The organism is Terrabacter aerolatus (assembly GCF_007991735.1).
Classification (GTDB): domain Bacteria; phylum Actinomycetota; class Actinomycetes; order Actinomycetales; family Dermatophilaceae; genus Terrabacter; species Terrabacter aerolatus.
In genome coordinates this window covers 56,476-111,652 of record NZ_BJYX01000009.1, presented here as the reverse complement: position 1 = coordinate 111,652, position 55,177 = coordinate 56,476, and the positions used below count along the sequence as shown (strand labels likewise).

Sequence of the window (55,177 nt, the reverse complement as noted above, 5' to 3'; positions counted from 1 at the left end):
CCGAGGAAGGTGCCCCAGCCCTTGTTCTCCTTGATGCCCCAGAGCGAGGCCGGGAAGCCGGCGGCGATCGAGGTGAAGATCATGAGGGACATGCCGTTGCCGACACCCTTGTCGGTGATGAGCTCGCCGAACCACATGATGAGGCCGGTGCCGGCCGTCATCGTCAGGACCATGATGAGGATCGTGACGACCGACTGGTCGGTCATGATCGTCGTGCACGAGCCGCCGAACAGGCTGGAGGGGTTGCGCGCGAAGGTGACGAGGGTCGACGACTGGAGGATCGCGAGACCGATCGTCAGGTAGCGGGTGTACTGCGTCAGCTTGCTCTGCCCGGACTGGCCCTCCTCCTTGAGCGCCTCGAAGCGCGGGATGACGACCGTGAGCAGCTGGATGATGATGCTCGCCGTGATGTACGGCATGATCCCCAGCGCGAAGACGGAAAGCTGCAGCAGCGCACCTCCACTGAAGAGGTTGGCCAGGTTGAGGAACCCGCTCTGGTCACCGCTCTGGCCCTTGCTGGCCTGCAGGCAGCTCTGCACGAGGCTGTAGCTGATGCCGGGCGTCGGGACGTGCGAACCGAGACGGAACAGCACGATGATGCCGAGCGTGAAGAGCAGCTTCTTGCGCAGGTCCGGGGTTCGGAACGCGCGTACGAAAGCGGCGAGCACTGGGTCCTCCTGGGGGGCCGCGCGGTGGCGCGGCATAAGACAAGCAATCCGTGGAAGGTTAACGCAAAGGCGCAGCGCCCCGGGCCCCCACCGCGGTGGCCGACGTCACGTCGGCTCGCGGGTCGGGCGCCCGGGGCGCTGCTCACACGAGGTGTGTGGTGGTCACTCGCGCCTGATCACTCAGCCGGCGAGGGCCGTGACCGTGCCGCCGGCGGCCTCGATCTTCTCCTTGGCGGACGCCGAGAACTTGTGCGCCTCGACCTCGACCTTGACGGAGATCTCACCCGTGCCGAGCACCTTCACCGGGAAGCCGTCACGGACGGCACCCTTGGCGACGAGGTCGGCGACGGACACCTGACCACCCTCCGGGAAGAGCAGCTGCAGGCGGTCCAGGTTCACGACCTGGTACTCCGTGCGGAACGGGTTCTTGAAGCCACGGAGCTTGGGAAGGCGCATGTGCATCGGCATCGAGCCGCCCTCGAAACGCTCCGGGACCTGGTAACGGGCCTTCGTGCCCTTGGTACCACGACCGGCAGTCTTGCCCTTGGAGCCCTCACCACGACCGACACGGGTCTTGGCGGTCTTGGCTCCGGGGGCCGGACGCAGGTGGTGGACCTTGAGGGCGGACTCGCCCGACTTCTTGGCGTTGTCGGCCATGGTCAGTCAACCTCCTCGACGGACACGAGGTGCGTGACCGTCTTGACCATCCCGCGGATCTCGGGACGGTCCTCCTTGACGACGACGTCGCCAATGCGCTTCAGACCGAGGCTGCGCAGCGTGTCACGCTGGTTCTGCTTGCCACCGATCTCCGAACGGGTCTGGGTCACCTTGAGACGAGCCATCAGGCACCTGCCTTCGCGGCCTGGGCCTCGGCGAGACCAGCCGCACGGGCCTTGAGCATGGCCGCCGGAGCGACCTCCTCGAGGGTCTTGCCACGACGGGCAGCGACCGACTCGGGGCGCTCGAGCTCGCGCAGGGCCTGGGCCGTGGCGTGCACGACGTTGATGGCGTTGTCCGAGCCCAGCGACTTGCTGAGCACGTCGTGGATGCCGGCGCACTCGAGCACCGCGCGCACCGCGCCACCGGCGATGACACCGGTACCGGGAGCGGCGGGGCGGAGCATGACGACACCAGCGGCCGCCTCACCCTGGACGGGGTGCGGGATGGTGCCCTGGATGCGCGGGACCTTGAAGAAGTTCTTCTTGGCCTCCTCGACACCCTTGGCGATGGCCGCGGGAACTTCCTTGGCCTTGCCGTAGCCGACGCCCACGGTGCCGTCACCGTCACCGACGACGACGAGGGCGGTGAAGCTGAAGCGACGACCACCCTTGACGACCTTGGAGACGCGGTTGATGGTCACGACGCGCTCGACGTACTGGTTCTTGTCGTCACGGCTGTCGCGGTTGTCGCGGCCGCCGCGGTTGTCACGGCGGTCTCCGCGCTCGGTGCGCTCGCCGCCACCGGCGGGGCCGGTGCCTCGACGCTGCTGTCCGGGCATCAGATGTTCCTCATCTCAACAATTGCGTTCACGAAGTTGCTCACAGGGACAGACCGCCTTCGCGGGCGCCCTCGGCGATCGCCGCGACACGGCCGTGGTACTTGTTGCCACCACGGTCGAACACGACGGCCTCGACACCGGCGTCCTTGGCACGGGCGGCCACGAGCTCGCCGACCTTCTTGGCCTTGGCCGTCTTGTCGCCGTCGAAGGAGCGCAGGTCGGCCTCCATCGTCGAGGCCGAGGCCACCGTCTTGCCGACGGTGTCGTCGACGACCTGGACGAAGAGGTGACGCGTGGACCGCGAGACGACGAGGCGGGGACGGACCGCGGTGCCGGCGATCTTCTTGCGACCGCGCACCTGGCGACGGATGCGGGCGGCAGCCTTGGACTTGCCGCGCTTGATGATCATTGCCATGGCTTACTTACCGGCCTTTCCAACCTTGCGACGGATCTGCTCGCCCGCATAGCGAACACCCTTGCCCTTGTACGGGTCGGGCTTGCGCAGCTTGCGGATGTTCGCCGCGACCTCGCCCACGAGCTGCTTGTCGATGCCCTGCACCGAGAAGCGGGTCGGGTTCTCGACGGCGAAGTTGATGCCGGCGGGAGCCTGGATGAGGATCGGGTGCGAGTATCCGAGCGAGAACTCGAGGTCCGAGCCCTTCGCTGCGACACGGTAACCCGTGCCGTGGATCTCCATCTTCTTCTCGTAGCCCTCGGTGACACCGAGGACCATGTTGTTGATGAGCGAGCGGGTCAGGCCGTGGCGCGAGCGCGAGTCGCGCTCGTCGTTGGGGCGCTTGACCTCGAGGTTGCCCTCGCCCAGCTCGACCGTGATCGGCTGGACGACGGTCAGGGAGAGCTCACCCTTGGGGCCCTTGACGATGACGTCCTGGCCCTCGACCTTGACGTCCACACCCGAGGGGATGGAGACCGGGAGTCGTCCGATTCGCGACATGTCAGTGTCTCCTTACCAGACGTAGGCGAGGACTTCCCCACCCACGCCCTTCTCGTGTGCCTGGCGGTCGGTCAGCAGACCGTTCGACGTCGACAGGATCGCGACGCCGAGGCCACCGAGAACCTTGGGCAGGTTCGTCGACTTGGCGTAGACGCGCAGACCGGGCTTGCTCACGCGACGCACGCCGGCGATGGAGCGCTCGCGGTTGGGGCCGTACTTGAGGTCGATGGTCAGCGTCTGGCCGACCTCCGCCTCCTCGATCTTCCACGAGGCGATGAAGCCCTCGGACTGGAGGATCTCGGCGATGTTCTTCTTCAGCTTCGAGTACGGCATGGAGACGACGTCGTGGTGCGCCGAGTTGGCGTTCCGGACGCGGGTCAGCATGTCCGCAATCGGGTCAGTCATGGTCATGTGGGCTCTCCGCCCTTCCTCACCGGGGTTTCGACCGGGGCTATCTGCCCGGCGACGGCTGGGCCGTCGTGTGGCCGACCTACGGTGTCAGAGGTGTGTTGGTCTGGGTTGTGCTCTGGGCTCGGGAGCCGGACTACCAGGAGCTCTTGGTCACGCCCGGCAGCTCACCCGCGTGCGCCATCTCGCGAAGGCAGATGCGGCAGAGGCCGAACTTGCGGTACACCGAGTGCGGGCGACCGCACTTCTGGCAACGGGTGTACGCGCGGACCTTGAACTTCGGCTTCCGGTTCGCCTTGTTAACGAGCGCGGTCTTGGCCATGTCAGTTCTCCTTGAAGGGGAAGCCGAGCTGCTTGAGCAGCGCGCGACCCTCGTCATCGTTGGTCGCCGTGGTGACCACGGTGATGTCCATGCCCCGCACGCGGTCGATCCGGTCCTGGTCGATCTCGTGGAACATCGACTGCTCGGTCAGACCGAACGTGAAGTTGCCGTTGCCGTCGAACTGCTTCGGCGACAGACCACGGAAGTCACGGATGCGCGGGAGGGCGATCGTCACGAGACGGTCGAGGAACTCCCACATGCGGTCGCCGCGCAGCGTCGTGTGGGCGCCGATCGGCATGCCCTCACGCAGCTTGAACTGGGCGATGGACTTGCGCGCCTTGGTCACGACCGGCTTCTGGCCGGTGATGGCGGTGAGGTCACGGACGGCACCCTCGATGAGCTTGCTGTCCTTGGCCGCGTCGCCGACACCCATGTTCACGACGACCTTGACGACGCCGGGGACCTGCATGACGTTCGGGTAGCCGAACTGCTCGAGCATCGAGCCCTTGATCTCGTCCTGGTAGCGCTGCTGAAGGCGCGGCTTGGTGCTGGTCTCAGTCATCTCAGAGGTCCTTGTCCGACTTGACCGCGACACGGACGCGGGACGCCTTCTGGCGGCCATTGCGCTCGACGGTCTCGACACGCGTCTTCACGCGGGTCGGCTTCTTCGACTCGGGGTCGACGATCGCCACGTTGCTCACGTGGATCGCGGCCTCGGTGTGCGTCAGGCCACCGGTGCGGGTGCCTCGGGCGGTCGCGCCGGCCTTGACGTGCTTGGTGACGCGGTTGATGCCCTCGACGAGCACGCGCTGGGTCTCGGGGTAGACCGCGATGACCTTGCCCTGCTTGCCTCGGTCGCCGCCGTTCTTCTGGCTGCGGCCCGAGATGACCTGGACGAGGTCACCCTTCTTGATCTTCATCTTGCTGATGGTGGTCTTCGCCATGTTCACAGCACCTCCGGGGCCAGCGAGATGATCTTCATGAACTTCTTCTCGCGCAGCTCGCGACCCACCGGGCCGAAGATGCGGGTCCCACGGGGGTCACCGTCGGCCTTGAGGATCACGGCGGCGTTCTCGTCGAACTTGATGTAGGAACCGTCGGCGCGGCGGCGCTCCTTGACGGTGCGGACGATGACGGCCTTGACGACGTCACCCTTCTTCACGTTGCCGCCAGGGATCGCGTCCTTGACGGTGGCGACGATGGTGTCACCGATGCCGGCGTACCGACGGCCCGAGCCACCGAGAACACGGATGCACAGGATTTCCTTGGCACCGGTGTTGTCGGCGACGCGAAGCCGCGACTCCTGCTGAATCACTGTCTAACTCCTGTCGTCGTGCTGGTTCTTCGCCCGCGGGCGAAGCCTTGCCGAACTGGACTGTGGTCTGTGTCCTCCGGGGCCCGCAGATGCGGGCCGCCGGAGGGCACTCGGGGGGCAGCGCCCCCCGAGGGTGGTCTTACTTGGCCTTCTCGAGGATCTCGACGATGCGCCAGTGCTTCGTCGCGGAGAGCGGACGCGTCTCCATGATGAGCACGCGGTCGCCCACGCCGGCAGCGTTCTGCTCGTCGTGCACCTTGACCTTGCTGGTGCGACGGATGACCTTGCTGTAGAGGGCGTGCTTGACGCGGTCCTCGACCTCGACGACGACGGTCTTGTCCATCTTGTCGCTCACCACGTAACCCTGACGGGTCTTGCGGTAGTTGCGCTCACTCGCCTGGTCGCTCACGACCTTCTCCTGCTCGCTCATGCGTCAGCCTCCTGCGCCTTGTCAGCCTTCTTGGCCTTCTTCTCGGCCTTGTCAGCCTTCTCGGGCTTGTCAGCCTTCTCGGCCTTGTCGGCCTTCTTGTCGGCCTTGGGAGCCTTCTTCTCGACCTTCTCGGTCTTCTCCGGCGCCTTGGGGGCAGCGGGGGCCGAGCCGATGCCGAGCTCGCGCTCACGCATCTCGGTGTAGATGCGCGCGATGTCCTTCTTGACGGCGCGCAGGCGGCCGTGGTTGTCCAGCTGGCCGGTGGCCGACTGGAAACGCAGGTTGAACAGCTCTTCCTTGGCCTTCTTCAGCTCGTCCGCCAGCTTGGTGTCGTCCAGACCACGCAGCTGCTCGGGAGCCAGGTCCTTGGTTCCGACTGCCATCAGATGTCACCACCCTCACGCTGAACGAAGCGGCACTTCATGGGGAGCTTGTGCATCGCGAGACGCATGGCCTCACGCGCCACCGGCTCTGCCACGCCCGAGATCTCGAACATGACGCGACCCGGCTTGACGTTGGCGATCCACCACTCCGGCGAACCCTTACCGGAACCCATGCGGGTCTCGGCGGGCTTCTTGGTGAGCGGACGGTCGGGGTAGATGTTGATCCACACCTTTCCGCCACGCTTCATGTAGCGGGTCATCGCGATACGAGCGGACTCGATCTGACGGTTGGTCACGTAGGCCGGCTCGAGAGCCTGGATGCCGTAGTCACCGAAGGCGATCGTGGTGCCACCCTTGGCCGCGCCGTGGCGGTTCGGGTGGTGCTGCTTGCGGTGCTTGACTCGACGGGGAATCAACATGGTCAGGCCTGCTCATTCTCGGTGCTGGCCGCGGCGGGGGCCTCGGCAGCAGCGGTCTCGTTCACTGCCGGAGCAGCGGCGGTCTCGTTGCGGTCACCACGACGGGCGCGGTTCGGACGGTCACCGCCGTCACGACGCGGACCACGCGACGGGCGCGGAGCGGCGGCCTGCTGGGCAGCGAGCTCCTTGGCCGTCATGTCGCCCTTGTAGATCCACACCTTGACACCGATGCGACCGAACGTCGTGCGGGCCTCGTAGAAGCCGTAGTCGATCTGCGCACGCAGCGTGTGCAGCGGGACGCGACCCTCGCGGTAGAACTCCGTGCGGCTCATCTCGGCGCCGTTGAGGCGGCCCGAGACCTGCACGCGGATGCCCTTGGCGCCGGCGCGCTGGGCGGACTGCATGCCCTTGCGCATGGCGCGGCGGAACGCCACGCGGGCCGAGAGCTGCTCGGCGATGCCCTGGGCGACCAGCTGGGAGACGATCTCGGGGTTCTTGACCTCGAGGATGTTCAGCTGGACCTGCTTGCCCGTCAGCTTCTCGAGCTCGCCACGGATGCGGTCGGCCTCGGCGCCGCGGCGACCGATGACGATGCCGGGGCGGGCGGTGTGGATGTCGACGCGGACGCGGTCACGAGTGCGCTCGATGTCGACCGAGGCGATACCGGCGCGCTCCATGCCCTTCTCCATCAGGCGACGGATGGCGACATCTTCCTTGACGTAGTCGCGGTAGCGCTGACCCGACTTCGTCGAGTCGGCGAACCAACGGCTCTTGTGCTCCGTCGTGATGCCGAGACGGAAGCCATGGGGGTTGACCTTCTGACCCATCAGCGGGCTCCCTTCGTGTTCTCCGGCTGCGCGACGACCACGGTGATGTGGCTCGTGCGCTTGTTGATGCGACCGGCGCGGCCCTGGGCACGCGGACGGAAACGCTTCATCGTCGGGCCCTCGTCCACGAACGCGGCCGTGATGACGAGGTTGCGCTCGTCGAAGGCGACCGACTCACGGTCGGCCTTGACGCGGGCGTTGGCGATGGCACTCTCCAGCACCTTCTTGACCGGCTCGGAGGCCGACTGCGGGGCGAAGGTGAGCACCGTGACGGCGTCGGTGGCGGCCTTGCCGCGGATCAGGTCCACGACACGGCGAGCCTTCTGCGGGCTGACACGGACGTGCCGCGCCGAAGCCTTGGCTTCCATGACTTCTTCCTTGGATTCGGTGGCCATCAGCGACGACGACCCTTCTTGTCGTCCTTCACGTGACCCTTGAACGTGCGGGTCGGCGCGAACTCGCCGAGCTTGTGGCCGACCATCGACTCGGTGACGAACACCGGGACGTGCTTGCGGCCGTCGTGGACGGCGAAGGTGTGGCCGAGCATGTCCGGGCTGATGACCGAACGGCGCGACCAGGTCTTGATGACGGTCTTGGTTCCCGCTTCGTTCTGGGCGTCCACCTTCTTCTGAAGGTGGTCGTCGATGAAGGGGCCCTTCTTCAGGCTACGAGGCATTCCAAAGGCTCCTTATCAGCGCTTCTTGCCAGTACGACGGCGACGAACGATGAGCTTGTCGCTTTCCTTGTGTCCCTTGCGGGTGCGGCCCTCGGCCTGACCCCAGGGGCTGACGGGGTGACGTCCACCGGACGTCTTGCCCTCACCACCACCGTGCGGGTGGTCGACCGGGTTCATGGCGACACCACGGACGGTCGGGCGCTTGCCCTTCCAGCGCATGCGGCCGGCCTTGCCCCAGTTGATGTTGCTCTGCTCGGCGTTGCCGACCTCGCCGACGGTCGCGCGGCAGCGCGCGTCGACGTTGCGGATCTCGCCGGACGGCATACGCAGCTGGGCGTAGGGGCCGTCCTTGGCGACGAGCTGCACGCGAGCACCCGCGGAGCGGGCGATCTTGGCGCCGCCACCGGGCTTGAGCTCGATCGCGTGGACGACCGTACCCACGGGGATGTTGCGCAGCGGAAGCGAGTTGCCCGGCTTGATGTCGGCCGCGGGGCCGTTCTCGATCGGGTCGCCCTGCTTCAGCTTGTTCGGGGCCAGGATGTAGCGCTTCTCGCCGTCGACGTACTGGACGAGCGCGATGCGCGCGGTGCGGTTGGGGTCGTACTCGATGTGAGCGACCTTGGCCGGCACGCCGTCCTTGTCGTGGCGACGGAAGTCGATGACGCGGTAGGCACGCTTGTGACCGCCACCGATGTGACGGGTCGTGATGCGGCCGGCGTTGTTACGGCCACCTGTCTTGGACAGGGGGCGGACCAGCGACTTCTCGGGAGTGGTACGCGTGATCTCGACGAAGTCGGCGACCGACGAGCCACGACGGCCCGGTGTGGTCGGCTTGTACTTGCGGATACCCATGTTCGTTAAGTCTCTCTTCGTCTATCTCAGGCGCCCGCACCGAAGATGTCGATCGAGCCCTCGCGGAGGGAGACGATCGCACGCTTGGTGTCCTTGCGCTTGCCGAGGCCGAATCGGGTGCGACGGGTCTTGCCCTGGCGGTTCAGGGTGTGGACCTTGTCGACCTTGACGTTGAAGATCGCCTCGATGGCGATCTTGATCTCCGTCTTGTTCGCACGGGGGTCGACGATGAAGGTGTACTTCCCCTCGTCGAGCAGACCGTACGACTTCTCGGAGACGACCGGCGCGATGAGGATGTCGCGCGGGTCCTTGGTGTGGATGCTCACTTGGTGGCCTCCTTGTCGGCCTTGTCGGCCTTCACGGGACCGGCGACGAACGCGTCGAGGGCGGCCTGGGTGAAGACGATGTCGTCGGCGCACAGCACGTCGTACGTGTTGAGCTGGTCGGCGACGAGGACGTGAACGTTCTGCAGGTTGCGCACCGACTTCATCGCGACGTCGTCGCCACGCTCGATGACCACGAGCAGGTTCGGGCGCTCGGTCAGACCGGCGAGCACCGCGGCGGCGTCCTTCGCCGAGGGCAGGTCGCCCGAGACGATGGAGTCGACGACGTGGATGCGGTCGAAGCGGGCCCGGTCGGAGAGGGCACCGCGCAGGGCGGCAGCCTTCATCTTCTTGGGGGTGCGCTGGCTGTAGTCACGCGGCTGCGGGCCGTGGACGACGCCACCGCCGGCGAACTGCGGCGCGCGGGTCGAGCCCTGGCGGGCGCGGCCGGTGCCCTTCTGGCGGTAGGGCTTGCGCCCACCACCGCGGACCTCGCCGCGGGTCTTGGTCGAGTGCGTGCCCTGACGAGCGGCGGCCAGCTGGGCCACCACGACCTGGTGGATCAGCGGGACGTTGGTCTGGACGTCGAAGATCTCGGCGGGCAGGTTCTGCGTCTTGGTTGCCATGTCGTTCATGCACCCTTCGCAGCCGTGCGGATCAGGACGATGCCACCGCGGGGGCCGGGAACGGCACCCTTGATGAGCAGCAGGCCCTTCTCGGCGTCAACGGCGTGGATCTGGAGGTTCTGGGTCGTCTGGCGAACGCCACCCATGCGACCAGCCATGCGCATGCCCTTGAAGACACGGCCGGGGGTCGAGCAGCCGCCGATGGAGCCCGGCTTGCGGTGGTTGCGGTGGGCGCCGTGGGAGGAGCTGACACCGTGGAAGCCGTGACGCTTCATGACACCGGCGAAGCCCTTGCCCTTGGTCGTGCCCGTGGCGTCGACGCGCTGGCCGGCCTCGAAGGACTCGGCCGTGATCTCCTGGCCGAGCTCGTAGGCGGCGGCGTCAGCCGTGCGCAGCTCGACGAGGTGACGGCGCGGCGTGACGCCGGCCTTCTCGAAGTGGCCGCTCATGGGCTTGTTCACCTTGCGGGGGTCGATCGCACCGAAGGCGATCTGGACCGCGGAATAGCCGTCGGTCTCGTCGGCACGCACCTGCGTCACGACGCAGGGGCCGGCCTTGACCACGGTCACGGGGACGAGCTTGTTGTCTGCGTCCCACACCTGGGTCATGCCGAGCTTCTCGCCGAGCACACCCTTGACGTTCTTCTGAGCAACAGTCATCTGGGGCCGCCTCAGAGCTTGATCTCGATGTTGACGTCCGCCGGCAGGTCGAGACGCATCAGCGAGTCGACGGCCTTGGGCGTCGGGTCGATGATGTCGATGAGGCGCTTGTGCGTGCGCATCTCGAAGTGCTCGCGGCTGTCCTTGTACTTGTGCGGCGACCGGATCACGACGAAGACGTTCTTCTCCGTCGGCAGCGGGACGGGGCCCACCACGGTCGCGCCGGCGCGCGTCACTGTGTCAACGATCTTCCGGGCCGAGTTGTCGATGACCTCGTGGTCGTACGACTTCAGCCGGATGCGGATCTTCTGTCCCGCCATCTGATGAACGTCTCTCTCTCGCTTCTGACTACCGGTTCCCTTGGCCATCCGACCCCCGAGGTCGGGCGTGTCGCGCCCGCTTCGCGGTGAAAGGTGCGCACCTGAGTGCCAGCTCTCGTGTGGATTGCCCGGCCGAACCGGGTAACTTGCGCTTCCCTCGGGCCTCCGAGAGGAGTCCGGGCGAGTCCCCGTCAGGAGGCTCTCAAGGGGCGGCGCCACCGACATGGGTCAGCGACGCGCGTCAAGCAACCTGAACAGTGTGCCAGAGCGCGCACCGCACTATCAAATCGGGGCCGGCCGGCCGTGCAGGGGCGCTCGGGTGGCGCGTCGTGGCGAGCCGGACGGCCGGCACCAGGTCGGGCGTCAGCCGAGCGGACGGGCGCACGCGGCGGTGCCACCGGGGAGCTGGTGACGGTGGGGAGCGATCCAGCGGTAGGCGCGCGCGGCCGCCCACGAGACCCCGGGCGCCGTGAGCAGGTGGCCCACCGGCCGCCAGGCCGGGGCGCCGTGGCTCATCGCGTCGGCGATGGCGCGGTGGCCCGACCGGATCGAGCCGTCCTCCGCGATGAACTGGGCGGCCGCGTCGCAGTCCTGCTCCGTCAGGCCCACGGCCGCCAGGTCGAGCTCCTGCCACGGTCGCACGTCGTAGCGGTCGCGACGGTCGACCCATCGCCTGATCAGCCCCACGCTGCGCGTGCAGAAGCCGCAGTCCGCGTCGTAGACGAGCGTGGGCCGGTTGGGCACGAAGAGCGTGGGCTCCACACCCCCATCGTCGCACCCGTCGGGAGCCGGGGCGGCCCGCCCTGCCGGCGTATGCCTTCACCGCCGTCGCGCGGCCGCGGCTGGGGCCCGCTCCCCCGCCCGCCACTCAGGCGGGCGCGAGGAAGGCGCTCAGCGCGGCGGCATACATCGCCGGGTCCTCGGCGCCCATCAGCTCACGCGTGCTGTGCATCGACAGGGCGGCGGCGCCGAAGTCGACGGTGGTCGCCCCGGTCAGCGACGACGTCACGGGGCCGACCGTCGATCCGCACGGGAGGTCGCTGCGGGTGACGAAGGTCTGCATGGGGACACCTGCCTGCTCGCAGGCCAGACGGAAGGCGGCCGCCCCGACCGAGTCCGTGGCGTAGCGCAGGTTGGTGTTGACCTTGAGCACCGGCCCCCCGTTGACCTGGATCTGGTGCATCGGCTCGTGGCGGTCGGCGTAGTTGGGGTGCGTCGCGTGCCCCATGTCGCCGGAGGCGATGACCGTGGCCGCCAGGGCGCGCCAGTAGTCGTCGCGGGTGCCACCGCCCGCGGTGACGATGCGCTCGAGCACCGAGGGCAGCAGGGTCGAGGTGGCGCCCCGCTCGGAGGTGCTGCCGATCTCCTCGTGGTCGAAGAGGACGAGGACCGGGACGTGAGTCGGCTCGGTGGCCACGGCGTCGAGCAGGGCCCGAACCCCGGCATACGACGTCGCGAGGTTGTCGAGGCGCGGGGCCGCGATGAGCTCGCGGGCGCGTCCGAGACGCGTCGACGGCTGGATCGGGTGGGTCATGACGTCCCAGGACAGCACGTCCTCGCGGACGACGCCGACCTGCTCGGCGAGGTAGCCGACGAAGTCGCCGGGCTCGTCACCGACCCCCCAGAGCGGCTCCATGTGGGCCTGCTTGTTGAGGCTGAGCGCCTCGTTCTGGGTGCGGTCGAGGTGGATCGCGAGCTGGGCGACCCGCAGCAGGGCGTCGCGGCCGTGGAACGTCCTGGCCTCGACACCGCCTCCCTCTCCGCGCACCGCCACCCGTCCGGCGAGGCCGAGGTCCCGATCGAGCCAGGAGCTGAGGATGAGACCCCCGTAGGGCTCGACGCCGAGCATCTGCCACCCGGCGCGGGCATGGTCGGGGTTGGGCTTGACGCGCAGGTTGGGGCTGTCGGTGTGCGCCCCGACGACCCGGAAGCCGGCAGCCGGCCCGGCCCCGGCACCGTGGGCGCCGGTCGTGTCCCACGCGATGAGCGAGCCGCCGCGCACGAGGTAGCGCCGCCCGGGCTCGGTCGGCCACGGCTCGGTCTCGACGACCTCGGTGAACCCCTCGGCGGCGAGCCGGGCCGCAGCCTGCTCGCACGCGTGGAAGGGGGTCGGCGAGGCGTCGACGTAGTCGATCAGGCCCTGGGCTTCGGTGTCGGTGTCGAACGAGTGCGCCATGGCTCCCGACCCTATCCGCCTGCTCAGGCCGGCTTGAGACTGGTCAGGATCTGCCGCAGGAGGGACTCGGCGCCGGCCCTCGTCGTGGCCGTGACCGTGAGGTACGTGACGATGCCGCCGTGCTCGACGGCCACGGACCGGGTGTGGGTGACGAAGGTGGCCATCGGCAACCGCGACTCGGCGACGACGGCCGGGCCGATCGGGGTCGCCGTCCGGGTCACGCGCACGACCTTGGCCCCGACGGACTCGAGCTGAGCACGCAGGTTGGTCTCCGTCGGCAGCTCGTCGGTCGGGGTCGGGATGACGGAGATGTTGTCTGCCGAGCCGACCCGGACCGGTCCCATGACCATGACCTCGATGGCCTTGCCCACCTGCTTGAGGTACTCCTCGACCGTCAGCCCGGAGTTCCTGGCGAGGTCCTTGGCCGCCTGCGGCAGGGCCGCTGCACTCGCCTTCGTCACCCGGGAGGGGTCGAACGCCTGCCACCCGGCCGGCACCTCGAAGGAGAGGCCTGCGCGCACGGCCGTGACCCGCCGCCCGACGAGGAGCGGGACGTCGCCGGACGTCGGCGACGAGGGCGTCGAGGTCGCCGGCGACGGGTCCGGGGGAAGGGCCGTGGAGACGCCCGTCGACGGTTCCGTGGTGGGCCGGGTCGAGGCGGCCGCCTGCCCCACTCCGGCGTCCGCGGTGGCCCGGGCGGCCATCGCCGAGCCCCCGTCCTTGGAGCACGCGCCCACCGTGAGGAGGAGCCCGGCCGTGCAGACTCCCGCAGCGAGACGCCACGTCCGTCCGTGCGCGTGCCTCGCCCGGTCCCCTGTCGATGTCATGCGCCAGTCATACGGCATCGGCCCCACCGGGGCAACGACCACCCGGGGTGACAGGATCGCCCCCATGCCCGACGCCGTCCTGCACCGTCTCGTCGACGGCCTCGTCTCGGCGGACCCCGCCGTCCGTGACGACGGGGCGCATGCCGCCCTGGCGCGGCTCCTGCGTGAGGGCGGCGTCGGCGTCGACGACCGGTCCTGGCTCGCCTGCGGACCCTGCGCTCGCTGCACGTCGCCCTCGGTGAGGACCTGCTCCGGGACGACCACCCCGTCACCGTGCGCCACGCCGGTCCGGTCCGGCGCGAGGTCGCCCGGCTCCTCGGCGAGGTGACGCCGTGGTTCTGGCGGGCACGCACACCCTGACGCGCCACCGGACAGGTCCGCCCGCGGGCACGGCGCACGACCGAACCTTCCCAAGGTCCAGCGCCCCGGGAGGCCGGGGAGGACCATCGGGGACATGGACCCGTCCCAGCGCCGCGCGGGCGTCGCCGCGCTCTTCGACCAGCTCGCCCCCGGCTACGACCAGGGCCCGGTGCCGTGGTTCGGACCGATCGGCCGACGACTCGTCGAGCTGACCGCACCCCGGCCCGGCGACCGGGTCCTCGACGTCGGAGCCGGGCGCGGGGCGGCGTCCTTCCCTCTCGCCGACGCCGTCGGTCGTGCCGGCCACGGGACCGCGGTCGACCTCTCCCCCGCCATGGCGCTCCACCTCCGGGACGAGGCCGCGAGGCGCGGGACCCCCGTCGAGGTCGTCGTCGGCGAGGCGTCGCCGCGGACCCTGCCCGCAGGCAGCTTCGACGTGGTCACCGCCTCGCTCGTGCTCTTCTTCGACCCCCAGCCGGCCGAGACCCTCGCGGGCTGGATGGCCCTGCTGCGTCCCGGTGGCCGCATCGGACTGTCGACGTTCGGCCCCAACGACCCCGCCTGGACCGCTGCCGAGGCGGTCCTGCTGGCCCACGCTCCGGCGCAGCTGCTCGACGCCCGCACGAGCGGGCGCGCCGGCCCCTTCGCCACCACCGGCTCCCTGACCACCCTGCTCGAGTCGGTGGGCGCCACCGACGTCGACAGCCACGACGAGCCCCTCGTGGTGACCCTGCCCGACGCCGACGCCTGGCACGCCTGGACGATGACCCTCGGCCTGCGTCAGCTCTGGGCCGCGGTCCCCGACACCGAGATCCCCCGAGCCCTGGCCGACATCGCCGCCGCCCTCGAGCCCGACCGCCGCGACGACGACCAGCTCCACCTCACCCAACACGTCCGCTACACCACCGCCACCAGGCCCTGACCCCACGAGAGGAGCGGTGCGCGCCGAGGGTGCACCCGGCATGCCCCACCGAGGAGCGGGGCGGGCGACGTGGGGAGCGGCATCGGAGGCGGCCACACGGCATACGACAGGACGTCGCCCGCGAGGTGGCCGCCGACGCTCCACGCCGCGACCCGCGTCGCCCGCCCCGCGACGACGCGGACAGCGAGACCGATGCGTCTGGGGCGTACGCGGAAGGGCCCGCCCCGCCGAAGCGGAACGGGCCCTACGCGTACTGCGGTGAAGCTGGTACAGCAGGTGCTGCGTCAGATCACTTGATGATCTTGGTGACGCGACCGGCGCCCACCGTGCGGCCACCCTCACGGATGGCGAACTTGAGGCCGTCCTCCATGGCGATCGGCTGGATGAGCTCGACCGTCATGTCGGTGTTGTCGCCGGGCATGACCATCTCGGTGCCCTCGGGCAGGTGCACGACACCCGTCACGTCCGTCGTACGGAAGTAGAACTGGGGACGGTAGTTGTCGTAGAACGGCGTGTGACGGCCGCCCTCGTCCTTGCTGAGGATGTAGACCTGAGCCTCGAAGTCCGTGTGCGGGGTGATCGAGCCCGGCTTGCAGATGACCTGCCCGCGCTCGACGTCCTCACGCTTGGTGCCACGAAGGAGCAGACCGACGTTCTCACCGGCGCGACCCTCGTCGAGGAGCTTGCGGAACATCTCGACGCCCGTGACGGTCGTCTTGGCCGGCGGACCGGTGTGGATGCCGACGATCTCGATCTCCTCGTTGACCTTGAGGACACCGCGCTCGATGCGGCCGGTGACGACCGTGCCACGACCGGTGATCGTGAAGACGTCCTCGACGGGCATGAGGAACGGCTTGTCGATGTCGCGCTCGGGCTCCGGGATGGAGTTGTCGACGGCGTCCATGAGGTCGAGGACCGACTGGCCCCACTTCTCGTCGCCCTCGAGCGCCTTGAGCGCCGAGACCTGCACGACGGGAAGGTCGTCGCCCGGGAACTCGTACTGCGACAGGAGCTCACGGACCTCCATCTCGACGAGCTCGAGGATCTCCTCGTCGTCGACCATGTCGGCCTTGTTGAGCGCCACGACGATGTAGGGGACGCCGACCTGGCGGGCCAGGAGGACGTGCTCCTTCGTCTGTGGCATGGGGCCGTCGGTGGCGGCGACCACGAGGATGGCACCGTCCATCTGAGCCGCACCGGTGATCATGTTCTTCACGTAGTCAGCGTGGCCCGGGCAGTCGACGTGGGCGTAGTGACGACCCTCCGTCTGGTACTCGATGTGCGCGATCGAGATGGTGATACCGCGCTGGCGCTCCTCGGGAGCCTTGTCGATGTCCTCGAACGCGAACTGGGGGTTCAGGTCGGGGTACTTGTCGTGCAGAACCTTGGAAATCGCAGCCGTCAGCGTCGTCTTGCCGTGGTCGATGTGACCGATGGTGCCGATGTTGACGTGCGGCTTGGTCCGCTCGAACTTTGCCTTCGCCACTGTGGTCCTCCTCAGGACTTTCTTGTGTTACGCCGTACGACCAGGGCAGGACGTGGCGCGATGGGGTGGTTTCCGATGGAAGAGACTACGGGATGTCCCGCAGTCACTCCCCGCGGGTCTTCTTGATGATCTCCTCGGCAACGGCCTTGGGGACCTCTGCGTAGGAGTCGAACTCCATGGAGAAGCTCGCGCGACCCTGCGTCTTGGAGCGCAGGTCGCCGACGTAGCCGAACATCTCGGACAGCGGGACGAGGCCCTTGACGACCTTGGCGCCGCTGATGTCCTCCATGCCCTGGATCTGGCCACGGCGGGAGTTGATGTCACCGATGACGTCGCCCATGTAGTCCTCGGGCGTACGGACCTCGACGGCCATCATCGGCTCGAGCAGGACCGGGTCCGCCTTCTTGATGGCCTCCTTGAGGACCATCGAGCCGGCGATCTTGAACGCCATCTCCGAGGAGTCGACGTCGTGGTAGGCACCGTCGTTGAGCGTCGCCTTGATGCCCACGAGCGGGTAGCCGGCGAGCACGCCGTACTGCATCGCGTCCTGGATACCGGCGTCGACCGACGGGATGTACTCGCGGGGCACGCGACCACCGGTGACGGCGTTGACGAACTCGTACATCGAGCCGTCCTCGGTCTCACCCAGCGGCTCGAAGCTGACCTGGACCTTGGCGAACTGGCCAGAGCCACCGGTCTGCTTCTTGTGCGTGTAGTCGTACTTGAGGACGGGACGACGGATCGTCTCGCGGTAGGCCACCTGCGGCTTGCCGACGTTGGCCTCGACCTTGAACTCGCGCTTCATGCGGTCGACGAGGATGTCGAGGTGCAGCTCGCCCATGCCGGCGATGATCGTCTGGCCGGTGTCCTCGTCGTGGTGGACCTGGAAGGTCGGGTCCTCGGCCGAGAGCTTCTGGATGGCCGTGCCGAGCTTCTCCTGGTCACCCTTGGTCTTGGGCTCGATGGCGACCTGGATCACCGGGTCGGGGAAGGTCATCGACTCGAGCACGATCTGCTCGTTGATGTCCGACAGGGTGTCACCGGTCGTCGTGTCCTTGAGGCCGATGGCCGCGTAGATGTGGCCGGCCATGGCCTCCTCGACGGGGTTCTCCTTGTTGGCGTGCATCTGGAAGAGCTTCCCGATGCGCTCCTTGCGACCCTTCGTCGAGTTGACGACGCTCGTGCCCGAGCTGATGTGGCCCGAGTAGACGCGGATGAAGGTGAGCGTGCCGAAGAACGGGTGCGTGGCGACCTTGAAGGCGAGGGCCGAGAACGGCTCGTCCTTGCTCGGCGCACGGGTCAGCTCGACGGTCTCGTCGCCCGGCTTGTGGCCGATCATCGGGGGCACGTCGAGGGGCGACGGGAGGTAGTCGACGACGGCGTCGAGCATCGGCTGGACACCACGGTTCTTGAAGGCGGAGCCACAGAACACGGGGTACAGCTCGGAGCTGACCGTGAGCTTGCGGATGCCGGCCTTGATCTCCTCCGGCGTCAGCTCCTCGCCACCGAGGTACTTCTCCATCAGCGCGTCGTCGGACTCGGCCACGCGCTCGACGAGTGCCATGCGGTACTCCTCGGCCTTGGCCTGCAGGTCCGCGGGGATCTCGGCGATCTCGTACTTGGCGCCCATGGTCACGTCACCCTTGGCGTCGCCGGGCCACACGAGGGCACGCATGTAGACGAGGTCGATGACCCCGAGGAAGTCGTTCTCGGCACCGATGGGCAGCTGCATGACGAGCGGCTCCGCACCGAGGCGGTCCTTGATCGTCTGCACGGTGAAGTAGAAGTCCGCGCCGAGCTTGTCCATCTTGTTGACGAAGCAGATGCGCGGCACGTCGTACTTGTCGGCCTGGCGCCACACCGTCTCGGACTGGGGCTCGACGCCCTCCTTGCCGTCGAACACCGCGACGGCACCGTCGAGGACGCGCAGCGAGCGCTCCACCTCGACCGTGAAGTCGACGTGCCCGGGGGTGTCGATGATGTTGACCTGGGTGCCTTCCCAGAAGGAGGTCACGGCGGCAGACGTGATCGTGATGCCGCGCTCCTTCTCCTGCTCCATCCAGTCGGTCGTCGACGCACCGTCGTGGGTCTCACCGATCTTGTGGTTGACACCGGTGTAGAAGAGGATGCGCTCCGTCACCGTGGTCTTGCCAGCGTCGATGTGCGCCATGATGCCGATGTTGCGGACCTTCTTGAGGTCCGTCAGGACGTCGAGTGCCACGTCAGGTTTCTCGTCTCATTCGTCGTGGAGTGAAAATCGTGGGCGCCGTGGGCCGCGTCGAGTGACGGGCGGGCGCGTGCCCGGCGGTATGCCGTGGAGCGAGGTCCACGGCATACCGACCGGACCGCCGGGTCACCAGCGGTAGTGCGCGAAGGCCTTGTTGGACTCGGCCATCTTGTGCGTGTCCTCGCGGCGCTTGACAGCGGCACCGAGGCCGTTGCTCGCGTCGAGGATCTCGTTCATGAGGCGCTCGGTCATCGTCTTCTCGCGACGCTGCCGCGAGTAGCCGACGAGCCAGCGCAGGGCGAGCGTGGTCGAGCGGTTGGGCTTGACCTCGATCGGCACCTGGTAGGTCGCGCCACCGACGCGACGGCTCTTGACCTCCATGGCCGGCTTGACGTTGTCGAGCGCACGCTTGAGCGTGGCGACGGGGTCGGTGCCGGTCTTCTGGCGGCAGCCCTCGAGGGCGCCGTAGACGATCATCTCGGCGATCGACTTCTTGCCGTCGAGGAGGATCTTGTTGACGAGCTGCGTGACGAGCGGGCTCTGGTAGACCGGGTCGACGACGAGCGGGCGCTTCGGAGCGGGTCCCTTACGAGGCATCAGCTCTTCTCCTTCTTCGCGCCGTAACGGCTACGAGCCTGCTTGCGGTTCTTGACACCCTGGGTGTCGAGCGTGCCGCGGACGATCTTGTAACGCACACCCGGGAGGTCCTTCACACGACCACCGCGCACGAGCACGATGGAGTGCTCCTGCAGGTTGTGGCCGACGCCGGGGATGTAGGCCGTGACCTCGATGCCCGAGCTGAGGCGCACGCGGGCGACCTTGCGGAGGGCAGAGTTCGGCTTCTTGGGGGTGGTGGTGTACACGCGGGTGCACACACCGCGGCGCTGGGGCGAGCCCTTGAGCGCCGGGGTCTTGGCCTTCGTGGCCTTGTCCTGGCGGCCCTTACGGACCAGCTGGTTGATGGTAGGCAACCTGGTTACTCCATAACGTTGCTTGTTGTCAGCCGTCCTGGCGGACGGCTCCTTGACTGTTCGGCCCTCGACCCCCGAGGTCGGGCGTGTCGGAACCGGTACTCCCCCCTGCACTCCCCTGCTCACGAACGCCGTGTGGCGCTCGACGGTCAGGATTGCCCGGCGGAAGGTGTGCTCTGGACCGCAGTGATGTCACGACCGCGAGGAGCGGGCGGACAGGGCACCAGGGCCGTCATCGCGCATGCCTGAATGCGTGCCTCAGACACAGTGTTCAAGCGTACCGGGGCGCGGCACGCCGACCAAATCGGTGTGACCGCCCTCGGCGCCCCCGATGCGGTATGCCGTCCCGCGGGCTCACGACACGAGGGCGCGCGGACCGCTCGCGGGAAGCCACCGGCGTCCGCTCAGCCGAGGCGCCAGTCACCGGCGTACATGTGCAGCACGGGCACGCCGAGGGTCTCGCGCGCCCGCGACGCCCAGTCGGTGTGGAAGGTGTCCTCGACCGCATGCGGCTCCGTGACGACGACGACCTCCTGGGCGCCGAGCCGTGCCACCTCCTCGACGAGGGTCGGCATCGGGTCGTCGGCCGTGATCTCGCCGGTGGCCGCGACCGCGTGGCGCTCGAACTCCGCCAGGGTGCTCGACAGGGCCGTGTCGGCGTCGGCGTGCGCCTCGCTCCGGTCGACGGGGCGCAGCGACTCGAGTGCCTCACGCATCTCGAACAGGCTCAGGTGGTTGAGGAAGGAGCTGAGCAGGTTGCGGTCGGTGTCGGCCGGCACGAGCACGCGGTAGGTCGGGGCCTCGTCCTCGTGCAGGCCGATGATCTTGTCGACGTCGACCGGCTTGAGGGCCTCTTCGGTGAGCACGATGATCGCCGGCGTCGGGCCGCTGTCGGCCGCCTCGCCCTGCTCTGCCGGGGCGCCCAGCTCGTCCTGGACGGGCTGGACGGTCTGGTGGGGCTGCTCGCTCGGCGCGGCGGTGAGGTCGTCGCGCGCGGGCGCGGTGGGCACGTCGGCCGTGGGCTCGGTCATGCACCCCACCCTATAGAGGGCCACAGGCGTCCCGGAACGCCGCTGGGCCGGCTCCCCCGAGGGGAAGCCGGCCCAGCGGCATACGACCAGCCTGGTGGTCACCGGTCGCCGTCGTGACGGCGACCGGTGAGCTGGTCAGAACTGGTCGAGACCGAGCGCCTCGTCGTCCAGGCGGATGGCCTCGCCCGTGCCCGAGCCGAAGCCTGCGTAGTCGTAGGCGTCGTAGCTCGGCAGCGAGTACATCGCGGCCTTGGCCTCCTCGGTGGGCTCGACCTTGACGTTCCGGTAGCGGGGCAGGCCCGTGCCGGCAGGGATGAGCTTTCCGAGGATGACGTTCTCCTTGAGGCCGAGCAGCGGGTCGGACTTGGCCTCCATGGCGGCCTGCGTGAGCACGCGGGTCGTCTCCTGGAAGGACGCGGCCGACAGCCACGACTCGGTCGCGAGCGAGGCCTTGGTGATGCCCATGAGCTCGGGACGTCCGGCGGCCGGACGGCCACCCTCGGCCATGACGCGACGGTTCTCGTCCTCGAAGCGACCCCGCTCGGCGAGCTCGCCGGGCAGCAGGTCGGCGTCGCCGGCCTCGATGATCGTCACGCGACGCAGCATCTGGCGCACGATGACCTCGATGTGCTTGTCGTGGATGGACACACCCTGCTGGCGGTAGACCCGCTGCACCTCGTCGACGAGGTGCTTCTGGGCCGCGCGCGGGCCGAGGATGCGAAGGACCTGCTTGGGGTCGATCGCGCCCTGGACCAGCTTGGTGCCGACCTCGACGTGGTCGCCGTCGGCGACGACGAGGCGCGAGCGCTTGCTCACCGGGTAGGCGTGCTGCTCGGAACCGTCGTCCGGCGTGAGCAGGATGCGACGCGCCTTATCGGTGTCCTCGATCTCGACGCGGCCGGTGGCCTCGGCGATCGGGGCGACACCCTTGGGGGTGCGCGCCTCGAACAGCTCGACGACTCGCGGCAGACCCTGGGTGATGTCGTCGGCCGCGGCCGCACCACCGGTGTGGAAGGTACGCATCGTCAGCTGCGTGCCGGGCTCACCGATCGACTGGGCCGCGATGATGCCGACGGCCTCGCCGATGTCGACGAGCTTGCCGGTCGCGAGCGAACGGCCGTAGCAGGCGGCACAGGTGCCGACCTTGCTGTCGCAGGTGAGGACCGAACGGATCCGCACCTCGTCGACACCGGCCGCGTAGAGCGCGTCGATGACGACGTCACCGAGGTCGATGCCCGCGACGGCGAGGGTCTCGCCGTCGACGACGACGTCCTCGGCCAGGGTGCGGGCGTAGACCGAGGCCTCGACGACCTCGCTCGGCGCACGCGTGCCCGTGGTCTCGTTGACCTGGGCGATCGGCAGCTTGAGGCCACGCTCGGTGCCGCAGTCGTCCTCACGGATGATGACGTCCTGCGACACGTCGACGAGACGACGCGTCAGGTAGCCCGAGTCGGCGGTACGGAGCGCCGTGTCGGCCAGACCCTTACGGGCACCGTGCGTCGAGATGAAGAACTCGAGCACCGTGAGGCCCTCACGGAAGTTCGCCTTGATCGGGCGCGGGATGATCTCGCCCTTCGGGTTGGCCATGAGGCCTCGCATACCGGCGATCTGACGGATCTGGAACCAGTTACCACCAGCACCCGAGGACACCATCCGGTAGATGGGGTTCGTGCGCGGGAAGTTGGTCTCCATCTCCTTGGCGACCTGGTTGGACGCCTGGGTCCAGATCTCGACGAGCTCCTGACGACGCTCGTCGTCGGTGATGAGACCGCGCTCGTACTGGGTCTGGACCTTGGCGGCCTTGGTCTCGTAGCCCTCGAGGATGTTCGTCTTGTTGTCCGGCGTCGTGACGTCGGAGATCGCGACGGTGCAGCCCGATCGGGTCGACCAGTGGAAACCGGCCTCCTTCAGGGCGTCGAGGGACGCGGCGACCTGGACCTTGGAGTAGCGCTCCGCGAGGTCGTTGACGATCGCCGAGAGGCGCTTGCGGTCGACCGGGCGGTTCTCGAACGGGTAGTCGAGCGGCAGCGTGTCGTTGAAGATCGCGCGACCGAGCGTCGTCTCGAGCGTGATGCTCTTGACGATGCCGTCCTCGCCGGCCTCGACACCCTCGGGCAGCTCGAAGCCGGCCGGGGGCACCGCGTCCGTCAGGCGCAGCTTGATCGCCGAGCCGAGCAGGATCTCGCCACGGTCGAAGGCCATGCGGGCCTCCGAGGGGGACGAGAACGCGCGACCCGCGCCGGGGCCACCACCGTCGACCGCGTCGGTCAGGTGGTAGATGCCGGTGATCATGTCCTGGGTCGGCATGGTCACGGGACGACCGTCAGCCGGCTTGAGGATGTTGTTGCTCGACAGCATGAGGATGCGGGCCTCGGCCTGCGCCTCCGCCGACAGGGGCACGTGGACGGCCATCTGGTCACCGTCGAAGTCGGCGTTGAAGGCCGAGCAGACGAGCGGGTGGATCTGGATGGCCTTGCCCTCGACGAGCTGCGGCTCGAACGCCTGGATGCCGAGACGGTGCAGCGTGGGTGCACGGTTGAGCAGCACCGGGTGCTCCGTGATGACCTCTTCGAGGACGTCCCACACGACCGGGCGCGCACGCTCGACCATGCGCTTGGCCGACTTGATGTTCTGCGCGTGGTCGAGGTCGACCAGGCGCTTCATCACGAACGGCTTGAACAGCTCGAGCGCCATCTGCTTGGGCAGACCGCACTGGTGCAGCTTCAGCTGCGGGCCGACGACGATGACCGAACGGCCGGAGTAGTCGACGCGCTTGCCGAGCAGGTTCTGGCGGAAACGACCCTGCTTGCCCTTGAGCATGTCGGACAGCGACTTGAGCGGACGGTTGCCGGGGCCCGTGACGGGGCGACCACGACGGCCGTTGTCGAAGAGGCTGTCGACGGCCTCCTGGAGCATGCGCTTCTCGTTGTTGACGATGATCTCGGGGGCACCGAGGTCGAGGAGGCGCTTCAGGCGGTTGTTGCGGTTGATGACGCGACGGTAGAGGTCGTTGAGGTCCGAGGTCGCGAAGCGGCCACCGTCGAGCTGCACCATCGGGCGCAGGTCCGGCGGGATGACCGGGATCGCGTCGAGGACCATGCCCGACGGGTGGTTCGTCGTCATCTGGAAGGCGTTGACGACCTTGAGGCGCTTGATGGCGCGGGTCTTCTTCTGGCCCTTGCCGGTGGCGATGATCTCCTGGAGGAGGTCCGCCTCGGCGTCGAGGTCGAAGGACTCGAGGCGCTTCTGGATCGCCGCGGCGCCCATGCCACCCTCGAAGTACAGACCGAAGCGGTCACGCATCTCGCGGTAGAGGATCTCGTCGCCCTCGAGGTCCTGGACCTTGAGGTTCTTGAACCGGTCCCAGACCTGCTCGAGGCGCTCGACCTGCTGGTCCGCGCGCTTGCGGATGTTGTTCATCTCGCGCTCGGCCTGGTCGCGCACCTTGCGCTTGGCGTCGGCCTTGGCACCCTCGGCCTCGAGCTCGGCGACGTTGCGCTCGAGCAGCTGCGCGCGGGACTCGACGTCCGCGTCGCGACGGTTCTCGATCTCCTTCTTCTCGACCTGGATCTGCGCCTCGAGCGACGGCAGGTCAGCGTGACGCTGGTCCTCGTCGACGGACGTGATCATGTAGGCCGCGAAGTAGATGACCTTCTCGAGGTCCTTCGGGGCGAGGTCGAGCAGGTAGCCGAGGCGGCTCGGGACACCCTTGAAGTACCAGATGTGGGTGACGGGGGCGGCGAGCTCGATGTGGCCCATCCGCTCACGGCGCACCTTGGCGCGCGTGACCTCGACGCCACAGCGCTCACAGATGATGCCCTTGAAGCGGACCCGCTTGTACTTGCCGCAGTTGCACTCCCAGTCCCGGGTCGGGCCGAAGATGCGCTCGCAGAACAGGCCCTCCTTCTCGGGCTTGAGCGTGCGGTAGTTGATGGTCTCGGGCTTCTTGACCTCGCCGTGGCTCCACTGGCGGATGGACTCCGCAGTGGCAAGGCCGATGCGCAGCTCGTCGAAGAAGTTGACGTCGAGCACGTGGTTCCTTCTCTCGTAACTCTCGTTAAGTCTTTGGTCTGAGTGGGATTCGTTGACGAGGGTGCGTATGCCGCTGAGCGGGCCCAGCGGCATACGCACCGCTTGTCGTTAGGGGGCCTTCTCAGACCTCTTCGACGCTGGACGGCTCACGCCGGCTCAGGTCGATGCCGAGCTCCTCCGCCGCGCGGAAGACCTCCTCGTCGGACTCCTTCATCTCGATCGTCGTCCCGTCGCTGCTCAGGACCTCGACGTTGAGACACAGGGACTGCATCTCCTTGAGGAGGACCTTGAACGACTCCGGGATGCCCGAGTCGGGGATGTTCTCGCCCTTGACGATGGCCTCGTAGACCTTCACGCGGCCGGGAACGTCGTCCGACTTGATCGTCAGCAGCTCCTGGAGCGTGTAGGCGGCGCCGTACGCCTCGAGGGCCCAGACCTCCATCTCACCGAAGCGCTGGCCACCGAACTGGGCCTTACCGCCGAGCGGCTGCTGGGTGATCATCGAGTAGGGACCCGTGGAACGAGCGTGGATCTTGTCGTCGACGAGGTGGTGGAGCTTGAGGATGTACATGTAGCCGACCGCGACGGGCTCCGGGAACGGCTCGCCGGAGCGGCCGTCGAAGAGGCGCGTCTTGCCCGAGGCGTCGATGAGGCGGACCCCGTCGCGCGTCTTGAGCGTCGAGTCGAGCAGACCCGTGACCACGTCCTCGGAGGCTCCGTCGAAGACCGGCGTCGCCACACGGGTGCCCGCGGGGGCCTCGTGCGCGTCCGGTGCGATCTCCTTGGCCCACTCCGGGCTGCCCTCGATCTTCCAGCCGCGCGAGGCGGCCCAGCCGAGGTGCAGCTCGAGGATCTGGCCGAGGTTCATACGACGCGGCACACCGTGCGGGTTGAGCACGACGTCGACCGGCGTGCCGTCCTCGAGGAACGGCATGTCCTCGACCGGGAGGATCTTGGAGATGACGCCCTTGTTGCCGTGACGGCCGGCGAGCTTGTCACCGTCGGTGATCTTGCGCTTGTTGGCGACGTAGACGCGCACGAGCTGGTTGACACCCGGCGGCAGGTCGTCGCCGAGGTCGGCGCGGAACTCCTTGACGCCGATGACCGTGCCGGTCTCGCCGTGGGGCACCTTGAGGCTCGTGTCACGGACCTCGCGGGCCTTCTCACCGAAGATGGCGCGCAGCAGGCGCTCCTCCGGCGTCAGCTCGGTCTCGCCCTTGGGCGTGACCTTGCCGACGAGCAGGTCGCCGTCGCGGACCTCGGCGCCGACGCGGATGATGCCGCGCTCGTCGAGGTCGGCCAGGACCTCCTCGGAGACGTTCGGGATGTCCCGGGTGATCTCCTCGGGGCCGAGCTTGGTGTCACGGGCGTCGACCTCGTGCTCCTCGATGTGGATCGAGGAGAGGACGTCGTCCTGGACCAGGCGCTGGCTGAGGATGATCGCGTCCTCGTAGTTGTGGCCCTCCCACGACATGAACGCGACGAGCAGGTTGCGTCCGAGCGCCATCTCGCCACCGTCGGTCGCGGGACCGTCGGCGATGACGCCACCGGCCTCGAGACGGTCGCCCTCGTTGACGACGACGACCTGGTTGTAGCTCGTGCCCTGGTTGGAGCGCGCGAACTTGGCGATGCGGTACGTCTGGTAGGTGCCGTCGTCGTTGGCGACGGTGACGAGGTCAGCCGACACCTCCTGCACGACACCGGCCTTCTCGGCCCGGACGACGTCGCCCGAGTCGAGGGCGGCGCGGAACTCCATGCCGGTACCGACGATCGGCGCCTCGCTCTTGACGAGCGGGACGGCCTGACGCTGCATGTTGGCGCCCATGAGGGCGCGGTTGGCGTCGTCGTGCTCGAGGAACGGGATCATCGCGGTCGCGGCCGAGACCATCTGGCGCGGCGAGACGTCCATGTAGTCGACCTCGTCGCCGGGGACGAGCTCGACCTCTCCACCCTTGGTGCGCACGAGCACGCGGTCCTCGGTGAAGTTGTTCTGCTTGTCGAGCGGCGCGTTGGCCTGGGCGACGACGTAGCGGTCCTCCTCGTCGGCGGACAGGTAGTCGATCTCGTCGGTGACGTGACCGTCACGCACCTTGCGGTACGGCGTCTCGATGAAGCCGAACGCGTTGATGCGACCGTAGGACGCGAGCGAGCCGATGAGGCCGATGTTCGGGCCTTCCGGGGTCTCGATCGGGCACATGCGGCCGTAGTGCGACGGGTGGACGTCACGGACCTCCATCTGGGCACGGTCACGGGAGATACCACCCGGGCCGAGCGCGGACAGACGACGCTTGTGCGTCAGACCCGCGAGCGGGTTGTTCTGGTCCATGAACTGGGAGAGCTGCGACGTGCCGAAGAACTCCTTGATCGAGGCCACCACGGGGCGGATGTTGATCAGGGTCTGCGGCGTGATCGCCTCGACGTCCTGCGTGGTCATGCGCTCGCGGACGACGCGCTCCATGCGGGACAGGCCGGTGCGGACCTGGTTCTGGATGAGCTCGCCGACGGAGCGGAGACGACGGTTGCCGAAGTGGTCGATGTCGTCGACCTCGACGCGGACGTCGATCTCCTCGCCGTTCTTGACGCCCTTCATCGAGTCCTGGCCGTCGTGCAGCGTGACGATGAACTTGATCGTCTTGACGATGTCGTCGATCGACAGGGTCGAGTCGTTGATCGAGGCGTCGAGACCGAGCTTCTTGTTCACCTTGTAGCGGCCGACCTTGGCGAGGTCGTAGCGCTTGCCGTTGAAGTAGAGGTTGTCGAGCAGGGTCTGCGCGGCCTCCTTCGTCGGCGGCTCGCCCGGGCGCAGCTTGCGGTAGATGTCGAGCAGCGCGTCGTCCTGGCCCTGGGTGTGGTCCTTCTCCAGGGTGAGGCGCATCGACTCGAACTCGCCGAACTCCTCGAGGATCTGGGCCTCGGTCCAGCCGAGGGCCTTGAGGAGCACGGTGACCGACTGCTTGCGCTTGCGGTCGACGCGGACGCCGACCATGTCGCGCTTGTCGATCTCGAACTCGAGCCACGCACCGCGGCTCGGGATGATCTTGGCCGTGTAGATGTCCTTGTCGGACGTCTTGTCGGGCGTGCGCTCGAAGTAGACGCCCGGGCTGCGGACGAGCTGCGAGACGACGACACGCTCGGTGCCGTTGATGATGAAGGTGCCACGCTCGGTCATGAGCGGGAAGTCGCCCATGAAGACCGTCTGGCTCTTGATCTCGCCCGTCTGGGCGTTCATGAACTCGGCGGTCACGAAGAGCGGCGCGTCGTACGTCTGGTCGCGCTCCTTGCACGACTCGATCGTCTTGCGGGTCTCCTCGAAGCGGTGGTCGCGGAACGACAGCGACATGGAGCCGCTGAAGTCCTCGATCGGGGAGATCTCCTCGAAGATCTCCTCGAGCCCGGACCGGTCGGGGACGTCGTTGCGTCCCTCGGCCTTGGCCGCGGCGACGCGAGCCTGCCAGCGCTCGTTGCCGAGCAGCCAGTCGAAGCTCTCCGTCTGAAGCGCCAGGAGGTCGGGGACCTCGAGTGGTTCGCGAATCTTCGCGAAGGACAGACGTCCCGAAGGGGTCTGTGCGGTGGACATGTTCGTCGCAGTACGCGAGGCAGCCAAGGAGGGTCCTTCCACGGGCCTTTTTCGAATCTTCAGATCCGCGTTGCCGCATGGCTCCGCTCGCGGGTCCCGAGGTCATACCGGATGCCGGGTGGCATGGTGTGAGGCCTGACCGAGGTCGCGAGAGGTGGGCATGGGCAGCGCAAAGGCCTAGCCTACGCGCAAAGGGCAGGAGTGTCCAGCCGGGTCAAGGAGCGGAGGTCTCCTGACGAGGGCCCGTCCGGAGGCGAACCGACCGGACGCCCTCGACGTGACCTGCCACGCCCCCCGGACCGGGAGCTCGCGATGCGAACGCGACGAATATGGCCCTCCACGGGGCCGACGTCAAGACCCGTGCCCGCACAGGCGCGTCGCGACACGCCGCGGAACGGCGCCCAGGGCCCCGCTGACCTGCGGGAACGCTCCCACGGCTTGGGCCGATCAGGGCCTGCGGCGACGGTGCCGTCCTAGCATGGAGCACGTTAGAGATTCGTTGACGCTCCTTCCGAGAGGGAAGCCATGTCCGATCCGAACCCGCCCGAGCAGCCGTCCTTCAACCGCCCCGTCGGCGGTGACCCCACGACACCGCTGCCGAGCAACCCTCCGACCAGCTCCCCGGGCGTCCCGCCGGCCGCCCCGGGTCACGCAGCCCCCGCACCGGGTGGTCCGCCCCCGGTCGCGGGACCGGGAGGCGGCAGCACGCCTCCCCCGCTCCCCCCGACCGGTCCGGCCGGCGGCCCGAGCGGCATGTCGAGCATCCCCGACCCGGCCAGGGAGGGCGCCGGCTTCTTCACGGCGTTGTTCGACTTCAGCTTCACGAACTTCGTCACGCCGATCCTCGTGCGCTTCGTCTACCTGCTCGCCACGGTGGCGCTCGTGGCGAGCTGGCTCATCTTCGTCATCATCGCCTTCAGCCAGGGCGTCGGCAGCGGCCTCGCCGCCCTCATCCTCGGGCCGATCTTCGTCGTGATCTACCTGGCCGTCATCCGCATGACCCTGGAGTTCTACCTCTCGGTCGTGCGCATGAGCGAGGACATCCACAAGCGGCTGCCGCAGGCCTGACGCCTGGGCACCGGTCGGCCCGCAGGGCCCGGCCACTGCGGGCAGTGGGCACCTTTCCCCGGGGGAAGGTGCCCACTCGCCGTCTCGCTCCCGGCCCCGGAGGTCAGCCGGCGGAGCCCGCAGGACCGCGCAGCGCTGGCTGCTGCTGGGTGATGCAGTGGATCCCGCCGCCCCGGTCGAAGAGCGGACGGGCGTCGACCCCGACCACCCGGCGCCCCGGGTAGGCCTCGGCGAGGACCGCGAGGGAGGCCTCGTCCTGCTCGTCACCGAACGTGCAGGCGATGACCCCGTCGTTGACGACGAGGTGGTTGATGTACGACCAGTCGACCGGGCCGTCCGCATCGGCGAGGGTCCGCGGCGCCGGGACGCCGACCACCTCGAAGCGCAGGCCTCGGGCGTCGCGGGCGTCCTCGAGCACCTCGCGGAGCGCGCGTGAGACGGCGTGGTCGGGGTGCGACGGGTCCTGCTGCTCGTGGAGGAGCACGACGCCGGGGCTCGCGATCGTCGCGACGATGTCGACGTGGCCCCGGGTGCCGAACTCGTCGTAGTCGCGGGTCAGGCCACGCGGCAGCCAGATGCACGCGGTCGCTCCGATGGTGCGGGCCAGCTCGTCCTCGACGTCGGCGCGGGTCAGTCCCGGGTTGCGGCCGGGGTCGAGCTGGACCGTCTCGGTCAGCAGCACCGTGCCCAGACCGTCGACGTGTATGCCGCCGCCCTCGTTGACGAGGGCGGACCCGATGACCTCGGCTCCGGCGAGGCCGCCGACGAAGGCCCCGATGCGCGCGTCGTGCTCCCAGGTCGCCCACGACTGGGCACCCCATCCGTTGAAGACCCAGTCGACGGCGCCGAGTCGCGTGCCGTCGGCCGACCGGACGAAGCTCGGTCCGATGTCACGCATCCACGCGTCGTCGAGGTCCGAGGGCACGAGCTCGACGTCGGGGTGCAGGTGCTCACGGGCGACCGGCAGGTCGTCGGGGACGACGACCATGTGCACCGGCTCGAACCCGACCACGGCGTTGGCCACGGCCGCCCACGTGTGCCGGGCTGCGGCCACCTCGTCGGCGGTGTCGCCGAGCGTGTAGCCCTGGCTCGGCCACGCCATCCACGTGCAGTCGTGCCGGTCGGTCTCCGGCGGCATGAGCCAGCCGGACCCCCGAGGGGCTACCTCCCCGTCGGGGGCGGCCGGAGCCGGAGCGGCGTCGGTCACTGCTGGCCCTCGCGACGGTGCTCGGCGCGCACGGGGGCGGTCAGGGCCGCATACGAGTCGGGACGTCGCGTCTCGAGGAACGGGAAGAGCTCGAGCCAGTCGCGGCGCTGGGCGAGGTCGAGGTCCGCGACGAGGACCGCGGCCTCGTCCCGCGGGGCCTGGACGAGGACGCGCCCGTAGGGGTCGGAGATGAACGAGCTGCCGTAGAAGGTGATGAGGCCCTCGGTGCCGAACCGGTTGGGCACCACCATGAAGAGGCCGTTGGCGATGCCGTTGCCGACGATGACCTGCTGCCACAGCGGCTGGGTGTCGAAGTCGGGGTGGTCGGGCTCCGAGCCGATGGCCGTCGGGTAGCAGAGCACCTCCGCGCCGCCGAGGGAGTACAGCCTGGCCACCTCGGGGAACCACTCGTCCCAGCAGGTCGGCAGACCCAGGCGCAGGCCCGGGGCCTCGAGGGTGACGACGGGGTAGGCGTCGTCCGCGGGTCCGGGGCGGAAGTACTTGTCCTCGTAGTAGCCGGCCGTGACGGGGATGTGGGTCTTGCGCGTGCGGGCGACGACGTCCCCGGTCGGTGCGACGACGACCGCGGTGTTGAAGCCGAGGCCGTCCCCCTGGTCGGCGCGCTCGTAGAGCGAGGCGTGCACGTGGACGCCGAGGTCACGGGCCGCCTCGCGGGCGAAGGTCACCGTGGGCCCGGTCTCGAGGTCCTCGGCGGTGGCGGCCGGGGTGCCCTCGGGCAGGGTGTCGGCCGGGTAGCGCGAGAGGGTCAGCTCGGGCAGGAACACGATGGTGGCCCCCGCCTCGGCCGCGGTGCGTATGCCGTCCCGCAGCGTGGAGACGAGCGCGGCGGCGTCGTCGACCCACTCGTGCTGGACGAGGGCGACGCGGACGGGCGGCGCCTGCGGCTGGTCGACGCGGGCGAGGGACTCTGGGACGCCATTGGCCTGGATGAGCTTCACAGCGTGCAGTATGCACCCACGCGATCCCCCGACCCCAGCGGTCCCGCGCGACCGCCGACGGCCGCTCGGGAGCACCGGAGGACCCTGCCGAACACGGCGTCGGCAGGGTCCTCCGGTGGAGGCTCAGTAGGCGGAGAGCTCACTCACGAGCCAGCGGTCTCCGACCTTGCGCATCGTCGCGATGACGCGATTCTGGTCGATCGCCGGGGTGGGCTGGGCCGTCGTCGTCGTGGCCTGGTTGACGAAGGCCATGACGCGGACGGTCGTGCCGTCGCCACCGTCTCCGGTCGCGTCCATGACGCCGGCGTCGTAGACCTTCGCCTGGACGGTCGCGTCGTTCTTGACGGCCATCGGCTTGATGTCGGTGGCCGCCACCTTGGTGAACTGGTCCTTGAACGGCGACGTCAGCTCGGGAGTCACCTCGCCGACGTGCTTGTCGAACGAGGAGCCGCTGTAGCTGAGCAGGCTCTCGAGCGTGGTGCGGGCCGAGCCGACTGCCGCGGTGCGGTCGGTGTCGCTGACCGTCGGACGCAGCGCATAGACGAGCGAGACGGCGAGGATCGCGAGCGCGAGCGTCGCGCCGGTCGCGGAGACCCAGAGGCGGGCGGAGGCGCTCCGGGTGCGGGCCTGATCCGGCTCCGGGCTCGGCTCCTCGGAGCCGACGCTGAGCGTGTCGGGCTCGGCGGCCTTGGCGACCTGGTCGGCCTTGGCGGCTTGGCCGGGCTCGGCGACCTTGCTGTGCTTGGTGGGCTTGGTGGGCTGGGTGGGCTCGGTGGGCTGGGTGGGCTCGGCGGGCTCGCTGGCCTCGGTGGGTGCGGGCGCGGCGGGGTCGAGGACGAGCGTCGACGCACCGGGCTCTCCCGCACCGGAGGCGCGACGGCGAGCACCGGCCACCCGCTTGCGCGGGCCGGCCGCAGCGACCGGGCGACGGGGATCAGCTGACGAAGTCAAGGGTGCTCACCTTCCACGCGTCGCCGACCTTCACGAGGTCGAGCCGGAGCCGGTACGTCTTCTTCTCGGGCTGGGGGGTCGAGGCGTTCGAGGTCGGCGCCACGACGCCGACGATGACCTTCGCGGAGTCCTCGTCGCCCGACACCAACGAGGCCTCGGCCCGCTCGACGGTCGAGACGGTCTTGTTGGCGGTGACGACCGGCTTGAGCTGGGCCAGCGTGGAGGCGTACTCCTTCTGGAACGCACCGGTGGACTCGTCCAGGACGCGCTTGGTGTCGGCATCGAACGACGCGGCGTCCATCGTCACGAAGTTGATGGCGATCTGGCGACCGGCGGCCAGTGCGTCCGCGGCCGCGTCGGCCTCACGCTGCTGCTGCCAGGCCGAGCGACCGAGCGTGGCCGTGACGGCCACGGCGGCGAGCAGGAGCACCGCGGTCAGCCCCCACAGCAGTCGTGGGGTGGGACGCCACGTGCGGACACCCCTGAGGCCCGCACGTGGCGCGTCGGGGGGACCGGACCCGGCGTCGCGGGCGGTGTCTGGATCGCGGGTGTCGCGCTCCGCGGAGCTCTCGGAGGAGCTCGGGAGCCGTCCCGTCTCCGGGTGGGTGGTGACCATCGTCATTGAGGGGGTTTCCTTCCGTCACCGGCTAGTGGAGCGCCTCCTGCATCATCCAGAGCCAGCTCGTGCCGTTGTCGGTCCGTCCGGCGCCGGTCGGAGCGACCGGCGACTGGACTGACAACGACTCAGGGCTCCCGGAGGTCACGGCCTGGTTCCCGAGAGCGACCGGGGTCGCCCCGAAGGCCAGGGGGTAGCTCTGGCCGCCCTGGCCCCCGCGCGTCGGCTTCGGCGCGTTCTGGGCCCCGCGGACGTCGGTGCCCGAGCCTCGCGCGGCGGCGCAGTGCGCGTCGAGGTTGACCGGCGGCAGGTTCGTGGTCTGGTGCGGGTCGATCTTCTTCGTGCCCTCGTAGCCGGCCTCGCAGGCCTTGGGATCGTCGACGTTGAGGACGAGGCCGAAGTGGGCGGTGCCGTCGCCGGGGACGACGGTGAAACCACCGGTCACGACGTCGGGGTAGGTCACGAGCAACTGCTCGATGCCGTCGAGTCGTGCGGTCGTCACGTTGCCGATGGTGATGAAGTTGGCGAGCAGTGCGGCCAGGCTCTGCTTGTTCTCCGAGATGAGGGCGTCGAGCTGGCCGACGGCGACCGACCCGCGGTCGAGCACGAGCCGCAGGTCGGGGTCGGACTGGCGCAGGGTGTCCGCGACGTCGGCGAAGCCGGACACGCTCGTGCGGATGTCGGCGCCGCTCTTGACCTGCGTGTCGAGCACGATGCGGCCGTCGTCGATGAGGCGCGTGGTCTGCGGCAGCGCCTCGGAGGCGGCCGAGGTCAGGGCGTTGCCCGAGTCGATGAGCCGCTGCAGGTCCGTGCCACCACCCTTGAAGGCCTTGTCCAGCTCGTCGACCGTCGTGACGAGGTCGCCCCTCGGCACCGACGAGACGGTGTCGTTGACGTGCTGGAGCAGCTGGTCGATGCGCAGGGGGAAGGCGGTGCTGGAGCGGGGGATGACGTCTCCGGCGGCGAGGAAGGGCGCCTTCGCGGTACGCGGCTGCAGGTCGAGGTACTGCTCCCCCACCGCCGACCGGTTCTCGACGACCGCCCGGGTGTCCTTGGGCACCTCGGTGCCGCGGTCGAGCCGTGCGTCGACGACCACACCGTCGCCCGAGAGGCGCAGCGTCTCGACCTTGCCCACCGTGACACCGCGGTAGGTGACCTCGGCGCCGACGAAGATGCCACCGGACTGGGCGAGCTCCGCGGAGACGACGTAGCTGCCACCGGCGATCTTGTCGGTGAGACCGACGTAGTTGGCCGACAGGATGGCCACGAGGGTGACGGACAGCAGCGCGAAGGCCGCGAGCTGGAGCCGGACGGTGCGGGTGATCATCGGGAGCCTCCCGTGGGGAAGAGCGTCGACCAGGACGCCGAGTCGGCCGATCCGGCCCCGGAGGCGCCGGACCCCAGCAGGCCGCCGGGCAGGGTCGGGGAGGGCAGCCCGGTGACGCTCGGGAGCGGCACCTTGGGCACCGGTACCGAGGGCAGCGGGATCGAGGGCAGGGGCACGGACGGGAGCGGTACGGAGGGCAGCGGCACCCCGGGGACACCCGACCCGGTGGGCAGCCGCCCGATGCCGAGGTTGTCGGCGATGGTGCCGACGTTGGTGTCCAAGGTCGCCCAGAGGTTGGTGTAGTCGCCCTTGATCGTGCTCTGCGCGTTGTTCGGGAAGGGGTAGGTCAGCAACAGCTGGTAGCTCTTGGGCAGGTCGTCACCGGCCTTGTTGAGCTGGCGCAGGATGGGGCTGATCGCTCGCAGGTTGGCCTCCAGGTCGGCCCGTGAGCCGCGGATGACCCGGGTGCCCACCTCGCCGAGGTCGCGCAGGGCGGTCAGCATCGCCGTGAGCTGCCGCCGCTGGTCGGCCAGGATCGTCAGGCCCTTGGGGAGCTCCTCGAGCGCCGCGGCGATCTTGGTCTGGTTCTTCGCGAGGGTCGAGGACAGGTGGTCGATGCTGTCGATGGCACGGACGATCTCGCCCTTCTGCGCGTCGAGGCCGCCCACGAAGGTGTTGAGCTGCGTCACGAGGTCCTTGACGTCACCCGTGCGGCCGCGCAGCGCGTTGTTGAGCTCGGCCTCGATGGTCTTGAGCTGGGCCACGCCGCCACCGTTGAGCAGCAGCGACATCGCGCCGAGGACCTCCTCGACCTCGGGGTTGCGGCTGGTGCGCGACAACGGGATGCGGTCGCCCTCCCCCAGCCGTCCCTGGGGCGGCACGTCGGTCGGAGGCGCGAGGGCGACGTACTTCTCGCCGAGGAGCGAGGTCTGCTTGAGCTCGGCCGTGGCGTTGTCGGGTAGCACGACGTTGCCGGGCAGGCGCAGGCGCACCGTCGCGGTCCAGCCCGTGACCTGGATGTCCTCGACGGAGCCCACCGTGACCTGGTTGACCTTGACCGCGGACTGGGGCACGAGGTCGAGGACGTCGGCGAACTCGGCGGTCACCGTGTAGGAGTTGTCACCGGTGCCGGCGCCACCGGGGAGCGGCAGGTCGTAGGCGCTGCACCCGGCCAGGGCCAGGGACGCCAGCACGACGACGGCGGACGCACGTCGCAGCCTGGAGGGGACGGCATACCTCATCGCGAGCCTCCGAGCAGTCCGCCGAGGGTCGGGTCGGCACCACGGAGGTTGACCAGACCGCTCGGCTGCGGGGTGCCTTGCAGCGCAGTGCCGCTCGGCAGGGACGGCAGCATCGGCAGCTTGAGGATCAGCGCCTTCTTGAGCGCGTCGCACAGCTTCGTGTTCCCCGTCTGCGTCGGGCCGGTCAGGATCGAGCACATGAGCAGCAACGGGTCGTCGAGCCCCTTGGCGTTGTTGCGGGTGTCGAGCGTGCCGGTCTGCGGATGGTAGGCGTTCTGGAGGTTCGACAGCGCGACCGGGGCGTTCTCGAGCGTCGCTGCCAGCGCCTGCCGGTTCTTGGCGATCGTGCTCGTCACGGCCACCGCCTTGTCGAGGTCGCTCTTGAGCAGGGCGCGGTTGTCGGAGACGAAGCCGGACACCTCGTCGACGGCGATGCCGAGGCTCTGCAGGGTCGCCTTGAGGTCGCCCCGCTCCTCGCTCAGCTGCGTCGCGACCGTCGCGAGGTCGGAGTTGAGCCGGCGCACCTGGTCGTTGTTGGTGGCCAGCATCGAGGTGAAGGACTGGAGGTTCTTCACCGTGCCGAAGAGGTCGTCGCGGCTGCCGGACAGCGTCGACAGGGCGGTCGACAGGTCGTGCACCGTGCCGTTGATCTTGTCGCCGTTGCCGTCGAGGTTGGCCGCGGAGGTGCGCAGCAGGTCGTTGAGCGCCCCGTTCTTGTTCGCCCCGTCGGGCCCCAGCGCGACCATGAGGTCGTCGAGGCTCTGCGACACCCGGTCGAGCTCGACGGGAACTGCCGTGCGGTCCAAGGGGATTCGTGCACCGGCGGCCATCGCCGGACCGGACGAGTAGACCGGGAGCAGCTGGACGTAGCGGTCGGAGACGAGGGACGGCGCGACGATGGCGGCCTGGGCCGACGCGGGCACGCGGTACTTGTCGTCGTAGCTGAACGCGACGTGGACGTGGTCACCCTCTGGGGTCACGCTGTCGACCTGGCCGACCTTGACCCCGAGGATGCGCACGTCCGAGCCGGGGTAGAGCCCCACGGCACGGGTGAAGTCGGCACTGACCGAGGTCTGCGCCTGGCTCGGCCAGAAGACGATGCCGGCGGCGACGAGGCCCACGACGACGAGGCCGGTGACGATCTTGCCGAGCAGGGTGACAGGCCCGTGCAGCCGACCGAACGGCATACGCGGGGCGCTCTCGCGGGCGGGCATCAGCGACCACCTCCGGAGGTGCCGGGAAGGAGCAGGTCGGGCAGCTTCGTGCCCGGCAGGGCGAGGCCCGGCGTGCCCACGGGGACGACGAGGTTGGAGACCCACGTGTCGAACCAGCGGCCGGTGCCGAGGGTGTTGGCGTAGACCCGCGTGAACGGGGCCATCGCCTGGATCGTCTTCTCGAGGTCGACGTCGTGCTTCTGGAGCATCGCGAGCGTCTGGTCGAGCTCGGCGAGCGCCGGCTTCAGCTGGGCCCGGTTGTCGCGGGCGAGGCCCGTGAGCTGCTGGGACAGCGCCGAGGTGTTCCGGAAGAGGGTGCGGATGTCGTCACGGCGCTTGACGAGCTCGACCATGAGCAGGTCGGCGTCCTTGATGAGGGTGCTCACCTGCTCGTTGCGGCTGCGCACCAGCCCGCTGACGCTGTTGGCCCGCTTGAGCAGCGAGCCCAGCTCGGCGTCCCGGCTCGCCACGGTGCGCGAGAGCCGCGAGAGTCCGTCGAGGGTGGCCCTGACGTACTGCGGGCTGTCCTTGAACTCGCTCGCGATGACGGTGAGGGACTTCGCCAGCTGGCCGGTGTCGATGCGCTCGGTCGTCGTCGTGAGGTCCTGGAACGCGTTGATGACGTCGTAGGAGCTGACGGTGCGAGCGACGGGGATCTGCGTGTCGGGGTCGAGCTGGCCCTGGCCCTTGGGGTCCAGCGCGACGTACTTCTCCCCGAGGATGGTCTTCATGCGGATCGAGGCGCCGGTCTGCTGGCCGAAGCTCGCGTCCTCGGTGATGACGAAGTCGACGCGCACGTGCCCGCCCTCGAGGTCGACCCCCGTCACCTTGCCCACCTTGACGCCGGCGATGCGCACGTCGTCGTCGGGCTTGATGCCGCCCGCCTCGGTGAACGCGGCGCTGTAGGACGTGCCGCCCCCGATGATCGGCAGGTTCGAGGCGTTGAAGGCCAGGTAGAGCACGACGGCGATGACGAGCAGGCCGATCGCACCGATGGGGACCGGGTTGCGCTCTCGGAAGGGAATGCTCACGACTGGCACCTCGCTGACGACACGTCGTAGGTGGGGCTCACGCCCGGGAGGATCGGGCTGCGGGTGTCGAACTTGCAGAGGTAGAAGTTGAACCACGAGCCGTAGGTCGCCGTCCGCGTCAGGGTGGTGATGCGGCCCGGCGCGCCCGTGATGAAGCTCTCGAACTCCTTGACGTTGGAGGGCTTGTTGAGCGTCGTGGTGAGCGTGCGCAGCTGGGCGACGTCGTCCTTGATGAGCGGGCGGGTCGAGACGAGCAGGTCGGCGGTCTCGGCCGAGAGGGTGTTGATCCCGGAGAGCGAGCGACCGATCGTCTCGCGGTCGGCGGCGAGCCCGCTCGTGAAGCGCTGGAGCTGGTCGATGAGCGAGAGCAGCTGCTGGTCGTGCGCGTCGACGGTGCCGAGCACGGCGTTGAGGTTGTCGATGGTGCGGCCGATGACGGCGTCACGGTCGGCGATCGTCGAGGTGAGACTGGCGGTCTTGGCCAGCAACGTGTTCACGTCGCCGCCCTCGCCCTGCAGGGTCTGGATGAGCAGGCCGGAGAGCTCGTTGACGTCGCTCGGGGACAGCGCGGCGAAGAGGGGCTTGAACCCGTTGAAGAGGACCGTGAGGTCGAGCGCCGGGTGGGTGCGTGAGAGCGGGATCGTGGCGCCGTCGGCCAGGGGCGTCGGGGCGCCGGCCCCCTGCGTCAGCGCGAGGTAGCGCTGCCCGACGAGGTTGCGGTACTTGACGGTGACCTCGGTGCCCTGGGTCAGGACCGAGCTCTTGAGCACCGAGAAGTCGATCTCGGCGTTGGCTCCGTCGGAGCCCGCGTCGTGGGCGACCCGCACGTCGGAGACCTCCCCGACGCGCACGCCGGCGATGCGGACGTCCTGCCCGGGGATGACACCGGTCGCGTCGCTGACGACGGCGGTGTACGTCGCCTTCGAACCGAACTGGATGTTGGCGATCGTCAGCGCGAGGATGCTCGTCGCGAAGAGCGTGACGGCGGCGAAGACGATGAGCTTGATGAGCGATCCCTTGACCTTCATCGGGTGCTCACCACCGTTCCGCGCATCATCGGACCGGCGAGCAGGGTCTGGATGCCACTGGCCCCCGGGTCGCTCGCCTGCCCGTCCTGCGCGAAGAGGGCTCCGACGACGCGCTGCTCCTCGGCGGTGCCGGCGGTGCCGGAGTCGGCGGCCGAGGCGTTGCCCAGCAGCGCCTGCGGCACCGTGGAGAAGGGCTGCGCGTTGCTCGCCGGCTGGGTGCCGTCGGCGAAGTGGTTGCCCGTGAAGGGGTTGGACTGCGAGCCGTCCGGGGTCGGCAGCCCGTAGCAGTGGGGACCGCGCTTGTCGTCCCAGCGCGGCTCCTCGCCGGGGCGGTAAGCCTTGCGCGGCGGGACGACCTCGAGGGTGATGTGGAAGGTGCCACCGGAGAAGGCCGCGTTGGCCCGCGGCAACCAGTTGACGAGGCCCGAGGCCACGCACGGGTAGATCGGTGAGTACTCCGCGAGCAGCTGCAGGGTGGGCTTGCTGACCTGCCCGACCTGGATGATCCGCTGCTCGTTGTCGCGCAGGAAGCCGGCGGCCTCGTTGGCGAACCCGGCCGTCCCGACGAGGAACGCCGCGAGCTGCTGGTTCTTGTCCACGATGGTCTTGTTCGTGACGCGGAGCGACTCGGTCAGGCGGAAGAAGTCGGGGGCGACGCCGGCGTAGAGGTCGGCCGTGTCGGCGAGCAGCGTGATGTCGCGTTGGATCGTCGGCATGCTGGGGTTGAGCGCCTTGAAGTAGCGGTCGACGAGCACGATGTTGCGCCCGATCTGGTCGCCGCGTCCGTCGAGGGTGGTCGACAGGGCGTTGAGGGTGGTGGCGAGCTTGGCCGGCTGGACCGTGCGCAGGAGCGGGTAGAGGTTGTCGAAGACCGTCTCGAGCTCGATCGCGACCCGGCTGCGGTCCTGCGGGATGACGTCGCCCGCGCGGATCGGACGCGCCGGCGAGGCTGACGTCACGAGGTCGACGTAGCGCTCACCGAAGAGCGTCTTGGGCAACAGCCGCGCGCTGACGTTGGACGGGATCTTGGCGACCTCGTCGGGTTGCAGCGCGAGCTCGAGCCTGGTCCCCGTCGGGGTCACCTCGATCTGGCGCACCTCACCGACGAGCAGGCCGCGCAGCTTGACGTCCGAGCTCTCCTGCAGCTGGCTGCCGAGGCGGTCGGTCTCGAGGGTCACCATGACGACCGGCGTGAACCGCTTCTGGAACGAGGCGATCGACAGCCCCAGCAGGAGGGCGAGCACGAGCAGGAAGACGATGCCGTATGCCTTCTGTCCCAGGCGCTTTCGCGTGTGCTGGGTGATCGGCCCGGGGGTCGACTGCGTGCTGACCTCGGGGACGGCATCGGTCGGTGCGACGCTCATCCGGCGATCCTCACGCTCGTCGTGGCACCCCAGATGGCGAGGGAGAGGAAGAAGTCGACGATGTTGATGGCGACGATCGAGGTGCGCACCGCCGTGCCGACCGCGACCCCGACGCCGGCGGGGCCGCCCGATGCCGTGTAGCCGTAGTAGCAGTGGATGAGGATGATCACGACGGCGAAGACCATGACCTTGACGAACGACCAGAACACGTCACCCGGCGGCAGGAACAGGTGGAAGTAGTGGTCGTAGGTGCCCTCCGACTGGCCGAAGTACGCCGTCGAGATGAACCGCGTCGCGGCATACGAGCTGAGCAGGCCGAGCACGTAGAGGGGGATGACGGCGATGAAGCCGGCGATCATGCGCGTCGTCACGAGGAAGGGCAGTGACGGGATGCCCATCACCTCGAGCGCGTCGACCTCCTCGGAGATGCGCATGGCGCCCAGCTGGGCGGTGAAGCCGCAGCCGACCGTGGCCGCGAGCGCCAGGCCCGCGACGAGGGGGGCGATCTCGCGGGTGTTGAGGTAGGCCGAGAAGAAGCCCGTGAAGGCCCCGGTGCCGAGCTGCTCGAGGGACGAGTAGCCCTGGAGCCCGACCTCGGTGCCGGTGAAGAAGGCGAGGAAGGCGATGACGCCGACCGTGCCGCCGATGACCGACAGCGCCCCGGTACCGAGGGAGACCTCGGCGAGCAGCCGCACGACCTCCTTCTTGTAGCGGCGCAGCGTGCGGCCGCTCCACGCGAGCGACCTCACGTAGAAGCGCATCTGCTCGCCGAGCGAGTCGAGCGCCCGCGAGGGGCGGGACGCGAGGTCGAGCAGGCGCTCGGCACTCGCGCTGCGCGCCGCCGCCTCGCCGGCGGTGGGCTTGGACGTGGTCCTGGTCCTGGTCGCCATCGTCGCCTCCTCAGATCTTCTGCGGCACGACTTGGAAGTACACGGCCGTGATGACGAAGTTGACGACGAACAGGAGCATGAAGGTGATGACGACGCTCTGGTTGACCGCGTCGCCCACCCCCTTCGGTCCGCCGCCTGCGTTGAGTCCCTTGAAGGCCGCCACCACCGCGGAGATGGCCCCGAAGATCAGGGCCTTGATCTCGGCCGTCCAGAGGTCGGGCAGCTGGGCGAGCGCGGTGAAGCTCGCGATGTAGGCGCCCGGGGTGCCGCCCTGGACGATGACGTTGAAGAAGTAGCCGCCGACCACGCCGACGACGGACACGAGCCCGTTGAGCAGGACCGCGACGAGCATCGAGGCGAGGACCCGGGGCACGACGAGGCGGTGGATCGGGCTGATGCCGAGCACCTCCATGGCGTCGATCTCCTCGCGGATCTTGCGCGAGCCGAGGTCGGCGCAGATGGCGGAGCCACCGGCGCCCGCGATGAGCAGGGCCGTGACGATCGGGCTGGCCTCACGCAGCACGGCGAGGACGCTGGCCGCTCCCGTGTAGGACTGCGCGCCGAGCTGCCGGGTCAGGGTGCCGAGCTGTAGGGCGATGACCGCCCCGAACGGGATCGACACGAGGGCGGTGGGCAGGATCGTCACACTCGCGATGAACCAGGCCTGCTGGATGAACTCCTTGACCTGGAAGGGGCGCTTGGGCAGCGCCCGGAACACGTCGAGGGCCAGCGCGAAGAGCGACCCGGACTGGCGCAGGACGCCGGTCAGCGGCGCGGCCACCTCAGCTCACCTCGCTCGACGGGGCAGGGCCTGTCCCCGCGGGTGCGAGGTCGGTGGCGTGCGCGGTCCCCGGCTCAGCCGGGTCGACCGGGTCGACCGGGCCCGCCGGAGCCGCCGTGGGCTCGGGAGCGGCCGGAGCCCCTGAAGCGGCCGTGGCCCCCGGGGTCTGCCGGACCCCGGGGATGCCGGCGTTCTGCGACTCGAACGACCCGGGCGGCGGCGTGACGCCGTGCTCGCGGCACCAGTCGCCCGGCCGGCGCTCGGCGCGGCGGGGCTGGCCGTCGCTCGTCGAGAGCTGGAGGGCGATCGGCGGCAGCGGGGGCAGCTCCTGGCCGGACTCGGCGGCGAGCTCGTCGGCGTCCTTCTCCTCCGACATGCCGATCGGGCCGATCGTCTGGGCGTTGAGGAACTGGCGCACGACCGGCTCCTCGGAGCTGAGCAGCATCTCGCGCGGGCCGAACATGGCGAGGTGCTTGTGGTAGAGCAGCCCGATGTTGTCCGGCACGGTGCGGGCGGTATTGATGTCGTGCGTGACGATGAGGAAGGTCGCGTCGATCTGCGCGTTGAGGTCGACGAAGAGCTGGTTGATGTAGCTCGTGCGCACCGGGTCCAGGCCGGAGTCGGGCTCGTCGATGAGCAGGATCTCGGGGTCGAGCACGAGCGCTCGGGCCAGACCGGCGCGCTTGCGCATACCGCCGGAGATCTCGCCCGGGAGCTTGCCCTCGGCGCCCGACAGACCGACGAGCTCCATCTTCTCGGTGACGATGCGCCGGATCTCGGCCTCGGTCTTCTTCGTGTGCTCGCGCAGCGGGAAGGCGACGTTGTCGTAGAGGGTCATCGACCCGAAGAGCGCGCCGTCCTGGAAGAGGACGCCGAAGAGCTTGCGCACCTCGTAGAGGTCGGCCTCGCGCAGCCGCGTCAGGTCCCGGCCGTTGATGACGATGGACCCGGCGTCAGGCTTGAGCAGCCCGACGAGCGTCTTGAGGAAGACGGACTTGCCGGTGCCCGACGGGCCCAGCATGACCGAGATCTCCCCCGCGGGAAGCGTGAGGGTCACGTCCCGCCAGATCGTCTGCGAACCGAAGGTCTTGGTCAGACCTGTGACCGCGATCTCCACACCCATGTGGCACTCACCTGTGTCTCTCTTGCCGTCTCGACTCGGCTACGGGGGAAACGACCGGATCGGACGGAAGTTACGCGCGGGTTCGCTTCTGCCGGTCCGGCAGGCCCTTCGTGGCTACCCTGTGAGGACCATGTGAACCAGGAGGCTGCATGCGCGCACAGCTGCGGGCGTCCCAGGTGGCGCCGGGAGCCGTTCTCGAGATCGAGGGTCAGCCCCGCCGTGTCATCGGCAGCCTTCGTTTCGTCATGGAGGGCCGGGACTGGCGCGAGCACTGCCTGGAGACCGGATCGGGTCCGCACGAGTGGCTCTCGATCCGTCCACGCGGCGGCCCGAGCATCGTGCACTGGACCCCGCGCTACGACCTCTTCGGCGACCCGGACCCGGCGGGGATGACGATGGACGGCCGGGAGTGGGCGTTCGACGACGCCGGGCACGCCACCTACACGGGGACCGGTGACACCGGCACGGGCGAGCGCGGGTCCTGCGACTACGTCGAGTACGTCGAGGCCGACGGCTCGGGCGGACTGCTCGTCTTCGAGAGCTTCGACGGCGGGGTGTGGGAGGTCAGCGTCGGACGACACCTCGACCCGGCCTCGGTGCGTGGCTACGCGAGACCGCCGGCGACCGACGCCTGACGCGGGCGCGGCACGAGGACAGCGTTGCAGACGGCGTCGTGACGGTGTCAGTCGTGGGTGCGGGTGACCTCGTGGCCGACGGAGCCCCCGTCGGCGCGGAGGGTCACGGCCGCGATGCGCCCGCTCGCCCCGGCGCCGGCGAGCCGTCCCAGCACCTCGGCCATCCGGCCGAAGGTCTCCGCCGTGGGGACCGGGGCCTGGCCGTCGGCGTTGCCCGACAGGCCCGTCAGGCGCAGGTCGGGGTCGAGGGTGATCGCGGCCGTCATCCGCTGGACGGGCGCACCGCGCTGCTGCTCGATGCCCTGGCGGAGGGTGCGGGTGAGCTCGTCGAGGACGTCCGAGGGCGTATGCCGTGACGTGGCCACCGGCTCCGCGGCGCCTTCTGCGGTCGGTGCCGGATCGGACGCCGCCTGCTCCTCGTGATCGACCCGGGCCGGCTCGACGTGCTCGGGCCCGGCGGACCCCGGCGCCGAGGCGTCCGAGGCGTCCGAGGCGATGGGGACCATGTGGCCGGCCGGCCGTCCTTCGTCGAGGAAACCGGTGGCGGCGAACTCGATCTTGCCGAAGTCGACCTCGGCGTCACGGGCCAGGGAGTTGTCGATGACGTAGGCGAGGTTGACGGCCAGGTCGGTCATCCCCGGGTGCAGCTGCTGGCCGACGAAGCGGGCGCACAGGAGCAGGGCGTGCACGCGGACCATGGTGCGGCCCTTGCGGTCCTCGACCACCTGGCCGGGCTCGATCCGGTGCAGGTCGAAACCCTCGTGGGGGTAGAAGTGCAGCGGGCGGTCGAGGACGAGCAGCGAGTAGTCGGGGCGGTCCGAGCCCGGCATGAGCCGGTAGAGCTCCCCGCTCAGCGGGAGCTGCCACTCGAGCTCCGGCGGCGCGGTGTCGAGACGGGTGACCGTGACGAGCGGCCCGTAGCGGCCCATGGGGCTCGACGCGTCCGAATGGTGCGTCGATGGTGTCGAGGGCGCCGCCGGACCGGCGCCTGCCGGCTCGACGGGTCCGGGCTGGTCCCCGACGGGTGCACCCGGGAGCGGGACGGGCGGCCCGGTGGGCGCCCCGTCGGCAGGATCGGCGCCCTCCGCAGCGCGGTCAGCATCGGACCTGTTGGTGCGCGACAGCCATCCCATGCGGCAAACCTACCGAACGGCTCTCGGGATCGGCGGGGCGCCGCCGGGCAGCCTGACCCGGGCTCACGGCATACGGCCTCGCCCGGGACGCGCGCGGGCGCAGGCTCGTGGTTACGGTGGTCCGGTGACGACAGTGAGCAAGGACGCTCCCGACCTGACCGTCCTCGACGGGCTCGCCCGGTCCCTGACGCCGGGGGCCCTGCTGACCGAGCCCGAGAGCGTGGCGGCCTATCGCTTCGACTACACCGCTGACGCCGGCGCCGGTGTGCCGCTCGCGGTGGTCCGCGCCGCGAGCCCGGCGGACGTCCAGGCCACCGTGCGCTGGGCCGGCGAGCACGATGTCGCGGTCGTGCCCCGCGGGGCCGGCAGCGGACTGTCCGGCGGCTCCAACGCCGTCGACGGGTGCATCGTGCTGAGCCTCGAGCGCCTGCGCGGCGTCGAGATCGACCCGGCCACGCGCACCGCGGTCGTCGAGGCAGGCGCGCTCAACGTCGAGGTCAAGCAGGCCGCGGCCGAGCACGGGCTCTGGTACCCGCCCGACCCCTCGTCGTTCGAGATCTGCTCCATCGGCGGCAACGTCGCGACCAACGCGGGCGGCCTGTGCTGCGTCAAGTACGGCGTCACGACGGACTACGTGCTCGGGCTCGACGTCGTCCTCGCCGACGGCACGCTCGTGCACCTCGGGGGCCAGCGGGTAAAGGACACCGCGGGCCTCTCGCTCGTCAAGCTCTTCGTCGGCAGCGAGGGCACGCTCGGGGTCGTGACCCGCGCGACGCTGCGGCTCGTCCCGGCCCAGTCACCGCCCGCCACCCTCGTGGCCACCTTCGACACCGTCGAGGACGCGGCCCGGGTCGTCGTCGCCGTCGGCAACACGCTGCGCGCCTCGATGATGGAGCTCATGGACCAGGCGTCGGTCAATGCCGTGGAGGACCACCGGAGCATGGGGCTCGACCGGGAGGCGGGGGCCATGCTCCTCGCCCAGTCGGACGCGCCCGGCGCGGCCCGCGGCGAGGAGATCGCCGCGATGGAGCGACTGTGTCGGGAGGGCGGCGCGCGCGAGTGCTTCACGACGACGGATGCCGCCGAGGGTGAGATGTTCGTCGCGGCCCGCCGCGCCGCGATCGTGGCCATCGAGCGGCGCGGCGCGATCATGCTCGAGGACGTCGGCGTGCCCGTGCCGCGCCTGCCCGACCTGCTGACCGGCATCGCCGAGATCTCGCGCCGACACGAGGTCGAGATCCCCGTCGTCGCGCACGCCGGCGACGGCAACACCCACCCCGTCATCGTCTACCCGGCCGGAGACGCCGGCGCGAAGGAGCGTGCGGCACAGGCCTTCTCGGAGGTCATGAGTCTCGCCATCGGCCTCGGTGGCACCATCACCGGCGAGCACGGCATCGGTCGCCTCAAGCGCGACGCGCTCCCCGAGCAGCTCGGGCCGGACGTCATGGCCCTCACCCACCGCATCAAGCAGGCCCTGGACCCGCAGGGCATCCTCAACCCCGGAGCAGGATTCTGATGACCGCGACGCCGCCCACCACCACCCGACGCCCGATCGCCGACCGGCACCTCTTCGGCCCCGGCCCGTGCAACCCCTACCCCGAGGCGACCCTCGCCCTGGCGGCGCCGCTGCTCGGTCACCTCGACCCGGACTTCCTCGAGATCATGGACGAGACGTGCGACCTGCTCCGTCACGTCTGGGGCACCGACAACCGCCGCACCCTGCCCCTGTCGGCCACCGGGTCGGCCGGCATGGAGGCCGCGTTCGTCAACACCGTCTCCCCCGGCGACGTCGTCGTCGTGGCCGTCAACGGGCTCTTCGGCGAGCGCATGGTCGACGTCGCGGGTCGGCACGGCGCCGAGGTCGTCCGCGTCGACCACGAGTGGGGCACCCCGGTGGACGCCGAGCGGGTCGCGGCCGCGCACCCGTCGCCGAAGATCATCGCCGCCGTCCACGCCGAGACCTCGACCGGCGTCCGCTCCGACATCGCCGCGCTCGGCGCCCTCAAGGGGGACGCCCTGCTCCTCGTCGACGCGGTGACGAGCATCGGCGGCATCGAGCTGCGCGCCGACGACTGGGGCATCGACATCGGCTACGCCGGCACCCAGAAGTGCCTCGGGGTCGCCCCCGGCCTCGCGCCGTTCACCATCAGCGACCGTGCCTTCGGGCGTCGGGTCGAGAAGCCGTCGTCGTGGTACCTCGACCTCGGGCTGCTCGGCGGCTACGTCGGTGAGGCCTCGGGGACCGGCAAGCGCACGTACCACCACACCGCGCCGACCGCGATGGTCGTCAGCCTGCACGCCGGCCTGCAGCGGATCGCCGACGAGGGCCTCGAGAAGGTCTGGGACCGGCACGCCGAGGCCGGGCGGCTGCTCCAGGACGGGCTCGAGGAGATGGGCCTGACGCTCTTTGCTCAGGAAGGCGCCCGACTGCCCGAGCTGACGACGGTCCGGGTGCCCGACGGCGTCGACTCGGCCGCGGTCCGCGCCTACCTGCTCGAGCGCCACGACCTCGAGATCGGTGCCGGGGTCGGCGAGTTCGCCTCGACCGTGTGGCGCATCGGCCTCATGGGCCACAACGCACGCCCCGACCGCGTCGCCCTCGTCCTCGCCGCCCTCGAGGACGCCCTGGCCCACGCCGCCTGACGGCGCCGCCCTCCGTGGCTCGAGGTGTGCCGTCGCGCCCCGCCGCGACACATCACCTCGACCCCCGATGGGAGGGCATGGGTGGAGGTATGCCGTCGCGCTCCGCCGCGGCGCCCCACCTCGACACGACAGGTGCCGACTCGACGTACGGAAGTGCCCACTCGACGGTGGGAGGGCGCGGGGCGTGGCGGTGGTCGCGGCATCGGCGGCGGGCGCTGACGCTGGGAGCGAGGATGCCGGCATACGCCCGCCGACGCTCCACGCCGCGAGCGCCGTCACGCCCCGCGCCCCCGGTCCGGCATACGGCCGCGGACGCTCCACGACGCGAGCGCCATCGTGGCCCGTGACCGGCGGGACAAACGCGAAAGGCGGGCCCGACCGGTGGTCGGACCCGCCTTCGCGGTGGAGCAGTGATCCCGGCAGAGCCGGGTCAGATCACTTGAGCTCGACGGTCGCGCCAGCGCCCTCGAGCTGCTCCTTGGCCTTCTCGGCCGCAGCCTTGTCGACACCCTCGAGAACGGGCTTGGGGGCGCCGTCGACGAGGTCCTTGGCCTCCTTGAGGCCGAGGCTCGTGAGCGCGCGGACCTCCTTGATGACCTGGATCTTCTTGTCGCCGGCGGCGGTGAGAACGACGTCGAACGAGTCCTTCTCCTCCTCCTCGACGGCGGCAGCGCCACCGGCACCGGCCGCGGGAGCGGCGGCGACGGGGGCAGCAGCGGTGACCTCGAAGGTCTCCTCGAACTGCTTCACGAACTCCGAGAGCTCGATGAGGGTCATCTCCTTGAAGGCGTCAAGGAGCTCGTCGGTGCTGAGCTTCGCCATGATGGCTTCCTTCCTGTTACTTGCCGTGAGTGGCTGATTGATGAATCGAGCGGGCGCCGGTGGGCGTCAGCTCTCGTCGCCACCCTCGGCGACGTCGGTGGTTGCCTCGGCGGCCGGAGCCTCCGTGGCGGGGCCCTGCTCCTCGCGCTTCTGACGCAGAGCCTCGACCACGCGGGCCGTCTGCGACAGAGGAGCGACGAAGAGGTAGGCGGCCTTGGTGAGGGAGCCCTTCATGGCGCCCGCAAGCTTGGCCAGCAGAACCTCGCGGGACTCGAGGTCCGCGAGCTTCGTGATCTCCTCGGGGCTCAAGGTCTTGCCGTCGAGGACGCCAGCCTTGATCACGAGGAGGGGGTGTGCCTTGGCGAAGTCACGCAGACCCTTGGCCGCCTCGACCGGGTCACCGGTGATGAAGGCGATGGCCGACGGGCCCTGGAGGTGGCCGTCGAAGGCCGTGATACCGGCCTCCTTGGCGGCGCGCTCCGTGAGCGTGTTCTTGACCACGGCGTAGGTGGCGTGTTCCCGGATCGAGCTGCGCAGCTGCGAGAGCTGGGCCACGGTCAGACCGCGGTACTCGGTGAGAACGGCCGCACCGGACTCACGGAACTTGTCCGTGATCTCGGCAATGGCAGCGTCCTTCTCGGAGTTCGCCATCTGGGCCTCCTTCCCTTGCGTGGTGCCGCCGGGCAGAGATCAGAAGGGCCTGCACGAGAAAGAGCCCCGGCGCAGGGCGCTCGGGGCTCGCAGCGGCATACTGTCGTATGCCGTGAGGCTGAGTGTCCTGCGCTGGCTGCCCACAACACGTGCGGGACCTTCGGGAGATCGTGGTTGCCCACACCCTCCAACCGGCGGTCATTGGTCGAGGACCACAGTACGGGCTGGACCCGCCTCGGCCAAATCGAGCCGACCGGGTGTGGGAGTGCGGCGGGTCCGTGGCCCGGTCCCCCACCCCGACGGGTACGTGGCCTAGCGTGAAACCCATGGCGAGTCGCAGCGGAGCACGCCGGCCGACTCCTGCCCAGCGGCAGGCGATCCGCCGCCGACGTTCCTGGGCGGCCGTGGGCCTCATCCTCTGCATCGCGGCCGACATCTGGTCGGTGTCGCGCGCCGGCGCGGGCGAGCCGGTGCCCGAAAGCGCCCTGTCCCGCGCGTCCCGGGTGGCACAGCTCGCCGGGCACGCGCCCGCGATCTCCGTCGACCGGCTCGAACGCATACCGGAGGGCGCGGGAACCGACTCGCAGGTGTCCCGGTCGCAGCCCGCGGCTGGCGGGGCGACCAGCAGCCCGGTGCCCGGAACGGGCGACGGCAAGGACGACAAGGGTGCCCTCATCGAGTCGGGGTCGGGGAGGTTCACCGTCGTCGCGATGCCGCCGGCTGCCCTGCGGCCGGAGCCGAAGGGTGGACGGGTCGTCCGCTACACCGTCGAGCTCGAGGGCGGCATCGACATCCGGGCCGAGGACTTCGCGGCCACCGTGGGCACGGTGCTGACCGACCCACGTGGCTGGCAGGCCACCGACGGGGTGCGCTTCGTCGACGTCTCGCCAGCAGACGCGGCCAAGGGCGCCCCGGTCGACCTGCGCATCACGCTCGCGAGCCCCGGCACGACCGACAGGCTGTGCGCTCCGCTCGAGACACGCGGCCAGGTCAGCTGCCACAACGCCGGGCGCGTCGTGCTCAACCTGCGCCGCTGGGTGCTCGGCGCCGCCGCCTATGGCACCGACATCGCGCAGTACCGCGTCTATCTCGTCAACCACGAGGTCGGCCACGGCATCGGACACGCCCACGCCTACTGCGCCGGCCCGGGCAAGGTCGCGCCCGTCATGATGCAGCAGACCTACGGGCTCAAGGGCTGCACCGCCTGGCCGTGGCCCTCACCCAAGCCGGCCTGACCACGGACGCACCCGACCGAGACGTGACGGTGGCCGCGAACCCGAGGGTCCGCGGCCACCGTCGCCGGTCCGACCGGTCGTCTGCGGTCAGATGACCGATGTCGCCGAGGCGCCGATCCGGATGACCGAGCCCGTGGGCAGCGAGTCGAAGACACGGTTCGTGACGACCTCGACCATGACGACGTCGACCGACGTGGCCGTGCGCACGACCTTGTGCAGGGTGACCCGCCCCAGGCCCGGAACCGTGAGGACGGTGTTGGGCTTGACCGAGGAGGAGATCGCCGGCAGGCCGGCGATCCGCAGCCCGACGAAGCGCGAGCTGTCCGTCGCGACCGGAGCAGCGCCGGGAGCAGCCTGCGAGACCGACGTCTCGGCGATGACGGCGTCGGCGCTGATGAGGCCGCTGAGGACGCGCGGGCCGGTGATCGTGTTCTTGACGTACGAGCTGCGCGAGCTCGACGTCACCTTCGAGAGCGTCTCTGTCGTCGTCGTGCCCGTCGAGACCACGCCGGGCACGCCGGCCGTGGCCAGCGTCGCCTTCGAGGCACCTCCGGTGCACGGCGGGTAGGCGAGCGCGGTGCGGCTCGTCGACACGACGCCGTTGGCCAGGGTCGCGGAGGTCGAGTAGCCCATGCCGCCGACCAGGCCGAGGACGGGCCTCGACAGCGACGTGCTGGAGACACCGACGGCGATGCTCGAACCGAGCGGCAGACCCAGCGAGTTCTGCCCCGTGATGACGACCCGCAGCGCCACGGTGCTGACCCGCAGGTCGTTGCCGACCACGGACTTGGACTGCTGGTTGAGGTAGACCGTCGCGAGAGCCGCACCCGTCGAGCTCTTGAGCGAGATCGACGAGTTCGGGGCGGGCACGGCGTTGAGTGCCCGGCCGCCGACCTTGAGGCCCACGAGCTGCGACTGGTTGCCGCCCGTGAGGGTTCCGGCCGTGCTGCGGGCCGCGGTGCTCGTCGAGGTCACCGCGTCAGCCCGCACCAGCCCGCCCAGCAGGTTGACCGCCCCGTCGTCGCCGAGGCGCGGCTGGAGTGGCCGCTCGCGCTCTGGGACGTCGACGCGCTGGTGCGGGTCGCACCGACCGAGCCCGCCGCCGGGACGGTGACCGTGGCCGTCGATCCGGTGGAGGTGCGTCCGAAGGCGGTCGTGCACCCGATGCTCGCGAGCGCCGTCGGTCCGGAACGGACGAGACCGCCCACCACGACGTAGCTGCCGTAGGCGTAGGCGGAGACCCCCGTGGTCGAGGTGGCCGCCGTCGCCGGCGAGGCGCTGAGAGGCGCAGCCACCCCTGCGATGGCTGCGGCTGAGAGTAGTGCTGTGAGCTTGTTTCCCATCATCGTCGAACTCCTGTCATCGATGCCCTGCTCATCGATCCCCTGACCGATGTACTACGGACAACGAGACAGGTTCCCGGCGTGTTACGCGAGGATGCGACAAAAGTCAGGCTGCTGTGGTAATGGACCATTACTGTTTCAACCACCACCACCGACCGGGCAGGCGGAGAGGCCGGCCCCCTTGCGGGACCGGCCTCTCGAAGGACCTCAGGTGCAGCAGGAGCGCTGCGGACCTCAGCGCGGGTGGACCACCATCGCCGAACCCCCACCGCGGCGGGTCGGCTCCGCGGCGGCCTCGAAGAGTCCGTGGCCCAGACTGCGGATCGCCGTCACGGCGCCGATCTCGTTGGGCGTCCCGGACGAGGCGAGCTTGTGGCCCATCGCCGTCAGCGCCGCTCCGGTCGGGCCGTCGAGGATCTGCGGCTCGGCCCCCTCGCTGGCACCGTTGCGCGAGCTGAGCCGCGGCGCCGCGATCGCGTCGACGAGCGAGAGGTTGCGGTCGAGGTAGCCGAGGATGGTCTGCGACACCGACGTGATGATCGTGGCGCCGCCCGGCGAGCCCACGGCGAGGAACGGCCGGCCGTGGTCGAGCAGGATGGTCGGGCTCATCGAGGACCGGGGGCGCTTGCCCGGACCGGGCAGGTTCGGGTCGGGGACCCCCGGGGTCAGGGGCGTGAAGTTGAAGTCCGTCAGCTCGTTGTTGAGCAGGAAGCCGTACCCCGGGACAGTGATGCCCGAGCCACCCGTCTGCTCGATGGTCAGCGTGTACGACGCCACGTTGCCCCACCTGTCGGTGGCCGTCAGGTGCGAGGTCGACTGCCCCTCGTAGGGCTCGCGCTGCCCGACCGTGCCCGGTGCGCAGGAGGCGTAGGAGCCGTCGGGCGAGCCGAACGGGATCGGCCGCGGCTGCGCCTTGGCCGGGTCGAAGAGGCAGGCACGCTCCGCGGCGAAGGCGGGATCGGTCAGCTCGCGCAACGGCACGCCGGGGACGTCACCGACCCAGCGGTTGCGGTCGGCGAAGGCCGTCGCCGAGGCCTCCGAGAAGCGGTGGAGGTAGTCGACGTCGGACAGCGACGACGTCGTGACGCCGGTGCGGTCCTCGTAGGCCCGGATGAGGTTGAGGATCTCGGCGACGGCGATGCCGCCCGAGCTCGGGACCGGCATGCCGTAGACGTCGTATCCCTTGTACTGCGAGTGGATCGGCGCCTTGGTCAGCGCGCGATAGGCGTTGAGGTCGGCCATCGTCATCTGGCCTCCCATGACGGAGGCGCCCGGACGCGTGTGCGGCGCCCGCGACTCGGCCACGATCGCCTGGCCGAGCCGGCCGGCATACAACGCCCCCGTGCCCTGGGTGCGCAGCGTCCGGTACGCCTTGGCCATGTCGGGGTTCGTGAAGACCGACCCCACGGCGGGAGCCTTCCCGTCGCGCAGGAAGACCTTCGCCGTGGCGGGGAACACCGAGAAGCGCGCGGCGTTGGCCGAGGTCTGGTCGGCGAAGGTCTGGTCGACGACGAAGCCCTTCTCGGCGAGTCGCTCGGCCGGCTTGAGCGCGGCGTTGAGCGACAGGGTGCCGTAGTCGCGCAGCGCCTTGTCCCACAGGGCCGGAGTGCCGGGCACCCCGACGGACAGGCCGGAGTTCACGACCGTGGTGAAGTCCATCGCCTTGCCCGTGGCCGGGTCGGTGAAGGTCTTGTCGGTGAAGGTCTTCGGGGCCGTCTCCCGCCCGTCGATGGTCGACACCCTCTTGCTGCGCGCGTCGTAGTAGACGAGGAACCCACCGCCACCGATGCCGGCGCTGTAGGGCTCGGTCACGCCGAGGGCCGCCGCCGTCGCGACCGCCGCGTCGGCCGCGTTGCCACCCCGGGCGAGCACGTCGATGCCGACCTGCGAGGCGTCCCGGTCGACGGAGCTGACCGCGCCACCGGAGCCGGTCATCACCGCCGCCTTGGGCAGCGGCGTGGGTGCGCCGTGCCACCCCCGGTCGGCGCCCGAGGACGCCGGGGCCATCGACGGCTGGGCACCGGCCGTGGCCGGCAGCAGGGACAGAGGGAGTCCGACGACGAGGGCGCCGAGGACCCATCGAGAACGTGTCATGGTGCAGACGCTGTGACGACTCATCTTTCGACCGTACCCGCGCAAACGCCACCTTTCGCGCCGAGATCTCCGCCGATCGGCGACGCCGTGACGGCCCGGGAACGCACGAGAGCCCGCCACCCCCGGAGGGGTGACGGGCTCTCGGACTGCGTGGGTCAGGCGGTCAGGCCTGCTCCTCCTCGGCGAGGAGGTTGCGCGTCTTGGAGAAGTCGAGCGGGATGCCCGGGCCCATCGTCGTGGAGACGGTGGCCTTCTCGATGTAGCGGCCCTTGGAGCTGGCCGGCTTCAGACGCAGGATCTCCTCGAGCGCGGCGGCGTAGTTCTCGACGAGCTTGGCCTCGTCGAAGGAGGCCTTGCCGATGATGAAGTGGAGGTTCGCGTGCTTGTCGACGCGGAACTCGATCTTGCCGCCCTTGATGTCGGTGACGGCCTTGGCGACGTCCATCGTCACGGTGCCGGTCTTCGGGTTGGGCATGAGGCCACGCGGGCCGAGCACCTTGCCGAGACGACCGACCTTGCCCATGAGGTCAGGGGTCGCGACGACGGCGTCGAAGTCGAGCCAGCCGCCCTGGACCTTCTCGAGCAGGTCGTCGGAGCCGACGTGGTCGGCGCCGGCCTCACGGGCGGCCTCGGCCTTGTCGCCGTTGGCGAAGACGAGGACGCGGGCGGTCTTGCCCGTGCCGTGCGGCAGGTTGACCGTGCCGCGGACGGCCTGGTCGGCCTTGCGGGGGTCGACGCCGAGACGCATGGCGACCTCGACGGTCTCGTCGTACTTCGCCTTGGCGGTCTGCTTGGCGACGCGGACGGCCTCGAGCGGGGCGTAGACCTTGCCCGGCGTGACGAGCTCGGCTGCGGCGCGGTAGTTCTTGCTGCGCTTCATGGAACTGCTCCTTGCGTGGTGGTGGAGTCGTGGTGCGGGCCAGCGCTGGCCCTCCCACGTGGCCGACGGCATACGGTCCGTATGCCGTGCGGCCGGGGGTGAGCCCTCAGAGCTCGGTGTCGATACCCATCGAGCGGGCGGTGCCGGCGATGATGCGCGCCGCCATCTCCTCGTCGTGGGCGTTGAGGTCTTCCATCTTCTGACGGGCGATCTCGAGGACCTGGTCGCGCGAGAGCTTGGCGACCTTGGTCTTGTGCGGCTCACCCGAGCCCTTGGCGACGCCCGCGGCCTTCTTGATGAGCTCGGCAGCCGGCGGGGTCTTCGTCACGAAGGTGAACGAGCGGTCCTCGTAGACCGTGATCTCGACCGGGATGACGTTGCCGCGCTGGGACTCCGTCGCGGCGTTGTACGCCTTGACGAACTCCATGATGTTGACGCCGTGCTGGCCGAGGGCCGGGCCGACGGGCGGGGCGGGGGTGGCCTGACCGGCCTGGATCTGCAGCTTGATGAAGCCGGAGACCTTCTTCTTGGGGGGCATGGTTGCCTACCTTCTTCGTTGTGGACCGACGCCGTGGGCGATGACCCGGTTGCAGGCCGGTGCGGGATGCCGCACCGAACGTGGTGGGACCTTGCTCAGATCTTGGCGACCTG

Annotated in this window: 60 protein-coding genes and 1 pseudogene (2 of these 61 running past the window's edge); 7 read left to right on the top strand and 54 right to left on the bottom strand. The window is 69.6% G+C overall.

The annotated features are described in order from the left end of the window. From secY to TAE01_RS10345, 25 genes are all read right to left on the bottom strand, one after another. Positions 1-668, bottom strand: partial view of a preprotein translocase subunit SecY gene (gene secY / locus TAE01_RS10465; protein ID WP_147066130.1) — the 5' portion only. Its footprint begins 655 nt before the window's first position; the window shows 668 of its 1,323 coding nt (coding positions 1-668); it begins with the start codon at positions 666-668; its stop codon lies off the left edge, out of view. 180 nt (positions 669-848) lie between these two features. After that, positions 849-1,325: a 50S ribosomal protein L15 gene (rplO, locus tag TAE01_RS10460; RefSeq protein ID WP_020143225.1), complete on the bottom strand. Its 477-nt coding sequence runs from the start codon at positions 1,323-1,325 to the stop codon at positions 849-851. A 2-nt stretch (positions 1,326-1,327) separates the two neighbouring features. After that, entirely contained in the window at positions 1,328-1,510 is a 183-nt protein-coding gene (gene rpmD, locus TAE01_RS10455; protein ID WP_020143226.1) for a 50S ribosomal protein L30, read from the bottom strand. Beyond that, complete coding sequence (gene rpsE / locus TAE01_RS10450) at positions 1,510-2,166, bottom strand: 30S ribosomal protein S5 (protein WP_147066129.1); 657 nt, start codon at positions 2,164-2,166, stop codon at positions 1,510-1,512. The genes rpmD and rpsE overlap by 1 nt, the downstream gene beginning before the upstream one ends. Positions 2,167-2,206: 40 nt before the next feature. Beyond that, complete coding sequence (gene rplR / locus TAE01_RS10445) at positions 2,207-2,581, bottom strand: 50S ribosomal protein L18 (protein ID WP_147066127.1); 375 nt, start codon at positions 2,579-2,581, stop codon at positions 2,207-2,209. A 3-nt stretch (positions 2,582-2,584) separates the two neighbouring features. Next, positions 2,585-3,121, bottom strand: coding sequence for a 50S ribosomal protein L6 (gene rplF, locus TAE01_RS10440; RefSeq protein ID WP_147066125.1), 537 nt, complete (start codon positions 3,119-3,121; stop codon positions 2,585-2,587). 12 nt (positions 3,122-3,133) lie between these two features. Then, positions 3,134-3,532 carry a 30S ribosomal protein S8 gene (gene rpsH, locus TAE01_RS10435; protein WP_147066123.1) on the bottom strand — a complete coding sequence of 133 codons (399 nt, stop codon included), beginning with the start codon at positions 3,530-3,532 and terminating at the stop codon, positions 3,134-3,136. Between the two features lie 133 nt (positions 3,533-3,665). Continuing rightward, positions 3,666-3,851: a type Z 30S ribosomal protein S14 gene (locus TAE01_RS10430; RefSeq protein WP_020143231.1), complete on the bottom strand. Its 186-nt coding sequence runs from the start codon at positions 3,849-3,851 to the stop codon at positions 3,666-3,668. A gap of 1 nt (position 3,852) precedes the next feature. Further along, positions 3,853-4,413 carry a 50S ribosomal protein L5 gene (gene rplE / locus TAE01_RS10425; protein WP_147066120.1) on the bottom strand — a complete coding sequence of 187 codons (561 nt, stop codon included), beginning with the start codon at positions 4,411-4,413 and terminating at the stop codon, positions 3,853-3,855. A gap of 1 nt (position 4,414) precedes the next feature. Then, complete coding sequence (rplX, locus tag TAE01_RS10420) at positions 4,415-4,795, bottom strand: 50S ribosomal protein L24 (protein WP_056771076.1); 381 nt, start codon at positions 4,793-4,795, stop codon at positions 4,415-4,417. Between the two features lie 2 nt (positions 4,796-4,797). Further along, complete coding sequence (rplN, locus tag TAE01_RS10415) at positions 4,798-5,166, bottom strand: 50S ribosomal protein L14 (RefSeq protein ID WP_020143234.1); 369 nt, start codon at positions 5,164-5,166, stop codon at positions 4,798-4,800. A 139-nt stretch (positions 5,167-5,305) separates the two neighbouring features. Further along, positions 5,306-5,596 (bottom strand): 30S ribosomal protein S17, encoded by a 291-nt coding sequence (gene rpsQ / locus TAE01_RS10410; RefSeq protein WP_147066118.1) that lies wholly within the window; start codon positions 5,594-5,596, stop codon positions 5,306-5,308. After that, a complete protein-coding gene (rpmC, locus tag TAE01_RS10405; protein ID WP_147066116.1) occupies positions 5,593-5,979 on the bottom strand; it encodes a 50S ribosomal protein L29 in 387 nt (128 codons plus the stop codon). Before rpmC ends, rpsQ begins: the two co-directional genes overlap by 4 nt. Next, positions 5,979-6,398 (bottom strand): 50S ribosomal protein L16, encoded by a 420-nt coding sequence (rplP, locus tag TAE01_RS10400; protein WP_020143237.1) that lies wholly within the window; start codon positions 6,396-6,398, stop codon positions 5,979-5,981. The genes rpmC and rplP overlap by 1 nt, the downstream gene beginning before the upstream one ends. Positions 6,399-6,400: 2 nt before the next feature. Further along, positions 6,401-7,225, bottom strand: coding sequence for a 30S ribosomal protein S3 (gene rpsC, locus TAE01_RS10395; protein WP_147066114.1), 825 nt, complete (start codon positions 7,223-7,225; stop codon positions 6,401-6,403). After that, complete coding sequence (gene rplV / locus TAE01_RS10390; RefSeq protein ID WP_147066112.1) at positions 7,225-7,593, bottom strand: 50S ribosomal protein L22; 369 nt, start codon at positions 7,591-7,593, stop codon at positions 7,225-7,227. Before rplV ends, rpsC begins: the two co-directional genes overlap by 1 nt. A gap of 26 nt (positions 7,594-7,619) precedes the next feature. Further along, positions 7,620-7,901 carry a 30S ribosomal protein S19 gene (gene rpsS, locus TAE01_RS10385; protein ID WP_141823434.1) on the bottom strand — a complete coding sequence of 94 codons (282 nt, stop codon included), beginning with the start codon at positions 7,899-7,901 and terminating at the stop codon, positions 7,620-7,622. A 15-nt stretch (positions 7,902-7,916) separates the two neighbouring features. After that, a complete protein-coding gene (gene rplB, locus TAE01_RS10380; protein WP_147066110.1) occupies positions 7,917-8,753 on the bottom strand; it encodes a 50S ribosomal protein L2 in 837 nt (278 codons plus the stop codon). A 26-nt stretch (positions 8,754-8,779) separates the two neighbouring features. Then, positions 8,780-9,079, bottom strand: a complete 300-nt coding sequence (rplW, locus tag TAE01_RS10375) for a 50S ribosomal protein L23 (RefSeq protein WP_142176968.1) — start codon at positions 9,077-9,079, stop codon at positions 8,780-8,782. After that, the gene (gene rplD / locus TAE01_RS10370; protein WP_147066108.1) at positions 9,076-9,711 is read right to left on the bottom strand and encodes a 50S ribosomal protein L4; all 636 of its coding nucleotides are present in this window, start codon (positions 9,709-9,711) and stop codon (positions 9,076-9,078) included. The genes rplW and rplD overlap by 4 nt, the downstream gene beginning before the upstream one ends. Then, positions 9,708-10,361 carry a 50S ribosomal protein L3 gene (gene rplC / locus TAE01_RS10365; protein WP_030194212.1) on the bottom strand — a complete coding sequence of 218 codons (654 nt, stop codon included), beginning with the start codon at positions 10,359-10,361 and terminating at the stop codon, positions 9,708-9,710. The genes rplD and rplC overlap by 4 nt, the downstream gene beginning before the upstream one ends. 11 nt (positions 10,362-10,372) lie before the next feature. Further along, on the bottom strand, positions 10,373-10,681 hold the full coding sequence (gene rpsJ / locus TAE01_RS10360; RefSeq protein WP_009775966.1) for a 30S ribosomal protein S10: 309 nt from the start codon (positions 10,679-10,681) through the stop codon (positions 10,373-10,375). A 363-nt stretch (positions 10,682-11,044) separates the two neighbouring features. Next, positions 11,045-11,443: a thiol-disulfide oxidoreductase DCC family protein gene (locus tag TAE01_RS10355; protein WP_222594109.1), complete on the bottom strand. Its 399-nt coding sequence runs from the start codon at positions 11,441-11,443 to the stop codon at positions 11,045-11,047. Between the two features lie 106 nt (positions 11,444-11,549). Then, a complete protein-coding gene (locus TAE01_RS10350; RefSeq protein WP_147066106.1) occupies positions 11,550-12,857 on the bottom strand; it encodes a M18 family aminopeptidase in 1,308 nt (435 codons plus the stop codon). 23 nt (positions 12,858-12,880) lie between these two features. Further along, positions 12,881-13,684 carry a hypothetical protein gene (locus TAE01_RS10345; RefSeq protein WP_147066103.1) on the bottom strand — a complete coding sequence of 268 codons (804 nt, stop codon included), beginning with the start codon at positions 13,682-13,684 and terminating at the stop codon, positions 12,881-12,883. A 64-nt stretch (positions 13,685-13,748) separates the two neighbouring features. On the opposite strand from TAE01_RS10345, the gene TAE01_RS10340 reads away from it, so the two are divergent. Together TAE01_RS10340 and TAE01_RS10335 are read left to right on the top strand one after the other, a co-directional pair. Beyond that, positions 13,749-14,012 (top strand): hypothetical protein, encoded by a 264-nt coding sequence (locus TAE01_RS10340; RefSeq protein WP_147066101.1) that lies wholly within the window; start codon positions 13,749-13,751, stop codon positions 14,010-14,012. 126 nt (positions 14,013-14,138) lie between these two features. After that, entirely contained in the window at positions 14,139-14,966 is an 828-nt protein-coding gene (locus tag TAE01_RS10335) for a class I SAM-dependent methyltransferase (RefSeq protein ID WP_147066099.1), read from the top strand. A gap of 289 nt (positions 14,967-15,255) precedes the next feature. Here the strand turns inward: TAE01_RS10335 and tuf are convergent, their stop codons facing one another. The 7 genes from tuf to rpoB all read right to left on the bottom strand — a co-directional run bounded on the left by tuf (position 15,256) and on the right by rpoB (position 28,317). Beyond that, complete coding sequence (gene tuf / locus TAE01_RS10330; RefSeq protein ID WP_147066097.1) at positions 15,256-16,452, bottom strand: elongation factor Tu; 1,197 nt, start codon at positions 16,450-16,452, stop codon at positions 15,256-15,258. A gap of 103 nt (positions 16,453-16,555) precedes the next feature. Continuing rightward, complete coding sequence (gene fusA / locus TAE01_RS10325; protein WP_147066095.1) at positions 16,556-18,673, bottom strand: elongation factor G; 2,118 nt, start codon at positions 18,671-18,673, stop codon at positions 16,556-16,558. A 132-nt stretch (positions 18,674-18,805) separates the two neighbouring features. After that, positions 18,806-19,276, bottom strand: a complete 471-nt coding sequence (rpsG, locus tag TAE01_RS10320; RefSeq protein ID WP_056752779.1) for a 30S ribosomal protein S7 — start codon at positions 19,274-19,276, stop codon at positions 18,806-18,808. Further along, a complete protein-coding gene (gene rpsL / locus TAE01_RS10315; protein WP_141823424.1) occupies positions 19,276-19,650 on the bottom strand; it encodes a 30S ribosomal protein S12 in 375 nt (124 codons plus the stop codon). The genes rpsG and rpsL overlap by 1 nt, the downstream gene beginning before the upstream one ends. A gap of 404 nt (positions 19,651-20,054) precedes the next feature. After that, entirely contained in the window at positions 20,055-20,681 is a 627-nt protein-coding gene (locus TAE01_RS10310; protein ID WP_147066093.1) for a hypothetical protein, read from the bottom strand. Positions 20,682-20,816: 135 nt separating this feature from the next. Continuing rightward, positions 20,817-24,713, bottom strand: coding sequence for a DNA-directed RNA polymerase subunit beta' (locus tag TAE01_RS10305; RefSeq protein ID WP_147066091.1), 3,897 nt, complete (start codon positions 24,711-24,713; stop codon positions 20,817-20,819). Between the two features lie 121 nt (positions 24,714-24,834). Beyond that, positions 24,835-28,317: a DNA-directed RNA polymerase subunit beta gene (gene rpoB, locus TAE01_RS10300; protein ID WP_147066089.1), complete on the bottom strand. Its 3,483-nt coding sequence runs from the start codon at positions 28,315-28,317 to the stop codon at positions 24,835-24,837. Between the two features lie 498 nt (positions 28,318-28,815). On the opposite strand from rpoB, the gene TAE01_RS10295 reads away from it, so the two are divergent. Continuing rightward, a complete protein-coding gene (locus TAE01_RS10295; RefSeq protein WP_147066087.1) occupies positions 28,816-29,358 on the top strand; it encodes a DUF4282 domain-containing protein in 543 nt (180 codons plus the stop codon). Between the two features lie 103 nt (positions 29,359-29,461). Here the strand turns inward: TAE01_RS10295 and TAE01_RS10290 are convergent, their stop codons facing one another. The 13 genes from TAE01_RS10290 to TAE01_RS10230 all read right to left on the bottom strand — a co-directional run bounded on the left by TAE01_RS10290 (position 29,462) and on the right by TAE01_RS10230 (position 43,090). Continuing rightward, positions 29,462-30,496, bottom strand: a complete 1,035-nt coding sequence (locus tag TAE01_RS10290) for an agmatine deiminase family protein (protein WP_147066205.1) — start codon at positions 30,494-30,496, stop codon at positions 29,462-29,464. A 65-nt stretch (positions 30,497-30,561) separates the two neighbouring features. Next, a complete protein-coding gene (locus TAE01_RS10285) occupies positions 30,562-31,524 on the bottom strand; it encodes a nitrilase-related carbon-nitrogen hydrolase (protein ID WP_147066085.1) in 963 nt (320 codons plus the stop codon). A 123-nt stretch (positions 31,525-31,647) separates the two neighbouring features. Beyond that, positions 31,648-32,475, bottom strand: coding sequence for a hypothetical protein (locus tag TAE01_RS10280; protein WP_147066083.1), 828 nt, complete (start codon positions 32,473-32,475; stop codon positions 31,648-31,650). Beyond that, a complete protein-coding gene (locus TAE01_RS10275) occupies positions 32,459-33,097 on the bottom strand; it encodes an Rv1363c family protein (protein WP_147066081.1) in 639 nt (212 codons plus the stop codon). The genes TAE01_RS10280 and TAE01_RS10275 overlap by 17 nt, the downstream gene beginning before the upstream one ends. A 25-nt stretch (positions 33,098-33,122) precedes the next feature. Then, positions 33,123-34,418, bottom strand: coding sequence for an MCE family protein (locus tag TAE01_RS10270; protein WP_147066080.1), 1,296 nt, complete (start codon positions 34,416-34,418; stop codon positions 33,123-33,125). After that, complete coding sequence (locus tag TAE01_RS10265) at positions 34,415-35,659, bottom strand: MCE family protein (RefSeq protein WP_147066078.1); 1,245 nt, start codon at positions 35,657-35,659, stop codon at positions 34,415-34,417. Before TAE01_RS10265 ends, TAE01_RS10270 begins: the two co-directional genes overlap by 4 nt. After that, entirely contained in the window at positions 35,656-36,873 is a 1,218-nt protein-coding gene (locus TAE01_RS10260; protein WP_246111258.1) for an MCE family protein, read from the bottom strand. Before TAE01_RS10260 ends, TAE01_RS10265 begins: the two co-directional genes overlap by 4 nt. Then, entirely contained in the window at positions 36,873-37,904 is a 1,032-nt protein-coding gene (locus TAE01_RS10255) for an MCE family protein (protein WP_147066076.1), read from the bottom strand. Before TAE01_RS10255 ends, TAE01_RS10260 begins: the two co-directional genes overlap by 1 nt. Beyond that, entirely contained in the window at positions 37,901-38,932 is a 1,032-nt protein-coding gene (locus tag TAE01_RS10250) for an MCE family protein (RefSeq protein ID WP_147066074.1), read from the bottom strand. The genes TAE01_RS10255 and TAE01_RS10250 overlap by 4 nt, the downstream gene beginning before the upstream one ends. Next, positions 38,929-40,296 carry an MCE family protein gene (locus tag TAE01_RS10245; protein ID WP_222594108.1) on the bottom strand — a complete coding sequence of 456 codons (1,368 nt, stop codon included), beginning with the start codon at positions 40,294-40,296 and terminating at the stop codon, positions 38,929-38,931. The genes TAE01_RS10250 and TAE01_RS10245 overlap by 4 nt, the downstream gene beginning before the upstream one ends. Next, complete coding sequence (locus TAE01_RS10240) at positions 40,293-41,186, bottom strand: MlaE family ABC transporter permease (protein WP_246111257.1); 894 nt, start codon at positions 41,184-41,186, stop codon at positions 40,293-40,295. The genes TAE01_RS10245 and TAE01_RS10240 overlap by 4 nt, the downstream gene beginning before the upstream one ends. A gap of 10 nt (positions 41,187-41,196) precedes the next feature. Beyond that, entirely contained in the window at positions 41,197-41,967 is a 771-nt protein-coding gene (locus TAE01_RS10235) for an MlaE family ABC transporter permease (RefSeq protein WP_147066072.1), read from the bottom strand. 1 nt (position 41,968) lies between these two features. Further along, positions 41,969-43,090 (bottom strand): ABC transporter ATP-binding protein, encoded by a 1,122-nt coding sequence (locus TAE01_RS10230; RefSeq protein ID WP_281289280.1) that lies wholly within the window; start codon positions 43,088-43,090, stop codon positions 41,969-41,971. Between the two features lie 149 nt (positions 43,091-43,239). Between TAE01_RS10230 and TAE01_RS10225 the strand changes: the two genes are divergently transcribed. Next, entirely contained in the window at positions 43,240-43,725 is a 486-nt protein-coding gene (locus TAE01_RS10225; RefSeq protein ID WP_147066071.1) for a DUF4178 domain-containing protein, read from the top strand. A 47-nt stretch (positions 43,726-43,772) separates the two neighbouring features. Here TAE01_RS10225 and TAE01_RS10220 read toward each other — a convergent pair whose 3' ends face one another. Beyond that, positions 43,773-44,858: a hypothetical protein gene (locus TAE01_RS10220; protein ID WP_147066070.1), complete on the bottom strand. Its 1,086-nt coding sequence runs from the start codon at positions 44,856-44,858 to the stop codon at positions 43,773-43,775. 124 nt (positions 44,859-44,982) lie between these two features. Between TAE01_RS10220 and TAE01_RS10215 the strand changes: the two genes are divergently transcribed. Next, entirely contained in the window at positions 44,983-46,374 is a 1,392-nt protein-coding gene (locus TAE01_RS10215) for an FAD-binding oxidoreductase (protein WP_307723838.1), read from the top strand. Then, the gene (locus TAE01_RS10210; protein ID WP_147066068.1) at positions 46,374-47,501 is read left to right on the top strand and encodes a pyridoxal-phosphate-dependent aminotransferase family protein; all 1,128 of its coding nucleotides are present in this window, start codon (positions 46,374-46,376) and stop codon (positions 47,499-47,501) included. The genes TAE01_RS10215 and TAE01_RS10210 overlap by 1 nt, the downstream gene beginning before the upstream one ends. A gap of 435 nt (positions 47,502-47,936) precedes the next feature. Here TAE01_RS10210 and rplL read toward each other — a convergent pair whose 3' ends face one another. Further along, positions 47,937-48,323 (bottom strand): 50S ribosomal protein L7/L12, encoded by a 387-nt coding sequence (gene rplL / locus TAE01_RS10205; RefSeq protein WP_030194119.1) that lies wholly within the window; start codon positions 48,321-48,323, stop codon positions 47,937-47,939. Between the two features lie 66 nt (positions 48,324-48,389). Then, positions 48,390-48,974 (bottom strand): 50S ribosomal protein L10, encoded by a 585-nt coding sequence (rplJ, locus tag TAE01_RS10200; RefSeq protein WP_142176945.1) that lies wholly within the window; start codon positions 48,972-48,974, stop codon positions 48,390-48,392. A gap of 326 nt (positions 48,975-49,300) precedes the next feature. Between rplJ and TAE01_RS10195 the strand changes: the two genes are divergently transcribed. Beyond that, on the top strand, positions 49,301-50,209 hold the full coding sequence (locus TAE01_RS10195) for a DUF3152 domain-containing protein (RefSeq protein ID WP_246111256.1): 909 nt from the start codon (positions 49,301-49,303) through the stop codon (positions 50,207-50,209). A gap of 87 nt (positions 50,210-50,296) precedes the next feature. Here the strand turns inward: TAE01_RS10195 and TAE01_RS21080 are convergent, their stop codons facing one another. From TAE01_RS21080 to nusG, 6 genes and pseudogenes are all read right to left on the bottom strand, one after another. Next, positions 50,297-50,842 (bottom strand): choice-of-anchor P family protein, encoded by a 546-nt coding sequence (locus TAE01_RS21080; protein ID WP_281289281.1) that lies wholly within the window; start codon positions 50,840-50,842, stop codon positions 50,297-50,299. A 90-nt stretch (positions 50,843-50,932) separates the two neighbouring features. After that, positions 50,933-51,552: pseudogene (locus TAE01_RS21075) on the bottom strand (choice-of-anchor P family protein); the annotation flags it as partial. Positions 51,553-51,786: 234 nt separating this feature from the next. Beyond that, positions 51,787-53,646: a gamma-glutamyltransferase gene (gene ggt, locus TAE01_RS10180; protein ID WP_246111255.1), complete on the bottom strand. Its 1,860-nt coding sequence runs from the start codon at positions 53,644-53,646 to the stop codon at positions 51,787-51,789. A 163-nt stretch (positions 53,647-53,809) separates the two neighbouring features. After that, positions 53,810-54,526 (bottom strand): 50S ribosomal protein L1, encoded by a 717-nt coding sequence (gene rplA / locus TAE01_RS10175; protein WP_147066063.1) that lies wholly within the window; start codon positions 54,524-54,526, stop codon positions 53,810-53,812. Between the two features lie 106 nt (positions 54,527-54,632). Continuing rightward, entirely contained in the window at positions 54,633-55,064 is a 432-nt protein-coding gene (gene rplK / locus TAE01_RS10170; protein WP_147066061.1) for a 50S ribosomal protein L11, read from the bottom strand. Positions 55,065-55,159: 95 nt separating this feature from the next. Next, positions 55,160-55,177, bottom strand: the 3' end of a protein-coding gene (nusG, locus tag TAE01_RS10165) for a transcription termination/antitermination protein NusG (RefSeq protein WP_186815145.1). Its footprint extends 861 nt past the window's final position; 18 of the gene's 879 nt are visible here — the last part of the coding sequence; its start codon lies beyond the right edge, outside the window; the stop codon is at positions 55,160-55,162.

Excerpts from the sequence above, each read along its gene's own strand:
- rplO (WP_020143225.1), bottom strand. The coding sequence starts at position 1,325 with ATGGCCGACAACGCCAAGAAGTCGGGCGAGTCCGCCCTCAAGGTCCAC.
- rpmD (WP_020143226.1), bottom strand. The coding sequence starts at position 1,510 with ATGGCTCGTCTCAAGGTGACCCAGACCCGTTCGGAGATCGGTGGCAAG.
- rpsE (WP_147066129.1), bottom strand. The coding sequence starts at position 2,166 with ATGCCCGGACAGCAGCGTCGAGGCACCGGCCCCGCCGGTGGCGGCGAG.
- rplR (WP_147066127.1), bottom strand. The coding sequence starts at position 2,581 with ATGGCAATGATCATCAAGCGCGGCAAGTCCAAGGCTGCCGCCCGCATC.
- rplF (WP_147066125.1), bottom strand. The coding sequence starts at position 3,121 with ATGTCGCGAATCGGACGACTCCCGGTCTCCATCCCCTCGGGTGTGGAC.
- rpsH (WP_147066123.1), bottom strand. The coding sequence starts at position 3,532 with ATGACCATGACTGACCCGATTGCGGACATGCTGACCCGCGTCCGGAAC.
- TAE01_RS10430 (WP_020143231.1), bottom strand. The coding sequence starts at position 3,851 with ATGGCCAAGACCGCGCTCGTTAACAAGGCGAACCGGAAGCCGAAGTTC.
- rplE (WP_147066120.1), bottom strand. The coding sequence starts at position 4,413 with ATGACTGAGACCAGCACCAAGCCGCGCCTTCAGCAGCGCTACCAGGAC.
- rplX (WP_056771076.1), bottom strand. The coding sequence starts at position 4,795 with ATGGCGAAGACCACCATCAGCAAGATGAAGATCAAGAAGGGTGACCTC.
- rpsQ (WP_147066118.1), bottom strand. The coding sequence starts at position 5,596 with ATGAGCGAGCAGGAGAAGGTCGTGAGCGACCAGGCGAGTGAGCGCAAC.
- rpmC (WP_147066116.1), bottom strand. The coding sequence starts at position 5,979 with ATGGCAGTCGGAACCAAGGACCTGGCTCCCGAGCAGCTGCGTGGTCTG.
- rplP (WP_020143237.1), bottom strand. The coding sequence starts at position 6,398 with ATGTTGATTCCCCGTCGAGTCAAGCACCGCAAGCAGCACCACCCGAAC.
- rpsC (WP_147066114.1), bottom strand. The coding sequence starts at position 7,225 with ATGGGTCAGAAGGTCAACCCCCATGGCTTCCGTCTCGGCATCACGACG.
- rplV (WP_147066112.1), bottom strand. The coding sequence starts at position 7,593 with ATGGAAGCCAAGGCTTCGGCGCGGCACGTCCGTGTCAGCCCGCAGAAG.
- rpsS (WP_141823434.1), bottom strand. The coding sequence starts at position 7,901 with ATGCCTCGTAGCCTGAAGAAGGGCCCCTTCATCGACGACCACCTTCAG.
- rplB (WP_147066110.1), bottom strand. The coding sequence starts at position 8,753 with ATGGGTATCCGCAAGTACAAGCCGACCACACCGGGCCGTCGTGGCTCG.
- rplD (WP_147066108.1), bottom strand. The coding sequence starts at position 9,711 with ATGAACGACATGGCAACCAAGACGCAGAACCTGCCCGCCGAGATCTTC.
- rplC (WP_030194212.1), bottom strand. The coding sequence starts at position 10,361 with ATGACTGTTGCTCAGAAGAACGTCAAGGGTGTGCTCGGCGAGAAGCTC.
- rpsJ (WP_009775966.1), bottom strand. The coding sequence starts at position 10,681 with ATGGCGGGACAGAAGATCCGCATCCGGCTGAAGTCGTACGACCACGAG.
- TAE01_RS10350 (WP_147066106.1), bottom strand. The coding sequence starts at position 12,857 with ATGGCGCACTCGTTCGACACCGACACCGAAGCCCAGGGCCTGATCGAC.
- TAE01_RS10345 (WP_147066103.1), bottom strand. The coding sequence starts at position 13,684 with ATGACATCGACAGGGGACCGGGCGAGGCACGCGCACGGACGGACGTGG.
- TAE01_RS10340 (WP_147066101.1), top strand. The coding sequence starts at position 13,749 with ATGCCCGACGCCGTCCTGCACCGTCTCGTCGACGGCCTCGTCTCGGCG.
- TAE01_RS10335 (WP_147066099.1), top strand. The coding sequence starts at position 14,139 with ATGGACCCGTCCCAGCGCCGCGCGGGCGTCGCCGCGCTCTTCGACCAG.
- rpsG (WP_056752779.1), bottom strand. The coding sequence starts at position 19,276 with ATGCCTCGTAAGGGACCCGCTCCGAAGCGCCCGCTCGTCGTCGACCCG.
- TAE01_RS10310 (WP_147066093.1), bottom strand. The coding sequence starts at position 20,681 with ATGACCGAGCCCACGGCCGACGTGCCCACCGCGCCCGCGCGCGACGAC.
- TAE01_RS10295 (WP_147066087.1), top strand. The coding sequence starts at position 28,816 with ATGTCCGATCCGAACCCGCCCGAGCAGCCGTCCTTCAACCGCCCCGTC.
- TAE01_RS10290 (WP_147066205.1), bottom strand. The coding sequence starts at position 30,496 with ATGCCGCCGGAGACCGACCGGCACGACTGCACGTGGATGGCGTGGCCG.
- TAE01_RS10275 (WP_147066081.1), bottom strand. The coding sequence starts at position 33,097 with ATGACGATGGTCACCACCCACCCGGAGACGGGACGGCTCCCGAGCTCC.
- TAE01_RS10270 (WP_147066080.1), bottom strand. The coding sequence starts at position 34,418 with ATGATCACCCGCACCGTCCGGCTCCAGCTCGCGGCCTTCGCGCTGCTG.
- TAE01_RS10265 (WP_147066078.1), bottom strand. The coding sequence starts at position 35,659 with ATGAGGTATGCCGTCCCCTCCAGGCTGCGACGTGCGTCCGCCGTCGTC.
- TAE01_RS10260 (WP_246111258.1), bottom strand. The coding sequence starts at position 36,873 with ATGCCCGCCCGCGAGAGCGCCCCGCGTATGCCGTTCGGTCGGCTGCAC.
- TAE01_RS10250 (WP_147066074.1), bottom strand. The coding sequence starts at position 38,932 with ATGAAGGTCAAGGGATCGCTCATCAAGCTCATCGTCTTCGCCGCCGTC.
- TAE01_RS10245 (WP_222594108.1), bottom strand. The coding sequence starts at position 40,296 with ATGAGCGTCGCACCGACCGATGCCGTCCCCGAGGTCAGCACGCAGTCG.
- TAE01_RS10240 (WP_246111257.1), bottom strand. The coding sequence starts at position 41,186 with ATGGCGACCAGGACCAGGACCACGTCCAAGCCCACCGCCGGCGAGGCG.
- TAE01_RS10230 (WP_281289280.1), bottom strand. The coding sequence starts at position 43,090 with ATGGGTGTGGAGATCGCGGTCACAGGTCTGACCAAGACCTTCGGTTCG.
- TAE01_RS10225 (WP_147066071.1), top strand. The coding sequence starts at position 43,240 with ATGCGCGCACAGCTGCGGGCGTCCCAGGTGGCGCCGGGAGCCGTTCTC.
- TAE01_RS10220 (WP_147066070.1), bottom strand. The coding sequence starts at position 44,858 with ATGGGATGGCTGTCGCGCACCAACAGGTCCGATGCTGACCGCGCTGCG.
- TAE01_RS10210 (WP_147066068.1), top strand. The coding sequence starts at position 46,374 with ATGACCGCGACGCCGCCCACCACCACCCGACGCCCGATCGCCGACCGG.
- rplL (WP_030194119.1), bottom strand. The coding sequence starts at position 48,323 with ATGGCGAAGCTCAGCACCGACGAGCTCCTTGACGCCTTCAAGGAGATG.
- rplJ (WP_142176945.1), bottom strand. The coding sequence starts at position 48,974 with ATGGCGAACTCCGAGAAGGACGCTGCCATTGCCGAGATCACGGACAAG.
- TAE01_RS10195 (WP_246111256.1), top strand. The coding sequence starts at position 49,301 with ATGGCGAGTCGCAGCGGAGCACGCCGGCCGACTCCTGCCCAGCGGCAG.
- TAE01_RS21080 (WP_281289281.1), bottom strand. The coding sequence starts at position 50,842 with ATGGGCTACTCGACCTCCGCGACCCTGGCCAACGGCGTCGTGTCGACG.
- ggt (WP_246111255.1), bottom strand. The coding sequence starts at position 53,646 with ATGACACGTTCTCGATGGGTCCTCGGCGCCCTCGTCGTCGGACTCCCT.
- rplA (WP_147066063.1), bottom strand. The coding sequence starts at position 54,526 with ATGAAGCGCAGCAAGAACTACCGCGCCGCAGCCGAGCTCGTCACGCCG.
- rplK (WP_147066061.1), bottom strand. The coding sequence starts at position 55,064 with ATGCCCCCCAAGAAGAAGGTCTCCGGCTTCATCAAGCTGCAGATCCAG.